This is a genomic window from Brevibacterium sp. MGP-B1, assembly GCF_057766545.1.
The window spans coordinates 3,832,901-3,889,307 of record NZ_CM173407.1; the positions used below are offsets into that span (position 1 = coordinate 3,832,901).

Annotated in this window: 51 protein-coding genes (2 of these 51 cut by a window edge); 23 read left to right on the forward strand and 28 right to left on the reverse strand. The window is 63.0% G+C overall.

All coding sequences use genetic code 11. The features are described from left to right. On the reverse strand, positions 1-1,026 hold the 5' portion of the coding sequence (locus AC3CD9_RS17460; RefSeq protein WP_488365252.1) for a hydantoinase B/oxoprolinase family protein. Its footprint begins 948 nt before the window's first position; only the first 1,026 of its 1,974 coding nucleotides appear in the window; it begins with the start codon at positions 1,024-1,026; its stop codon lies beyond the left edge, outside the window. Positions 1,027-1,036: 10 nt separating this feature from the next. Continuing rightward, positions 1,037-3,121 (reverse strand): hydantoinase/oxoprolinase family protein, encoded by a 2,085-nt coding sequence (locus AC3CD9_RS17465; RefSeq protein ID WP_488365253.1) that lies wholly within the window; start codon positions 3,119-3,121, stop codon positions 1,037-1,039. A 164-nt stretch (positions 3,122-3,285) separates the two neighbouring features. On the opposite strand from AC3CD9_RS17465, the gene AC3CD9_RS17470 reads away from it, so the two are divergent. After that, on the forward strand, positions 3,286-4,497 hold the full coding sequence (locus AC3CD9_RS17470) for a PucR family transcriptional regulator (protein ID WP_488365255.1): 1,212 nt from the start codon (positions 3,286-3,288) through the stop codon (positions 4,495-4,497). 57 nt (positions 4,498-4,554) lie between these two features. On the opposite strand, the gene AC3CD9_RS17475 is transcribed toward AC3CD9_RS17470, so the two are convergent. After that, a complete protein-coding gene (locus tag AC3CD9_RS17475; protein WP_488365257.1) occupies positions 4,555-5,670 on the reverse strand; it encodes a pyridoxal-phosphate dependent enzyme in 1,116 nt (371 codons plus the stop codon). Between the two features lie 2 nt (positions 5,671-5,672). Then, complete coding sequence (locus AC3CD9_RS17480) at positions 5,673-6,860, reverse strand: amidohydrolase (RefSeq protein ID WP_488365258.1); 1,188 nt, start codon at positions 6,858-6,860, stop codon at positions 5,673-5,675. Positions 6,861-6,979: 119 nt separating this feature from the next. Here AC3CD9_RS17480 and AC3CD9_RS17485 point away from each other — a divergent pair, with 119 nt between their 5' ends. After that, entirely contained in the window at positions 6,980-7,447 is a 468-nt protein-coding gene (locus AC3CD9_RS17485; protein WP_488365259.1) for an Lrp/AsnC family transcriptional regulator, read from the forward strand. Between the two features lie 64 nt (positions 7,448-7,511). Here AC3CD9_RS17485 and AC3CD9_RS17490 read toward each other — a convergent pair whose 3' ends face one another. Next, positions 7,512-8,588, reverse strand: coding sequence for a VanZ family protein (locus tag AC3CD9_RS17490; protein WP_488365260.1), 1,077 nt, complete (start codon positions 8,586-8,588; stop codon positions 7,512-7,514). A gap of 124 nt (positions 8,589-8,712) precedes the next feature. Between AC3CD9_RS17490 and AC3CD9_RS17495 the strand changes: the two genes are divergently transcribed. From AC3CD9_RS17495 to AC3CD9_RS17515, 5 genes are all read left to right on the forward strand, one after another. Continuing rightward, on the forward strand, positions 8,713-11,031 hold the full coding sequence (locus AC3CD9_RS17495; protein WP_488365261.1) for an MMPL family transporter: 2,319 nt from the start codon (positions 8,713-8,715) through the stop codon (positions 11,029-11,031). 305 nt (positions 11,032-11,336) lie between these two features. After that, positions 11,337-11,798, forward strand: coding sequence for a MarR family winged helix-turn-helix transcriptional regulator (locus AC3CD9_RS17500; protein ID WP_488365262.1), 462 nt, complete (start codon positions 11,337-11,339; stop codon positions 11,796-11,798). Between the two features lie 124 nt (positions 11,799-11,922). Continuing rightward, the gene (locus AC3CD9_RS17505) at positions 11,923-12,978 is read left to right on the forward strand and encodes a pirin family protein (protein ID WP_488365263.1); all 1,056 of its coding nucleotides are present in this window, start codon (positions 11,923-11,925) and stop codon (positions 12,976-12,978) included. 107 nt (positions 12,979-13,085) lie between these two features. After that, positions 13,086-13,460 (forward strand): GNAT family N-acetyltransferase, encoded by a 375-nt coding sequence (locus AC3CD9_RS17510; protein WP_488365264.1) that lies wholly within the window; start codon positions 13,086-13,088, stop codon positions 13,458-13,460. A gap of 8 nt (positions 13,461-13,468) precedes the next feature. Continuing rightward, complete coding sequence (locus AC3CD9_RS17515; RefSeq protein ID WP_488365265.1) at positions 13,469-13,939, forward strand: carboxymuconolactone decarboxylase family protein; 471 nt, start codon at positions 13,469-13,471, stop codon at positions 13,937-13,939. A gap of 77 nt (positions 13,940-14,016) precedes the next feature. Here AC3CD9_RS17515 and arr read toward each other — a convergent pair whose 3' ends face one another. Next, entirely contained in the window at positions 14,017-14,430 is a 414-nt protein-coding gene (gene arr, locus AC3CD9_RS17520; protein WP_488365266.1) for an NAD(+)--rifampin ADP-ribosyltransferase, read from the reverse strand. Positions 14,431-14,665: 235 nt separating this feature from the next. Here arr and AC3CD9_RS17525 point away from each other — a divergent pair, with 235 nt between their 5' ends. Further along, positions 14,666-15,973, forward strand: a complete 1,308-nt coding sequence (locus AC3CD9_RS17525) for an Nramp family divalent metal transporter (RefSeq protein ID WP_488365267.1) — start codon at positions 14,666-14,668, stop codon at positions 15,971-15,973. Between the two features lie 6 nt (positions 15,974-15,979). On the opposite strand, the gene AC3CD9_RS17530 is transcribed toward AC3CD9_RS17525, so the two are convergent. The 5 genes from AC3CD9_RS17530 to AC3CD9_RS17550 all read right to left on the reverse strand — a co-directional run bounded on the left by AC3CD9_RS17530 (position 15,980) and on the right by AC3CD9_RS17550 (position 21,369). Then, a complete protein-coding gene (locus AC3CD9_RS17530; protein WP_488365268.1) occupies positions 15,980-17,230 on the reverse strand; it encodes an ATP-binding protein in 1,251 nt (416 codons plus the stop codon). 243 nt (positions 17,231-17,473) lie between these two features. Beyond that, the gene (locus AC3CD9_RS17535; RefSeq protein ID WP_488365269.1) at positions 17,474-18,757 is read right to left on the reverse strand and encodes a TRAP transporter large permease; all 1,284 of its coding nucleotides are present in this window, start codon (positions 18,755-18,757) and stop codon (positions 17,474-17,476) included. Then, positions 18,757-19,401, reverse strand: coding sequence for a TRAP transporter small permease (locus tag AC3CD9_RS17540; protein ID WP_488365270.1), 645 nt, complete (start codon positions 19,399-19,401; stop codon positions 18,757-18,759). Before AC3CD9_RS17540 ends, AC3CD9_RS17535 begins: the two co-directional genes overlap by 1 nt. Beyond that, positions 19,401-20,435 (reverse strand): DctP family TRAP transporter solute-binding subunit, encoded by a 1,035-nt coding sequence (locus tag AC3CD9_RS17545; protein WP_488365271.1) that lies wholly within the window; start codon positions 20,433-20,435, stop codon positions 19,401-19,403. Before AC3CD9_RS17545 ends, AC3CD9_RS17540 begins: the two co-directional genes overlap by 1 nt. Before the next feature lie 235 nt (positions 20,436-20,670). Then, positions 20,671-21,369, reverse strand: coding sequence for a GntR family transcriptional regulator (locus AC3CD9_RS17550; protein ID WP_139469509.1), 699 nt, complete (start codon positions 21,367-21,369; stop codon positions 20,671-20,673). Between the two features lie 146 nt (positions 21,370-21,515). On the opposite strand from AC3CD9_RS17550, the gene AC3CD9_RS17555 reads away from it, so the two are divergent. Genes AC3CD9_RS17555 through AC3CD9_RS17565 form a run of 3 tightly spaced genes read left to right on the forward strand, consistent with a single transcriptional unit; the run spans position 21,516 to position 25,689 of the window. After that, positions 21,516-22,757: a CaiB/BaiF CoA transferase family protein gene (locus tag AC3CD9_RS17555; RefSeq protein WP_488365272.1), complete on the forward strand. Its 1,242-nt coding sequence runs from the start codon at positions 21,516-21,518 to the stop codon at positions 22,755-22,757. 5 nt (positions 22,758-22,762) lie between these two features. Continuing rightward, the gene (locus AC3CD9_RS17560; protein ID WP_488365273.1) at positions 22,763-24,505 is read left to right on the forward strand and encodes a FumA C-terminus/TtdB family hydratase beta subunit; all 1,743 of its coding nucleotides are present in this window, start codon (positions 22,763-22,765) and stop codon (positions 24,503-24,505) included. A 35-nt stretch (positions 24,506-24,540) separates the two neighbouring features. Continuing rightward, positions 24,541-25,689: an acyl-CoA dehydrogenase family protein gene (locus AC3CD9_RS17565; protein WP_488365274.1), complete on the forward strand. Its 1,149-nt coding sequence runs from the start codon at positions 24,541-24,543 to the stop codon at positions 25,687-25,689. Between the two features lie 19 nt (positions 25,690-25,708). Here AC3CD9_RS17565 and AC3CD9_RS17570 read toward each other — a convergent pair whose 3' ends face one another. Beyond that, the gene (locus AC3CD9_RS17570) at positions 25,709-26,179 is read right to left on the reverse strand and encodes a MaoC/PaaZ C-terminal domain-containing protein (protein WP_172172677.1); all 471 of its coding nucleotides are present in this window, start codon (positions 26,177-26,179) and stop codon (positions 25,709-25,711) included. A gap of 113 nt (positions 26,180-26,292) precedes the next feature. Between AC3CD9_RS17570 and AC3CD9_RS17575 the strand changes: the two genes are divergently transcribed. Both AC3CD9_RS17575 and AC3CD9_RS17580 read left to right on the forward strand, forming a co-directional pair. Next, positions 26,293-27,756: an MFS transporter gene (locus AC3CD9_RS17575; protein WP_488365275.1), complete on the forward strand. Its 1,464-nt coding sequence runs from the start codon at positions 26,293-26,295 to the stop codon at positions 27,754-27,756. Next, positions 27,749-28,258: a nuclear transport factor 2 family protein gene (locus tag AC3CD9_RS17580; protein ID WP_172172675.1), complete on the forward strand. Its 510-nt coding sequence runs from the start codon at positions 27,749-27,751 to the stop codon at positions 28,256-28,258. The genes AC3CD9_RS17575 and AC3CD9_RS17580 overlap by 8 nt, the downstream gene beginning before the upstream one ends. Before the next feature lie 2 nt (positions 28,259-28,260). Here AC3CD9_RS17580 and AC3CD9_RS17585 read toward each other — a convergent pair whose 3' ends face one another. After that, complete coding sequence (locus AC3CD9_RS17585; protein WP_376905000.1) at positions 28,261-28,899, reverse strand: TetR/AcrR family transcriptional regulator; 639 nt, start codon at positions 28,897-28,899, stop codon at positions 28,261-28,263. Between the two features lie 59 nt (positions 28,900-28,958). Here AC3CD9_RS17585 and AC3CD9_RS17590 point away from each other — a divergent pair, with 59 nt between their 5' ends. From AC3CD9_RS17590 to AC3CD9_RS17615, 6 genes are all read left to right on the forward strand, one after another. Then, complete coding sequence (locus AC3CD9_RS17590; protein WP_488365278.1) at positions 28,959-29,723, forward strand: hypothetical protein; 765 nt, start codon at positions 28,959-28,961, stop codon at positions 29,721-29,723. Position 29,724: 1 nt separating this feature from the next. Continuing rightward, on the forward strand, positions 29,725-30,642 hold the full coding sequence (locus AC3CD9_RS17595) for an alpha/beta fold hydrolase (protein ID WP_488365280.1): 918 nt from the start codon (positions 29,725-29,727) through the stop codon (positions 30,640-30,642). After that, complete coding sequence (locus AC3CD9_RS17600; RefSeq protein WP_488365281.1) at positions 30,639-32,366, forward strand: AMP-binding protein; 1,728 nt, start codon at positions 30,639-30,641, stop codon at positions 32,364-32,366. Before AC3CD9_RS17595 ends, AC3CD9_RS17600 begins: the two co-directional genes overlap by 4 nt. A gap of 42 nt (positions 32,367-32,408) precedes the next feature. After that, entirely contained in the window at positions 32,409-33,584 is a 1,176-nt protein-coding gene (locus AC3CD9_RS17605) for an acyl-CoA dehydrogenase family protein (protein WP_488365282.1), read from the forward strand. A gap of 119 nt (positions 33,585-33,703) precedes the next feature. Next, positions 33,704-34,561 (forward strand): HTD2 family dehydratase, encoded by an 858-nt coding sequence (locus AC3CD9_RS17610; RefSeq protein ID WP_488365283.1) that lies wholly within the window; start codon positions 33,704-33,706, stop codon positions 34,559-34,561. An 11-nt stretch (positions 34,562-34,572) separates the two neighbouring features. Further along, positions 34,573-35,775 carry a CoA transferase gene (locus tag AC3CD9_RS17615; protein ID WP_488365284.1) on the forward strand — a complete coding sequence of 401 codons (1,203 nt, stop codon included), beginning with the start codon at positions 34,573-34,575 and terminating at the stop codon, positions 35,773-35,775. A gap of 135 nt (positions 35,776-35,910) precedes the next feature. On the opposite strand, the gene AC3CD9_RS17620 is transcribed toward AC3CD9_RS17615, so the two are convergent. From AC3CD9_RS17620 to AC3CD9_RS17635, 4 genes are all read right to left on the reverse strand, one after another. Next, entirely contained in the window at positions 35,911-37,215 is a 1,305-nt protein-coding gene (locus AC3CD9_RS17620; RefSeq protein WP_488365285.1) for an MFS transporter, read from the reverse strand. 60 nt (positions 37,216-37,275) lie between these two features. Next, a complete protein-coding gene (locus AC3CD9_RS17625) occupies positions 37,276-38,445 on the reverse strand; it encodes a M20 family metallopeptidase (protein ID WP_488365286.1) in 1,170 nt (389 codons plus the stop codon). Continuing rightward, a complete protein-coding gene (locus tag AC3CD9_RS17630) occupies positions 38,442-39,650 on the reverse strand; it encodes a dipeptidase (protein ID WP_488365287.1) in 1,209 nt (402 codons plus the stop codon). Before AC3CD9_RS17630 ends, AC3CD9_RS17625 begins: the two co-directional genes overlap by 4 nt. A 69-nt stretch (positions 39,651-39,719) precedes the next feature. Then, positions 39,720-40,856 carry a CapA family protein gene (locus AC3CD9_RS17635; protein ID WP_488365288.1) on the reverse strand — a complete coding sequence of 379 codons (1,137 nt, stop codon included), beginning with the start codon at positions 40,854-40,856 and terminating at the stop codon, positions 39,720-39,722. 121 nt (positions 40,857-40,977) lie between these two features. On the opposite strand from AC3CD9_RS17635, the gene AC3CD9_RS17640 reads away from it, so the two are divergent. Further along, positions 40,978-41,784 carry an IclR family transcriptional regulator gene (locus tag AC3CD9_RS17640; RefSeq protein WP_488365289.1) on the forward strand — a complete coding sequence of 269 codons (807 nt, stop codon included), beginning with the start codon at positions 40,978-40,980 and terminating at the stop codon, positions 41,782-41,784. Positions 41,785-41,835: 51 nt separating this feature from the next. On the opposite strand, the gene AC3CD9_RS17645 is transcribed toward AC3CD9_RS17640, so the two are convergent. From AC3CD9_RS17645 to AC3CD9_RS17655, 3 genes are all read right to left on the reverse strand, one after another. Next, complete coding sequence (locus tag AC3CD9_RS17645) at positions 41,836-42,642, reverse strand: alpha/beta fold hydrolase (protein ID WP_488365290.1); 807 nt, start codon at positions 42,640-42,642, stop codon at positions 41,836-41,838. Positions 42,643-43,270: 628 nt separating this feature from the next. Then, a complete protein-coding gene (locus AC3CD9_RS17650; protein WP_488365291.1) occupies positions 43,271-44,407 on the reverse strand; it encodes an alpha/beta hydrolase-fold protein in 1,137 nt (378 codons plus the stop codon). 38 nt (positions 44,408-44,445) lie between these two features. Continuing rightward, positions 44,446-45,495: an ABC transporter substrate-binding protein gene (locus AC3CD9_RS17655; RefSeq protein ID WP_488365292.1), complete on the reverse strand. Its 1,050-nt coding sequence runs from the start codon at positions 45,493-45,495 to the stop codon at positions 44,446-44,448. Between the two features lie 128 nt (positions 45,496-45,623). On the opposite strand from AC3CD9_RS17655, the gene AC3CD9_RS17660 reads away from it, so the two are divergent. Beyond that, positions 45,624-46,451 (forward strand): helix-turn-helix domain-containing protein, encoded by an 828-nt coding sequence (locus tag AC3CD9_RS17660; protein ID WP_488365293.1) that lies wholly within the window; start codon positions 45,624-45,626, stop codon positions 46,449-46,451. 285 nt (positions 46,452-46,736) lie between these two features. Here the strand turns inward: AC3CD9_RS17660 and AC3CD9_RS17665 are convergent, their stop codons facing one another. The 3 genes from AC3CD9_RS17665 to AC3CD9_RS17675 form a co-directional block, all read right to left on the reverse strand. Continuing rightward, the gene (locus tag AC3CD9_RS17665) at positions 46,737-47,672 is read right to left on the reverse strand and encodes an HNH endonuclease (protein ID WP_488365295.1); all 936 of its coding nucleotides are present in this window, start codon (positions 47,670-47,672) and stop codon (positions 46,737-46,739) included. Then, positions 47,659-48,099 (reverse strand): (deoxy)nucleoside triphosphate pyrophosphohydrolase, encoded by a 441-nt coding sequence (locus AC3CD9_RS17670; RefSeq protein ID WP_488365296.1) that lies wholly within the window; start codon positions 48,097-48,099, stop codon positions 47,659-47,661. Before AC3CD9_RS17670 ends, AC3CD9_RS17665 begins: the two co-directional genes overlap by 14 nt. A gap of 77 nt (positions 48,100-48,176) precedes the next feature. Further along, entirely contained in the window at positions 48,177-49,223 is a 1,047-nt protein-coding gene (locus tag AC3CD9_RS17675; protein WP_488365297.1) for a DUF2891 family protein, read from the reverse strand. Positions 49,224-49,353: 130 nt separating this feature from the next. Between AC3CD9_RS17675 and AC3CD9_RS17680 the strand changes: the two genes are divergently transcribed. Then, positions 49,354-49,680: a CHY zinc finger protein gene (locus AC3CD9_RS17680; protein ID WP_488365298.1), complete on the forward strand. Its 327-nt coding sequence runs from the start codon at positions 49,354-49,356 to the stop codon at positions 49,678-49,680. Positions 49,681-49,689: 9 nt separating this feature from the next. Here AC3CD9_RS17680 and AC3CD9_RS17685 read toward each other — a convergent pair whose 3' ends face one another. The 3 genes from AC3CD9_RS17685 to AC3CD9_RS17695 are packed head-to-tail and all read right to left on the reverse strand — an operon-like array spanning position 49,690 to position 53,873. Next, positions 49,690-50,337 (reverse strand): hypothetical protein, encoded by a 648-nt coding sequence (locus AC3CD9_RS17685; RefSeq protein ID WP_488365299.1) that lies wholly within the window; start codon positions 50,335-50,337, stop codon positions 49,690-49,692. A 12-nt stretch (positions 50,338-50,349) separates the two neighbouring features. Continuing rightward, positions 50,350-52,311 carry a primary-amine oxidase gene (locus AC3CD9_RS17690; RefSeq protein WP_488365301.1) on the reverse strand — a complete coding sequence of 654 codons (1,962 nt, stop codon included), beginning with the start codon at positions 52,309-52,311 and terminating at the stop codon, positions 50,350-50,352. Between the two features lie 5 nt (positions 52,312-52,316). After that, on the reverse strand, positions 52,317-53,873 hold the full coding sequence (locus AC3CD9_RS17695; protein ID WP_488365303.1) for an APC family permease: 1,557 nt from the start codon (positions 53,871-53,873) through the stop codon (positions 52,317-52,319). 137 nt (positions 53,874-54,010) lie between these two features. Between AC3CD9_RS17695 and AC3CD9_RS17700 the strand changes: the two genes are divergently transcribed. Continuing rightward, complete coding sequence (locus AC3CD9_RS17700; protein WP_488365304.1) at positions 54,011-54,625, forward strand: TetR/AcrR family transcriptional regulator; 615 nt, start codon at positions 54,011-54,013, stop codon at positions 54,623-54,625. Positions 54,626-54,745: 120 nt separating this feature from the next. Here AC3CD9_RS17700 and AC3CD9_RS17705 read toward each other — a convergent pair whose 3' ends face one another. Further along, positions 54,746-55,519 (reverse strand): SDR family NAD(P)-dependent oxidoreductase, encoded by a 774-nt coding sequence (locus tag AC3CD9_RS17705; protein ID WP_488365305.1) that lies wholly within the window; start codon positions 55,517-55,519, stop codon positions 54,746-54,748. Between the two features lie 28 nt (positions 55,520-55,547). Beyond that, on the reverse strand, positions 55,548-56,407 hold the 3' portion of the coding sequence (locus tag AC3CD9_RS17710; RefSeq protein WP_488365306.1) for a purine-cytosine permease family protein. The gene runs 619 nt beyond the window's last position; only the last 860 of its 1,479 coding nucleotides appear in the window; the start codon falls outside the window, past its right edge; its stop codon occupies positions 55,548-55,550.

Sequence of the window (56,407 nt, forward strand, 5' to 3'; positions counted from 1 at the left end):
CCCGGTCACTGCATGCGGCCAGCCGGCGTTGACGACGGTGCCCTCCTCGCCGATCTCTGCGGTCACCGCCTGGTAGAACCCGGAATTGAGCGGAACCTCGGGGAAGAACGTCTTCGTGCCCGCGTAGATCGCAGAGAAGGTCGTCCCGTAGCCGGAGTTGAGGAACGTTGAGACCGCCTCGGCGGATCCCGTGAGGTCGTAGTGGATACCTGTCCCGTCGAGCGTGAGCTTCACCCGAATCGGAGCCAGCCCCTCACCCTTAGCCGGATCGCCGTCGAGGAAATCGACCGTCTCCCACTCGCCCTTCGGCAGATCGCCGAGGCTGGCGAGCACGGTGCGGCAGACATAGTCCTGCGTCTCCTGCATCGCATCGAGGACCGTGTCCTTCGAATATTTGTCGACGAGGCGGAGCACTTCGCGTTCACATACGGCTGTGGCCTCGGCTTGGGCGTTGAGATCGCCGAGGGCCTGATCGGGAGCGCGCGTATTCGACACGAGCAACTGAGCCACATCGTGGAGGAACCGGCCCTTGTGCCAGACCCGAAGCGGGGTGATACGCAGACCCTCACCGAAATGCTCACTGGCAGAGACATCGAACGAGCCCGGGACGGACCCACCGATATCGGCCCAGTGGCCTTTGTTCTGCGCGAAGCCGATGATCTCGTCATCAGCGAAGATCGGACGAATGAAGCTGACGTCGTTGAAGTGGGTGCCGCCTCGATAGGGGTCGTTGATGAGGAAGACGTCACCGGGGTTGATGTCGTCGCCGAACTCCTCCATAACGGCCTTGCACTGGAAATGCAGGGTGCCGACGTGGACGGCGATGTCTGCACTTCCTTGCATAACAGTGTTGCCCTCGCGGTCACAAAGTGCCGACGAGAAGTCGCGTGAGTAGATGACGAACGAATAGCAGGTCCGCAGGATCTGTTCGCTCATAAGGTCGACACTGGTCGCGAAAGCGTTCTTGAGTACTTCGAAAGTCACCGGGTCGAGCGTGGACGTCGACTGTTCCGTTGTTGTGGTCATGGGTCTCTCCTCACAGGCCGTTCTGTGTTGAATTGTTCGCAGCTGACAGCGCAGGCTCGGCTGTCTCTGCCGTCAGCGAGATGCGGATGTTGAACCACTCATCGATCACGGCGGACGAGTTCGGCGGGATGACGGTGGTCGAGTCGATCTGGTTGAGGATCGCCGGTCCGATGAACGCAGCTCCCGACGGCAAGTTCTCCCGCTGGTAGACCGGCGTCGAATGCCACTGTCCGTCGAAGTAGACGTCGCGGACCTCGAGCGGCTCACCGGGATCTTTGCTGCTGACAGGGGTCGGTTTGAAGGTCGGCTTCGGTGTCTTCCCGAGCGCCTTGAGGTGGAGTTGGTAGATCTCGACCGGGGTGTCATCCTGCCGGAACGCGTACTGTTTCTCGTGTTCCTCGTGGAAGAGTTGGACGGCCTCGCGCAGCGCGTTCGGGCCGGAGCCCATCTTCACCTGCAGCGACCGCCACTGGCCGTGGTAACGCATCGAGATGCCACGTTCGAAGACCGAGTCTTCCTCGGCGACTTTCTCATGCCGCAGTCGATCTCGACCTTCGAGTTCGAGTTCGCGGAAGTGCTGTTCGACCGTTTCTGCGTCTGCGGCGTCCGCGACGCCGGTGAACATCTGCGACAGGTCGTGTTGGATGTCGACGAGGAGGCACCCCAGCGCCGAGGTGACTCCCGGGCTGGGCGGGACGATGACTGTGGGGATGTTGAGTTCGCGAGCGACGTCCGCCCCGTGCAATGCACCGGCACCGCCGAAGGCGATGAGTGCGAAGTCCCGGGGGTCGAGCCCGCGACGGATGGACACGAGGCGGACCGCATCGGCCATGTTCGCGTTGGCCACCTGGGCGATGGATTCGGCCGCGGAGTCGACATCGAGGCCGAGCGGATCGGCGATCTTCTCCTTGATCGCTGCCCGTGCGCTCTCACAGTCCAGCGTCATCTCGCCGTCGGCGAGGTCGGTGCCCAGACGATTGAGGGCGAGGTTCGCATCGGTGTTCGTCGGCTGGTCGCCGCCGCGGCGATAGCAGACCGGACCGGGAGCGGCACCGGCCGACTGTGGCCCGTTGCGCAGGGAGCCGGCGATGTCGATGTGGGCCAATGAGCCACCGCCTGCGCCGATGGTGAGTACTTCGATGCTCGGGAAGACGATGGGATGGCCGTATTCGACTTCCCATTCGTTCGTCTCCCGCAGTTCGCCGTCTGCGATGAGTGAGATGTCCGTCGAAGTGCCGCCCATGTCGAGTCCGACGGCATTGGCATGACCGCACTGCTCGGCCACGTGCTGAGCGGCGATCGCGCCGGCGGCGATTCCTGAGGCCGCGAGTCGCACCGGGAACCGCTTGACCATCTCCGAGGTCATCGATCCACCGCCCGAATGGAGGAGAAGGAGTTCTCCGGCATAGCCGTCCTCGGTGAGGTTGGAGTCGAGCTGTTCGACGTAGCCGGATACCAACGGACCAAGAACGGCATTGGCGACAGTCGTGTTGAACCGGTTGTGTTCGAAGATCTCCGGCAGCACCTCGGCCGAGGTGGAGATGCTGGCTCCGGGGAGCTCCTCGGAGAGGATCTCGCGCATCCGGATCTCGTTCGCGGCGTTCGCATAGGAGTTGACGAAGCAGACGGCCACGGTGTCGGCACCGCGCTTCTTAAGCAGGCGGCCGAGCTTCCTGGCCTCGTCTTCGTCGAGCTCGGTGACGATGTTGCCCGCGTAGTCGACGCGTTCGGTGACCTCGAAGCGGTCACGGCGACGGATATAGGGGCCGGATACATCGGAATAGGCGTCCCACAGATCGTCCTTCGTGCCATCGCGGATCTCAATGACATCGCGGAAGCCCTTGGTCGTCACCATCGCTGATTTGGGAAATCTGCGAGTGATGAGCGCATTGGTGGCAACTGTCGTGCCATGTGAGAAGAGCTCGACCTGGCTGAGGTCGATGTTCGCCCGCTTCACTCCGTTGAGCACAGCTTCCATGGGGTTGTTCGGGGTGGACGGGACTTTCGTCACCCGCATTGTCTGGGTGGATTCGTCGAATACACAGATGTCGGTGAACGTTCCGCCGACGTCAACTGCGACGCGTAGATCTGCCACGGTCATCTCCTTTGATTGTGGTTTCCCTCATAGCCTGGCCTTCGATGATCGGGCCGGTCAATGGAGCAGATGAAGGAAAAGACAGCTAGATTTGTAAGAATCACAAAGCCGTACCGACGGCGCGGAATGATGCAGCAGGCGAGTGGGAGCAGAGGTGTAATCCGATGGGTTCGAACCGAGACGCCCTGGCGCGAGAGCGGATCTTCGATGAGCTTTTGAGTGCGATGAATTCTGCAGATCCGCTTGAATCGGCGCTCTCCCGGGTAGCACGGATGAGTAGGGGAGCAGGTCTCGTCATCAACGAACTCGGAGAGGTTGTCAGATCCGTCGGTTCCGCCCCGGTCCACCTCATCGCCCGGTGGACTCAGGAGGAGGTCGTCGGTCCGGCGACACCAGCGGGCTGGGCCGAGTCGACCTCCGGTGCGATCGGCCGCTGGAAGGTGCACGCTCGGACCGTGCGACTGCGCAGTCGCGCCCATGTCATCGTCGTCGCCGTCCACGCCGATGACGAAGAGGCCGTTACTGCCGGCAGCGGGCGCAGAAGTGGAACTGGGGAGGGCAGAGCTGGCAGCGACACGGGCACGACCCACCCTTCCGCCGAGGTGATCCTCGATGTTCTGTCCAAACTTCTGCGCGCCTTCGAGGGATTCGAGTCCTTTTCGATCAGCAATCGACGGGAGGAATCGTCGCGGGTTCTGCGCGACTTGGAGGCCGGTGTCTCTCCCGGTCGCGAACCGGCGCTCTGGCGGGTCCTCGAGACCTTCGGCTTTGCAGCCTACGAGCCGATCCGCGCCCTGCGCCTCCGCATCGACGCCTCCGACACGGGGCATGGGAAACCGAGCCCGAACCCGGGGCGCGGCCTGGTCATCAAGGATTCCGGGCACGTCAGTTCGATGGTCGAACGGACCGCGCTGTGTACAGCAGACTTCGATATCGAGGGCAGCCTCGACGATTTCGGCCTCATCGGAGTCGGGGTCTCGGGACTCTTCACGGCACTCAGTCAGGTACCGGAGATGCTGCAGGCGGCGGACGTGGCGCTTGCCTCGGCGGGGGAGTCGAGGTTCGCTTTCGTCGACCGCATGCGCCCGATCGAGTGGGCGGCGGCCCGCATGAGTTCACGATTCGACCGCCGCCTCGTCGATCACTTCCTCGCTCCGCTCATCAGCAGCCCCGAAGCGCAGACGACGCTGCGAACCTATGTGGACTGTGGTGGCAATATCGCCGAGGTGGCGCGGCGGCTCCAGGTCCACGAGAACACCGTGCGCTACCGGATCGGGCTCATCGAGAAACCGCTCGGCTCTCGAATCACCGACCCTCGCACCGCCGCCGAAATCGTGCTCGCGCTGCGTTGCCTCGACGCCGCCGAGCAGGCATAGACCGGCAGAATGCACCGCTGCGTGGAGAACTCGAATCCCTCAAAGCTCTCGGCTGCCTCAACCCTCAGGCAGCGGGTTGGCATCAACCCCTTCGGTGACGGTCAGGACGATGACGCTGTCAGCATCGACGCCCAGGTGACGACGACGGGCGTCCGCGTCCGAGCCGGTGAGCGCTTCCCTGACCCCTGCCAACGAGGCGGCTCCGCAGGGTCCGGCCGCGACCCCGAGATCGGCGAGCCGGCGCGCGGCGTCGACGGCTGCGCTGTCGCTCACCGTTACCGCGGCATCGAGACCACCAAGAATCAGCGGCCAGGCCAGCGACGAGGGGGTTCCGCAGTTGAGCCCCGACATGATCGTCCGCCCTGTCTCCACAGTGACGGGGAGACCAGCGAGAAGGCTCGGTCCCATGCACGCTGCGGCGTCGGTTTCGACCGACACGACCGCAGTGCTGTCAGCCGCACCGCCGTCGGACACGGCCCCGGCGCTGCGGTAGTGGGCCAAGGCCGCCTGCAGCAGCGAACCGACTCCGGTCGGGACGCAGATGAGGTCGGGGGAGCGGTGACCGCCGTCGCGCAGCTGAGCGTCGATCTCACGGAACAGCGTCGAGTAGCCGTCGACGATCCACCCCGGAACCTCTTCGTAGCCGTCCCACGCCGTGTCCTGAACGAGCACCTCGCCGCCAGAGGCTGCATAGTCGGCGGCTGCCGCGACCGTCTGATCGTAATTGGCCTCAAGCTCGATGACTTCTGCTCCTTCGCCGCGGATCGCAGCGACGGCGCTCGGGTGGATTCCGCCGGCCGGTACGAAGATGCGGGCCGAGCGATCAGCCTCCCGGGCGAACCGGGCAACCGCCCGACCGTGGTTGCCATCGGTGGCGGTGACCACCTCGGCGTCGGGACCCGCATTCGACGACTCCAGTGCGCGGTGGACCGCCCATGAGGCTCCCAGGGCCTTGAATGCGGGCAGACCCAGCCGCGTCGACTCGTCCTTCGCGAAGACCGCGCCGACGCCGAGCTCGCGGGCCAGCTCAGGCAGCGCAATGAGCGCTGTGGGTTCGTATCCGGGGAGGGAACGATGGAATCTCAGGGCGGCGTCGTCCTCGACGGGAGCCGACCAGTTGCGGTCGCGGTCATTGGCAATCCAACGAGTGGAGGATATGTTCGTCATCGTCATGATCAGTTCCCTTCAGGGCGTTTCCGGCCCAGATTGTCGGTCAGTCGCTCGGCCGCCAGCGTTGTATAGAAGTTGATTCCGGCTCCGAGGATCGCATCGTTGAAATCGAACTCACGGCTGTGCAACGGCGCGGTGTCGCCCTCATCGATCTCACCGGCTCCGAGGAAGGCGAAGCACGCGGGAACCTCACGGGCATAGGCGGCGAAGTCCTCACTGGCGGTGATCGGCTGGCACGATGCGTTGACCTTGTCGGCGCCGACTGCCCGCCGCGCCGCGGCCGCCGCATGAGCGTTGCACTCAGCATCGTTGACCGTCGGACGGAACACGCGGGTATAGGTGGCCTCGCACGCAGCGCGATGGGCCTGCGCGATCCCGGCAGCGATCTCTCGGATGCGGGTCTCGACCAGCGCACTGTCGGCATCGGTGAAGGTGCGCACATCTCCGCGGACGACCACCTCGCCGGGGATGGCATTGCGGGCACCGTCGGTGATCAGCTCCGTGCACGAGACGACGACGGCCTGCAACGGGTCGGCATTGCGGGAGACGATCGTCTGCAAGGCCAGGACGATCTCCGCACCGACGACCATCGGGTCGATGACGAAATGCGGGGCCGAGGCATGCCCGCCGCGGCCCCTGACGCGGATCTCGAAGTTGTCCTCCGACGCCATGATCGGCCCGGGACGGGTGTGGATCTCACCCTCGGGCAGGCCCGGAATGTTGTGGAGGCCGTAGACCTCGTCGGTGGGGAACCGGTCGAACAGGCCATCGGCGATCATCGCCTCGGCGCCGGTGCCCGGCTCTTCGGCCGGTTGGAAGAACAGGTGGACGGTTCCGTCGAAGTCGATGTGGCCCGCCAGCGCCGAGGCGGCACCGAGCACCATGGCCATGTGCCCGTCGTGCCCGCAGGCGTGCATGGCCCCGGGATTCTTCGAGGCATATTCGGCACCCGTGTGTTCGTCGATCGGCAGTCCGTCCATGTCGGCACGCAGTGCGATCGACCGCGAACTCGTGCCGCGGGTGAGGGAAGCGACGACACCGCTGCCTCCGACTCCCGCGGTCACTTCCCAACCGAGATCGGTGCAGGTGCGGGCGACGAAATCGGCAGCCTCGGCGACGTCGAATCCGATTCCCGGTATCTCATGGAGGTGCCTGCGCCACTCCGTGGCCAGGTTGATGTGTTCTGCGTTCATGCCCTCAGACTCCAGCACCTGTGCGAATGCGTTCAATACGAACTGACAAATCAGTCGATCGGAGCAGGTTACGACGCAAATTCTTTGCGCATAACGGCGGTTTCGCTGACACTGAGAAGGTGGACACCAGCCTCGATGGGATCGATCTCAGACTGCTCGACGCACTTCAGGCCGATGCCCGGCTGCCCCAATCGGCCCTGGGCACTCGCGTCGGATTATCGACGGCCGCGGTCAACCGCCGCCTCAAGCGGCTGACCGCGGCCGGCATCATCCTCGGCAGCACTCTGAGCCTGGCCCCCGAGCTCCTCGGCCGCCCGGTGCGGGTCATCGCCCAACTGGCCGTCGAGAGCGAACAGTTGGACAAACTCGACGCGGTCCGGGCCACTCTCGTCGAGCGTCCAGAGGTCCAGCAGTGCTACTACGTGGCCGGCGAATGGGACTTCGTGCTCATTGTCCTGGTCCGAGACATGGCCGAGTACACGGAGCTGACCAGGCAGCTCTTCTTCGGCAACGACAACATCCGACGCTTCAGCACTCAGGTCGTCATGGACGCCGCAAAGGTCGGCCTGACGGTGCCCTTGGGGTGAGAATTGCCGGATTCTCGCGTCACTCTCCCGAAATCGGCACCGTCTGCGGAAGCCGAAAGTGCGTTCATCCTCCCGCGGACATCGGAGTCGCCGCGGCCCTTGCCCTGACGTCGTCGATCTCGGTTCCCGACACCACACATGCCAGGCCGCGGTGGCGGCGGGTTGTGAAGACCGTGACGGCAGAGACGGCGACGAGGAGGAAGAGGAGCAGGCCTGAGAGCGGGAACGTCCATTGGGACAGCAGCATATATCCGCCGATGCCGAAGAGGAACCGCAGGGTCCGACCGACCATCACGGGGCGACGGACCTGCACAGCCGCGATGAGGACGAGCCGCTCGCCGATTGTCACACCTCTGCCAAGGACCGAGAGCAGCTGCGCGACGAAGGGCAGGGCGAATCCGACGAACGTCACGATCTGCCCCGGTTCGCTGATCCTCCCGTCGTCGAGGACGGCCGCGATGACTCCGACGGTGAGGGCGACGGTCCAGCTGAATAGCCCCCAGATGAGCAGATCACAGAGGATGCCGGTGAGCCGACGGGTTACCGTGATCGGGCGTGGCGTATCGACCTCCTGCAGGCCCTCCCGCCTGCGCAGGAGGAGCAGGCTTGCGAGAGAGCCGAGGACCGCGCCGAGGGTATTCATCATGAGATCGTCGACGTCGAAGACCCGGTAGGCGCACTGGTAGATCCCCCAGATACCGGTGATCTGTGTGAACTCGATGAGCGCCGAGGCGGCCAGCCCCGTCAGCGTCGCCACGACGATGCCTCTCCCGGCGAGCTGTCTGACGAACCAACCGAGTGGGACGAAGAGGATCACGTTGAGCGCCACCTGCAGGACCGCGGGGTTGGTCATCAGAGCTCGGACGCTGCCAGTGTCGAAGCTGAGGATGTCGGCGATGAACTGGAAGGGGCGCAGCTGCACTGCCGCACAGGTGATTTCATCGGCCGGAGGGACCGGCAGAAGCGTGTACGTCCACAGCGCCATCGCGTAGATGGCGGCGGCCAGCCAGACGAGCGTGTGTCCGAACGTGAGTCCGCCTCGGCGGCGATAGCTGATCGCGACGAACGGTACAAAGGCGAGGACCGCGACGCCGCAGCCCACGAGGACGGCCACGAAAGCGGGAATGACGAAGGAGCTCATTCCCTCAACCCTACGGTGTTCGTCCAGTTCAACGGTGGCCGCTGCCGGCGCCTGAGGGCCCGCCATATGATTCCGACTCTGCCTCTCCGTGTCAGTGGCCCGGCCCTCCGCGTAGGCTGAGGTCATGCCGCACTTTCTGCTGACCCGCACCCCGCAGCCACCTCGTCCCGATTCTGATCGGGACGCGCAGCGCTCAGTCGGCGAGGCCGCCACCGCCACCGGTGCCGGCGCCCCCGTCCGCGGCCGTGGGGCACTGCTCGCTCTCTTCGCCGTCCTCCTTGTCGCCTGGGTCGGCATCTCCGGTGTCGGAGGCCCGTACTTCGGCAAGATCTCCGAGGTCGCCACGAACGACCGCTCGTCCTTCCTCCCCGAGTCCGCGGAGTCCACGCGCGCTCAGGATCAGATCGAGAAGTTCAGCGACCTCGACTACGTTCCCGCGATCGTCGTGCTCGAGAACAGCGACGGAGTCACCGACGACGATCGGTCCCGCCTCGATGAGCTGACGAAGACACTCGAAGACGACGACCTGCTGGCGACCGACCCCTCACCGGCCATCCCGTCCGATGACGACGAGGCCCTCCAGCTCATCCTCCCGGTTTCCTCGACGACCACCTCCGACGACGTCGAATCCATCCGAGTCGCGGTCGGGAAGGTCTTCCCGACCGCGACTGCCGCCGATATGACTCCAGATCAGGCCGCGGAAGCACCGACCACCGTGGCAGACGTCCACGTCACCGGTCCGGCAGGATTCTCCGCCGACCTCTCCGAAGCCTTCGCCGGCATCGACGGCATCCTCCTGCTCGTCGCGCTCATCGCTGTCTTCGTCATCCTCATCATCGTCTACCGGTCCCCGCTGCTGCCCATCATCGTCCTGTTCACCTCGGTCGCCGCGCTCGCCGCCTCGATCTTCATCGTCTGGCACCTCGCCGACGCCGGAATCCTCCTGATCAACGGACAGGTCCAAGGCATCCTCTTCATCCTCGTCGTCGGCGCCACCACGGACTACTCCCTCCTCGTCGTCTCCCGGTTCCGCGACGCGCTCCTCCACGAACCCGACCGAGTCAGAGCCGGACTGAGCGCCCTCAAGGGAGTGCTCGAACCGATCGCGGCCTCCGGCGGGACCGTCATCGCCGGGCTCCTCGTCCTCCTGCTCACCGACCTCGCGTCGACGCGTGCGCTCGGACCGGTCGCGGCGATCGGCATCGTCGTGGCGATGTTCGCAGCACTGACCTTCCTGCCAGCCGCCCTGATGATCATCGGCCGCGCCGTGTTCTGGCCCTTCCTTCCGCACGTCCAGGCCGAGACGGCCAAGTCCAAGCGCGGGATCTGGGCCCGAATCGCCGAGGCGGTCGCGGGGCATCCCCGCCGCATCTGGGTCACGCTCGTCATCCTCCTCGCCATCCCGCTGCTCGCCCTCCCGCAGTTCAAGGCCGAGGGAGTCCCACAGTCCGACTTCGTCCTCGGCGACTCCGAGGCCCGCGACGGCCAGGACATCCTGGCCGAGCATTTCCCCGGAGGGTCCGGATCGCCGGCGCAGATCGTCGTGGCGAAAGACCAGCTCAGCGATGCCGCACAGGCGGTCGGCCGCCTCGGCGAGGTCGAATCGATGACCGTCGTCGCGAACGATTCACCGAGCGGGACGCTGTCCATCGGCACGGACGGAGAGATCGACCCACCGCGCGGAATGCCGAGCGGGGCAGGGCCGGGCGGGCCCGGTCAGCCGGAGACGCCGGCCCCCACCGAGGTCGACGGCAACGTCCTGTTGGAAGCGACGCTGAAGTCGGTCGCGGATTCGGACGAAGCCGAAACCGCGGTGACCGAGATCCGCGAGGCTGTGCACGACATCGACCCGGATGCCCTCGTCGGCGGGGAATCCGCGGTCGACCTCGACACGAACACCACCGCCGAGGCGGACCGGGCCTTGGCCATTCCGCTGATCCTCGTCGTGGTTACGATCGTGCTCATCCTGCTGCTGCGGTCCCTGCTGGCACCGCTGCTGCTCGTGGCGCTGACCGTGCTGTCCTTCGGCACCGCGCTGGGAGTCTCCGCTCTCGTGTTCAACGACGTCATCGGGTTCTCCGGAGCCGACCCCTCGGTGCCGCTCTACGCGTTCGTCTTCCTCGTCGCGCTCGGCATCGACTACAACATCTTCCTCATGTCCAGGGTGCGGGAGGAATCGCTGCGTCTGGGGACTCGGGCGGGCGTGCTCAAGGGACTCGTCTCCACGGGCGGGGTGATCACCTCGGCGGGAATCGTACTGGCCGCGACCTTCGCCGCGCTCGCCGTCATCCCTGTGATGTTCCTCTTCCAGCTCGCCTTCATCGTCACCTTCGGCGTCCTCCTCGACGCGATCCTCGTACGTTCTCTCGTCGTGCCGGCGCTCGTCCACGACATCGGGCGCAGCGTGTGGTGGCCGTGGCGGAAGCGGATTCCGCGGGACTGAGATGCGGATGCTCCGGGACTGAGCGGTGGGTTCCGCAGGGCCGGAAAACGGATGCCCTGGGTCTGAGCGGAGAGGCGGGAGGCAATACGATACCCCCGGCCGGTGACGAAGGGTCGTGGGGAGACCGTTTTCATCCGTGATCGCCGGGGGTTCGTGGGGGATACTCCGGTACTTCGACGAGGGGATCGTCGACGTGGCCCTTTAACTCAGTGCCAGGTACAACATTGAACTACGATTTTGTTGACGGTGCAACAAAAGTGCCGGCCGACACATCGGATGGCAGTTCGTGAGGGAGAGACAGGCAGATGGAAGAGACGACTCCCGTCAGCAGCATGATCAGGCAGAACGGTCCGATCAAGATCGCGGCTTGGCGCCTGATGATGGAGAAGTATCAGGATTTCATGACGCGGTTCGAACACGAGTTCCGGACCCGCCATGGGCTCAGCGCCAACGAATTCGATGTGCTCATCAATGCGTCGACCTCGGCGCAGGTCAGGCAGCGCGACCTGTTGCGCAGTCTGGTGATCAGCCGCAGTGCGCTCAGCCGTCTGCTCGGCAAACTCGAGGGGCGCGGGCTCGTGACCCAGGAGCCCGACCCGGAGGACCACCGCGGGGTGCTCGTCGCCCTCACCGAGGAGGGGCAGAAGCTCTGCGCCGAGGCAGCCGAGACGAACGGTGAGATCATCCTCTCCGCATTCTCCGGCCTCACGGACGCCGAGGCCGATGAGATCTTCGAGCTCGTGTCCAAGATCTGCCCGGTGGGGTAGCTGAGTCATAAACTGCGAGCCCCTTTCTTATGAGAAACGTGTCTAACTCATAAAGCTCAGCCAGCGGTCATGGGGCCTGCCGCCACCCCTCCCCGCGCGCCGCAAAGGCGGTTACGATGAGGCCATGAGCAACGTTGAGACCCGTCCCGAACAGGTCGTCTGCAAGGCCGGGGGACTGCCCGGGCCAGCTTGTGACCAGCAGGGACGTTCCCCCGTCGAGATCATCACCTCCCGCGACGTGCCGTTGGGCGGGCCCCGCGCTATGACCGTGCGGCGGACCCTGCCGCAGCGCCAGCGTTCCCTCATCGGACCGTGGTGCTTCGTCGATCACTACGGCCCGGCGGACGTCTCCGTCACCGGCGGAATGGACGTCGCACCTCACCCGCACACGGGTCTGCAGACCGTGAGTTGGCTGTTCGAAGGCGCCATCCAGCACATCGACTCCGGCGGAAACGCGGGCCTCGTCCTGCCCGGCGAAGTCAACCTCATGACCGCAGGCGCCGGCATCTGCCATTCCGAAGTCTCGACCGACGACACGACGACCCTGCACGGCGTCCAACTGTGGCTGGCTCTGCCCGATGCCACCCGACACCAGCCTGAACGTGAATTCGAGCATTTCGAACCCGAGCCGGTGTCGCTAGACGGCGGGGAGATGCTCGTCTTCCTCGGCCGCCTCGGCGAAGGCTCCTCACCGGTGCACACGCACACCCCGCTGGTCGGCGTCGAGATCCGCCTCGATCCGGGCGCAACCATCGACCTGCCCGTCGATCCGCGGTTCGAGCACGGCCTCCTCGTCGATTCCGGTGATATTGCGCTGGAGAACGTCGATCTGCCGGTCGCGGCGATCGGCTATACGGGCATCGGCGTCGAGGAGCTGCGCATCGCCAATCGCAGCGACGAACCCGGCCGGCTCATCCTCATCGGCGGTGAACCGTTCACCGAAGAGATCGTCATGTGGTGGAATTTCCTCGGCCGCACCCACGAGGAGATCGCCCGGTACCGCGAGGAATGGCAGGCCGAAGGCGATCGCTTCGGCTCCGTCGAGGGATACGTCGGCAAGGGCGGGCCCGGTCAGAACGCCGATGGGATGGGCAGGCTCCCCGCGCCGAGGATGCCCGACGTGACGATCAAAGCGCGGAGGAATCCGCCCCCGCAGGTCCAGGGCGGACCCGCGGAATAAGTTCGCGCCGATTTCTGTCCTAGTCAGCGGCGACAGAATTCGCCGCGTCAGTCAGTCGGCACAGAAGAACCCGAGACCCAGCCGCCACAGCAGAAGGAGCGTCAACCATGTCGAAGACATTCGAAGACAAGACCGGGGCCGAGGTCACGGTCTCGTTGAACGAGTCAACACAGGCCTATGAGATCACCGTGGCCGACGGGACCGTCGCCGGGAGCGCGTTCTTCCTGCCCGGACCCGACGCGGAGACCGAGCGCATCTTCTATCACACGGTCGTCGACGAGCAGTTCGGCGGCCGCGGGCTGTCGAAGATCCTCGTCGCCGAGGCGCTCGACGACTCCCGTGAGCGCGGAGTGACCGTCGTGCCCGTCTGCCCGCTCTTCGTCAAGAAGCTGCAGGAGACCGGCGACGACTACGCGGCACAGGGCGGCAGGTTCCGCAATGCGACGGGCGCCGACATCGACATCGTCAAGCGACAGGCGTGAGCGAGGGTATGAGCAACGCAAGTCGACCATTCATCGACAAGATCCACCCCGAGAACTACAAGGCACTGGCCCAGGCGGCCGCGAGTGCCCGGAAGGCGTCGCGCGAAGCGGGGCTCGACGATGCGCTCATCGAGCTCGTCAATACGCGGGTCTCTCAGATCAACGGCTGTCGCACATGCCTGAGCATCCATGCCCCGGCGGCCAGGAAAGCCGGCGTCTCGCAGCTCAAGCTCGATGTTCTGCCGAGCTGGCATGAGGCCGAGATCTTCACCGATCAGGAGTTCGCGGCACTGACCCTGGCAGAGTCCCTGACCGTGTTGGACAAGTCGGAGGATCGGGACGCGATCGCCGCCGAGGTGGCGCAATTCCTGACGACCGAACAGATCTCCGCGATCGAATGGTCAACGATCCTCATCAACGCGTTCAACCGCATCTCGATCGCCAGCGACCACCCGGTGTTCGGAGCCAAGCAGGACTGAGTCCTCGCGGCCTTCGGAGCGAAGCGAGGTTGACTCCTCGCGGTCGCATCGGACAGCGCCGTGCCGCCTCGGCGATGTCAGTTGATGATCTCTTTGCTGTCATCCTCACGGATGGCGTCGAGGCGCTCGCGCCACATCTGCAGGTCCTGCTCGCTCAGTCGTTTCCAGTCAGTGACCTCGCGGACGATGCGCAGGGGTTCGGTGCTGCGAAAGGAACGGGTGGGGTTGCCGGGGAACTTCTTGTCCGTGACGTTCGGGTCATCGACGAAGTCGCCGAGGGGTTCGACCTCGTAGACGTGCGGCTGTCCGCCGTTGAGGGCGGCCACCTCGGCGGCCAATCCTGCACCGTCGGGCAGGGCCGTGAAGTAGATGTGATTCATCGTCACTTCGGGTCGGTAGTTCGAAGCGAAGCCTGCGGTCAGCAGGTTTCCCGGTGCGAGTTCGGCACGGGTGCCGTGGAAGAAGGGTCCCTCATCGAGTGCGTCAGCCATGGCGTCGAATATACGCTCGAAGACTGCGAATCGGCCTCGGATTCGGCGACTAGAATGGGCCTTGAGCGGATGATGCGGAGCGCTGAGGCGTGGATCGAAGCAGGGTCGCTTCCCGGGTGGTGAGACTTTCGTCCCGGAATGTGACGACCTCGGCCATACTCTCCTGAACGAACGATGCCCGTGCGAACGATTCCGGCGGCGTCGACGAACCCACGTGAAGGAGCCCACCCCGCCAATGTCCGCCGAAACGACATCGCAGACGAAGAACGCCGCCTCGGCGCCGACATCATGGGCTGGACGCCTCCGCCTCATCGGTCCAGGAATCGTGTTGGCCCTGGCCAGCGTCGGAGCTTCGGACATGATCACGACGATGAACTCCGGCGCCGAATACGGTTTGGCGCTCATCTGGGTGTTCACGGTCGGCATCATTCTCAAGTTCGTCCTCTCCGAGGCGGTATCGCGGCTGCAGATGAGCGGCGACCGGTCCCTGATCTCCCATCTCACTCGATTCGGCGGGCGGACGTTCCCGATCCTCTTCCTCATCGCGGAGCTGCTCGTCGGGCTGTTCTTCGGAGCCGGAGTCGTCGCGGTGACGACGACGATTCTGCAGGCGATCTTCCCTGTTCTGCCGTTCTGGCCGACCGCGGTCGTCGTGCTCCTTTCGGCCGCGGTGCTTGTCGGCATCGGCCGGTACGGGATCGTCGAAAAGGCCATGATGGGCTTCGGAATCATCATGTTCTTCGGCATCCTGGCCCTGGCGATCTCAGTGTTCCAAGGCCAGGACGCTCAAGCGGTGGCCGCAGAGACGATCGTGCCGACGTTCCCCAACACTTCGATCATCACGGTGATGTCGCTCATCGGCGGGGTCGGTGGAGCGACCGGCATCCTCGCCTACTCGTTCTGGATCCGCGAGAAGGCGTGGCGGACCCCTGACTGGAAGCCGGTCGTCCGCCTCGACCTGTTCATCAGCTATGGACTCGTCTTCGTCTTTGCCGTGGCGATGAGCGCTGTGGGAGCCTTCATCCTCTACGGGCAGGGCTTCACGATTTCGGACAATGATGCGCTGTTCGCGATCGCCGATGATCTGGTTGGGCGGATCGGTGAGACGGGGCGGTTAGTGTTCCTCATCAGCTTCCTCGCAGTGGTGTATACGAGCGTGCTCGGCGGGTTCTCCGGGATCGCCTACGTCACCGCCGACTGCCTGCGCGTACTGCGCCGCTACCCGCATCAGGACGAGCCGGCCAATGAGATGTCGGCGAAGTCGATCGAGTTCCGCGGAGTCCTCGTCTACCTTTCGATCGCGACGTTGGTCATCATGAGCCTCGGCAAACCCGTCACCCTCGTGCTCGTTTACGCAGCAATCAGCGCGTTCATCCTGCCGGTGCTTGCTCTGGCGCTGCTCGTCATCCTCAACCGCTCAACTGTGCCGGTGCAGTTGCGCAATACGAAGTGGTCGAACGTGCTGCTGGGCATCTGTCTGGCCCTGTTCGGGTTCCTCGCTGCCTTGCAGGTGCGGGAGTCGGTGATGGGGTTGGTGGGGTAGAGCTTCTTAGGGGCCGAGCAATGCCAGCGGCACGACGGCGATTCCATCGTTGCGCCGGTAAGCCGTCGTGCCAGTGGTGACAACAACCAGGTCGGTGACGCGATCAGGAACTTGCTCTCGGAGCCAACGTAGGTGCTTCACATCTGAATCCGAGACATCGGCAGCGAGCTTGACCTCGATACCGACGATTGCGCCGTCGACGCCTTCAACAACGAGGTCGACTTCTCGCTCACCTCCATGTAAGCGGAGGTGGCTGACCGAGGCCTCGGCCGCTTGGGCCATTACCCGGACCCCCAATGTCACAAGTGACTCGAACAGAGGTCCCGCAAGATGGGCTCCTCGGGGAGACAAGAGTGATTCTACGGTCTGGTTGAGAAGGCTGGCAGCGAGAGCGGGATCGGCTAAATGGTGTTTTGGAGCCTGCTGCAAGCGTCGGTTCGGGCTGTTGGTCGGTACCCAGCCGGGGACTGGGTCGAGAAGCCACAGTTGGCTGAGGTGGTCTCTATAAGCAATTGTCGTAGTCTTCGCTGGTTGCGTTCCATCACCGGCTGTAGTCGTGTCGAGTAGACGTGAATATGCCGTTGTCGTTGACGAGGCAGCGGCATAAGCGGCGAGCCACCGCCGGAGCGTTTCTGGACGTCGGACAGTGAACCCCAGCTCAGGCAGATCGCTGTCGACGATCCTCTGAAGGTAGGCATCAATCATGCGGCGCCGGATTCGCAGCGGGCTATTCAGGATGCCGGGGAAGCCGCTGGAAACAATGGCTTCCGCGTAGTCGGTCAGTTGCAACGTTGTTGTTCCGTTGACTGACGTGGCCTGCCCTGACAATAGCTGAGCCAATGAAACAGTCGGCGTGGTGAGTCCGCGCTCGTGCACGCCCATTGGACGCATGCGAAGGGACAGGATGCGTCCGGCACCGCTGTGTGTCCCAGCAGTGTTGACCGGTGATGCAGAGCCGGTGAGAAGAAATCGTCCATTCGGTGCACCCGCATCCACCAATCGCCGAACTGAGTCCCAAATCTGTGGCAGTTGTTGCCATTCGTCGAGAAGTACGGTGCCCTTTGGGATTGACTTCAGGGAGAAGTCAGAGCGAAGGATGTCGCGTTGAGCGGGGTCGTCCAAGTACCAGGCAATGTCCGATCGGCGCGATGCTGTATCGGTTTTACCCACGCCTTTGGGGCCGTCAACTGCTATGGCTGGGGTTTCATTAAGCAGTTCGTCGAGCTCGAGATCAATGGTTCGGGAAAGGTAATCCACGTAGCCTGCCCTTGGTCGGTTACCTGCGATTCTGCCAGTGATCCGCGTGGTTCTGATTTACGACGCTACCATTTCGCAGGCTCATACACTACTATTTCGCAGGTTCATACACTACCGTTTGCGGAAGACTTACGCTACCTTTTCGCGATCAGTTCACTCTCGGCGACACAAGAGTGGGACAGACTCCTTCTCGGAGAACTGTCCCACCCGAAGTGACCGCGGAGCGTCAGCCTATGCCAGACATCACCCCACGAACGCCGTGGCGAAGAACGGCACGAACGTTACGAGCACGAGTGCTCCAAGCAGCACGAGCGCACTCGGGATCGCGGCCTTCGCCACTCCCATTACGCTCATCCCGGACATGCCCGAGGCGACGAACAGGTTGAGGCCGAGCGGCGGTGTGATCATGCCGATCTCGAGGTTCATCACCACGATGATGCCGAAGTGGATCGGGTCGATGCCCAGCTCCATCGCGATCGGCAGCAGGATCGGGGCGAGGATGAGGATCGCCGAGGATGTCTCCATCACACAGCCGACGAACAGCAGCAGGATGTTGACGAGGATGAGGAACTGCCACGGCTGCAGGTCCCATTCGGTGATCGTCGTCGAGATCTGACCCGGGATCCGCTCACTGGCGAGCACGAAGGTGAAGAGAATGCCGTTGGCGATGATGAACATGACCATCGCCGAGGTCTTCACCGACGCAAGCGTGACCTCCCACAGTTGCGAGATCTTGATTTCGCGGTAGATGAGCAGCGACACGACCAGCGAGTAGGCGACGGCCACGGCGGCCGCCTCGGTGGGGGTGAACCATCCGGAGTAGATTCCGCCGAGGACGAGGAACGGCAGCGCAAGGGCGAGAATCGCATCCCGGAACGCCTTCAACTTGTCCTTGTTCGACATCCGGAAGCCGACCCCGGCGTGACCGTAGCCCTTCTTCCAGGCGACGAAGACTGCCATGCCCAGCAGCATCACGCCGGCGAGGATGCCCGGCAGGACGCCCGCGAGGAACAGGTCGCCGATGTTCTGCTCGGTGGCGATGCCGAAGACGATGAGCGGAATCGAGGGTGGGATGAGGATGCCCAGCGATCCCGAGGTGGCGACGAGTCCCGTGGAGAATTCCTTCGGGTACCCGTTCTTCACCATGGCCGGAATCATCAGCGCACCGACCGCGACGACCGTGGCCGGTGAGGACCCGGAGACCGCTGCGAAGAACATGCACGCGAGCACCGTGGTGATCGCCATGCCGCCGCGCAGGTGTCCGACCATGGCCGCGCCGAAGTCGGTCAGCCGCCGGGAGATCCCGCCGCGGGACATGATGTTCGCCGCGAGGATGAAGAACGGGATCGCCATGAGCGGGAACGAGTTGAGCGCATTGAACAGCCGTTCCGAGACCTGGGTCATCGGAATGAGCGTGAAGTAGTAGAAGTAGACGATGCTGGTCAGGCCCAAGGCGACCGCAATGGGCGCCGAGGTGACGAGCAGTGCGATGAGGACGACGATGAGGACGATGGTGGCTTCGAACATCAGCGATCGCCTCCCTTCTCGTCGGTCTCACCATCGCCGAGGCGGTCGCCCCCGTGGTCCCCGTCCGCGCGGTTCGCGCGCTCGCTTCCGTCTTCGACGATCTCGAGGTCTTCGACGTCGATGCCGACGGCGGCGGCCTCCTCGGCGAGGACATCCTTGTCGAGTTCCGTCGCAGGAGTGCGCAGGGCACGGATGGTCATCTCGACGGCGCGGATGAAGAACAGAGTCATGCCCACGGCCAGCGAGAGTTCGACGACCCATAGCGGCAGCTTGAGCGCCGGGGTGATCGTCGTCCGCGAGAATGGTTCGGTGATGAGCGCCCACGACAGGTAGGCGATGAAGCCCGCGTAGACCAGAGTGGCGAGTCCGCCGAGGACGACGAAGAACTTCTTCGCCTTGCCCTTGAGCAGAGCCGGCATGATGTCGACGGCGACGTGCTCGTTGTGGCGCAGGGTGACCACCGCGCCGAAGAACGTCGAGAAGATGATCAGATAGATGACCGCCTCTTCGGACCAGAAGAGGACGTCACCGGTGATATTGCGCAGAAGCACGGCGAAGACCGCCAAGGCGGTGGCCGCGATGAGGCAGCCGCCGGCGAGGACGTTCTCGAGCCGACTGAGGTACTTGTCGATGGTCTTCATCATCAGCCCCTCTTCTCGTTGCGTTCGAGGAGCTCGTCGACGACCTCGGGACCGATGACGTCGCGGTACTTCTCGTATTCGGACGGCACGACCATGTCCTTGAAGGCTTGGCGCTCGTCCTTGCTCGGGATGACGATCTCCGTGCCGCCTGATTCCTCGATGGTCTTCTTCGACTCTTCGTTGACCTTCTGAGCTTCCTTGCGGTTGAATTCGCTGGCCTCTTCGGCGGCCTCGTCGACTGCGGTCTGCAGGTCGTCCGGCAGCTCGTCGTACCAGCGCTTGTTCACCGTGAGGATGTAGCCGATGTAGCCGTGATCGAGTTCGGTCATGTACTTCTGGACGGTGTGCATGTTCTGCGACTGGATGTTCGAGTAGGTGTTCTCGCCTCCGTCGATGAGTCCCTGCTGCAGTCCGCTGTAGACCTCGGCGAACGCGAGCGGAGTCGGAATCCCACCCCAGGTCTCGAACTGGGTGCGCAGCACGTCCGAGGGCTGGATGCGGTACTTCTTGCCCTTCATATCCGCAGGTTTGAGCGTCTTGTTGTTCGAGTGGATCTGCTTCATGCCCGAGTCCCACAGACCGAGGACTTTGAGCCCGTTCTCTTCGAGATCGGGGTTCGCGTAGATGGCCTTGCCGATCTCGGTATCGGGACTGGCGACCTCGGGGATCTCGTCGGGGTCGTCGAAGATGAACGGCAGATCGAGCACCTGCAGGCTCGGTGCGATCGTCGTGAACTTCGCGCTCGCCGGGGCCAAGACCTGGACGGCATTGGACTGGATGGCCTGCATCTCGTCCTTGTCGCCGTAGAGCTCCGAGTTCGGGAACACCTCGACCTCGATCCGGCCGCCGGACTTCTCTTCGACCTGTTCGGCGAAGAAGTCTGCGGCAAGTCCCTTCGGTGTGCCCACCGAGGTGACATGGGCGAAGCGCAATTCGAATTTCTGTTGGTCTCCGCTGCGTGCGGGATTGCATCCGCTCAGCAGCAGGAGGCTTATCGAGAGGCCCGCGATGAGCGGCTTCCACCTCGGTCGTCTCATTGACGTCATCGTCAGCTCCAGTCTGGTTGGCCAGGGGCGATGCCGACCGGGAGCCTGTGTGGGGACGAACCCGCCGTTGACGACGGCCGGTCATTGCCGTGCGGAGAGTTCGTGCGAAGTCAGGTTCTCGATCGACCGTTCACGAGCCTAGAGGACTTTTCGCTGATTTCCAATATGATCGGCAAAAGAATGCATTATTTGTTGAACTGAGAGTTCGCGGCCTGCCTCGAGGGCGTCAGTCCGTGTCGAAGTCGAAGGGGTCGGACACTGCCTGACCGGTCGTCGACTCGGCCAAGCGGAGGAAGCCGTTCGTGATGTGATCGCCGAGGTGGCGCGCCGCCGCGTCCGGATCGACGTCGCGGACAGCGTCGACGATCGACTGATGTTCGGCGTGCACCTGGTCGAGTCTCTCGGGGCTGTCGAGGGTGAGGTCCCACGGGAACGCTCGCCAGCGTGCAGCGATGTCGTCGCGCAGCGCGGGCATTCCGCAGCGGTCGTAGAAGAAGAAGTGGAACTCCTCGTTGCGGGTGTTGCGTCCCAGCGAATCACCGTCGGCGCTGGCCTCGTCAAGCGCCTCGAGCAGGCGCTCGGCCTGGCGCAGCTCGTGCCTGGAGATCCGTGTGGTCGCACGAGCGATGGCGAAGGTCTCGGTGAGCTTTCGGGTGACGAACAGGGACTTGAGACGGTCGACGTCGACGCCGGCAACGCGGACGCCGCGGTGAGCTTCGGAGGTGACGAGACCCTCGGCTTCGAGGATCCGCAGGGCCTCGCGGACAGGGGTGATGGAGGCATTGAACCAGTCGGCGACCTGATCCTGCCGCAGTCGTTCGCCGCGATCGAGCTCGCGAGAGAGGATCTTTCGGCGCAGGCCGAGGACGATGACGTCCCGCTTCGTCGATGCCGACTCCTGATCCACCCGATGCCTTTCGTTCATGCGTCACCCGCTGTTGGGGCGTCAGTTTCATGTCTCGGTGGTCCCAGTCTACAGGCTGAGGCATCAACTGAGACCAAAGAATGCATTATCTGTGAAGATATGTATGATGTGGATGTCAACGTTTCATACCTCGTCGTGGAGGGCCGATGGCCACTGCTGCACCGACGTCCGTACCGAGCCCCGCGGGCCAGGACGACGCGACCGCCTCGAACCTGCCGCTGTCCGGCATTACTGTCATCAGCTGCGAGCAGGCAGTCGCCGCCCCGTTCGCCTCACGCCAGCTGGCGGACCTCGGAGCCCGGGTCATCAAGATCGAACGCCCAGGCGTCGGCGACTTCGCCCGAGGATACGACACGACGGTCAATGGACTCTCGAGCCACTTCGTGTGGATCAACCGGAACAAGGAGAGCCTGGCGCTCGATCTCAAGAGCTCCGACGGACTTAAGATCCTCCACGATCTCATCGCCTCGGCGGATGTCTTCATCCAGAACTTCGCTCCTGGCGCGGCAGAGAGACTCGGCCTCGGTGCCGACGAGCTCCGTTCGGTCAACCCTCGGCTGATCCATGCGTCGATCTCCGGATACGGAACGGACGGGCCGTACAAAGAAGCCAAGGCATACGATGCACTTGTGCAGGCCGAGGCAGGACTGGTCTCCGTGACCGGAACAGAGGAGTTCCCTGCGAAGACGGGAATCTCGACGGCAGACATCGCCGCGGGAATGTACACGTACTCAGGCATCCTCACCGCGCTGTACAACCGCGAGCGCACGGGTGAAGGCGCCACCCTGTCGACGAGCCTCTTCGACTCCCTCGTCGAATGGATGGGCTACCCCCTCTACTTCACCCGCTACGGCGGCACCCGTCCCACCCGAGCCGGCACCTCCCACGCCGCCATCGCCCCCTACGGCGCGTTCACCTGCGGCGATGGCACTCAAATCATGCTCGCGATCCAGAACGAACGCGAATGGGAACGCTTCGCCACTCAGGTTCTCGACCGTCCTGATATGGTCACCGACGAACGCTTCGACCGTGCCGCTCACCGCTACGCCCACCGACACGAACTCCAAGAGATCATCGAGCGAGCCTTCTCCGCGCTCACCGGTGAGGCCTGCGACGCTCGGCTCGAACAGGCAGCAGTCGCCCACTCGAGGCAGCGCGATATGAGCGAGATCGCCGACCACCCGCAGCTGACCGAACGCCACCGCTGGCGCGAGGTCGAGACTCCCGCCGGTCCGATCTCCATGCTCGCACCACCGGTCGAGATGTCCGGGGTGGGCCTTCGCATGGACCCGATCCCGGCGGTGGGACAGAACTCGGAGTCCATCCTCGGCGAGCTGGGAATGGATGCCGAGGCGATCGGCGAACTGCGCCACAACGGGGTGATCTGACGACGATGAATGACGAACCCGCACAACCGACCGACGGCGGGGCCGCCTCGGCGAGGGCCGCCGATTTCGCCTACTCGCCTCTGCTGCCCACCGAGGGCGAGGGCCCGCGGATGCGCGGGCTCGACATCGGGGGAGTGGAGACGACCACCGTCGAGGTGGGCGGGACGTCGCGCTCGTTCCTTACGGTGGCGCCGGAGACCCTGTCCGACCTCGCCGAGGTCGCCTTCAAGGAGATCTCGCACTACCTGCGCACAGATCATCTGGCCAGCCTGCGCGCGATCATCGACGATCCGGAGGCCAGTGACAACGACGTCTTCGTCGCCCTCGACCTGCTGCAGAACGCCGCGGTCTCGGCCGGGGAGATCCTGCCGATGTGTCAGGACACGGGCACGGCGATCGTCTCGGCCAAGCGCGGACCGAACGTGCTCACCGACGGCGATGATGCGCGGCATCTGTCGCGCGGAATCTGCCGCGCCTACGAGGAGCTCAACCTTCGCTACTCGCAGTTGGCGCCGACGAGCCTGTTCGAGGAATCGAACACCGGCACCAACCTGCCCGCCCAGATCGAGGTGGCGCTGAGCCCCGCCGATGATTATGAGCTGCTGTTCATGGCCAAGGGCGGAGGCAGTGCGAACAAGTCCTTCCTCTATCAGGAGACGAAGGCCGTGCTCAACGAGTTGGCGATGCTCGAATTCCTCGCCGAGAAGATCTCCACCCTCGGCACCGCAGCCTGCCCTCCTTATCATCTGGCCGTCGTCATCGGCGGGCCGTCGGCCGAATTCACGCTCAAGACCGCGAAACTCGCCAGTGCCCACTACCTCGACGACCTGCCGGAAAGCGGAGACGCCGAATTGGGGCACGGATTCAGGGACCGGGAATTCGAGCAGACCGTCTTCGAACTCACCCAGAACCTCGGCTTCGGTGCCCAGTTCGGCGGCAAGTACTTCTGCCACGACGTCCGCGTCGTCCGGCTGCCCCGGCACAACGGATCCCTGCCGATCGCGATCGCCGTGAGCTGTTCGGCCGACCGGCAGATCATCGCCCGCATCAACGCAGACGGCGTGTTCATCGAAGAACTCGAACACGATCCGGCGAGGTTTCTGCCGGCGATGGGCCGCGTCGAGGAGATCGAATCCGGCAATGTCACCGCCATCGACCTCGACCGACCGATGCCGAGTCTGCAGGAGCAGCTGTCCGAACTGTCCGTCGGGGACCGTGTGTCGCTGACGGGAACGGTCGTCGTCGCCCGCGACATCGTCCACGCGGAGCTGCGCGACCGCCTCGATGCCGGTGGGGAGCTTCCCGAGTATTTCAAAGACCATCCGATCTACTATGCGGGGCCGGCGAAGACACCCGAGGGAATGCCTTCGGGGTCGTTCGGTCCGACCACCTCATCGCGGATGGACACCTATGTGCGGCAGTTCCAGGAGGCCGGCGGATCGATGATCATGCTCGGCAAAGGCAACCGGTCCGCGCAGGTGAAGAGCTCCTGCGCTGAATTCGGCGGCTTCTACCTCGGATCGATCGGCGGCCCTGCCGCCCGGCTGGCTCAGGACTGCATCACCTCGGTCGAGGTCCTCGATATGGAGGAGCTCGGGATGGAGGCGGTGTGGAAGATCCACGTCGAAGACTTCCCGGCGTTCATCATCACCGACGACAAGGGCAATGACTTCTTCGACAGCACCGGTCCGCCGACGCTCGGCCTCGGCCGGACCCGCACGGTGCGCGACGGCACCCGACTGGACTGAACTTTCCAAATGACGAACGAACAGAGGATTTCACCATGGCAGTGAGCAATGAAGAGCAGATGATGATCGACCTGGTCGCCGAGTTCATCGACGAACAGGTCAAACCCAGCGTCAACCAGGTTGAGCACGCGAACGAATACCCTGAAGCGTGGATCCAGACGATGAAGGACATGGGCATCTACGGGCTCGCCATCGACGAACCGTGGGGGATGGGCAAGGTCTCGACCGAGGCCTATGCGCTCATCACTCAGGAGCTGGCTCGCGGGTGGATGTCCCTGGCCGGTGCCATGGGCGGGCACACCGTCGTCGCGAAGCTCCTCCAGGAATACGGCACCCAGGAGCAGAAGGATAAGTACCTGCCTCGGATGGCCACCGGTGAGCTGCGAGCGACGATGGCGCTGACCGAACCCGGCGGCGGCTCCGACCTTCAGGCCATGCGCACCACAGCAGCGAAGGACGGTGACGATTACGTCATCAACGGGTCGAAGACGTGGATCACGAACGCCCGAAAATCCGACCTCATCGCACTGCTGTGCAAGACCGACCCCGAGGCGGAACCCCGCCATAAGGGCATCTCGATCATCCTCGTGGAGAAGGGGGAGGGCTTCACGGTTTCCCAGGATCTGTCGAAGCTCGGGTACAAGGGCGTCGAGACCTGCGAGCTGTCGTTCGATGGGCTGCGGCAGCCGCAGTCGCAGCTGCTGGGTGAGGCCGAGGGCGTCGGGTTCAAACAGATGATGAAGGGCCTCGAGATCGGCCGCATCCAGGTCGCCTCCCGGTCGCTCGGCGTCGCGCAGGCCGCGCTCGATGATGCTGTGAAGTACTCGCAGGAGCGCGAGTCGATGGGCAAGCCGATCTGGAAGCACCAGTCGGTGGGCAACAAGCTCGCCACGATGGCGACGAAGCTCGAGGCTGCCCGGCAGCTCGTCCTCCACGCCGCTCGCACCTATGATTCGGGGGCGCGTGTGGACATGGAGGCCGGAATGGCGAAGCTCTATGCCTCGGAGATGGCCGCCGAGGTGGCCCTTGATGCCATCCGCGTCCATGGCGGTTACGGATATTCCACCGAGTACGATGTCGAGCGCTACTACCGCGATGCTCCGCTGATGATCGTCGGCGAAGGCACGAACGAGATCCAGATGAACGTCATCGCCAAGCAGCTCATCGGTCGGAATAAGGCCTGAGGGTCATCGGCCTATTTGGTCACGGCGTGGAAGGTGTCAGCTCGATGAGGAATCCGGATCTCCCCTCCTGCGCCTTCTCGCCGTGCTGATTGAACAGAGTGAATCGCCGGTCGACGAAGCCCTTGTCGCCCGCGGAGACCTTACGGCAGGACAGGATCTCCATCTCGAGGGTCACCGTGTCTCCGATGCGCAGCGGTGTGAGGAACTTCCAGTCGTCGAGGCTGGTCATGGCGATCGCCGATTGCGCGAACCAGCCGGCTCGGTCCATCAGTCCGGTGAGGACGGCGATTCCCAAGGCGCCGTGCAGCAGTCGTCCGCCTCGGTCCTCCATGTATTCGGCATCGGCATGGACTTGGTTCCAGTCGCCCGAGAGCATCGAGAACATTGTGAGGTCGGCTTCCGTCAGCGTCCGCGCGGGGGACCGATAGACCTGGCCGACCTCGAGGTCCTCGAAGTAGAGGCTGTTGTCGGTGGTGCGCTTCTCGAGCATGGATTCCTCCTGGGTCAGGGGCCGAAATCGGGCGCCTGTTGCCTGGGTGGAGCGCCTCTGTCATACTCAGGATACAAGAACGAACGTTCTTCCCTGCTCAATGAGGAGTGAAAATGCAATCAGCACCCAACTCACCCACCGGCCCTGACGCGACCACGTCCGGCATGACCACGACCGAACTCGACACACCCGACGAAGGCAAGATGACCCGCCTCGCTGCCGCATCTGTCATCGCCACAGCGCTCGAGTGGTTCGACTTCCTCATCTATTCGACCGCATCGGCGCTCGTCTTCGGCCATGTCTTCTTCCCCTCGCTCGAAGGTGCCCTGGGAACCATCGCCTCGTTCGGCACCCTCGCGGTGGGCTTCATCGCCCGTCCCGTCGGCGGCATCATCGCCGGTGCTCTCGGCGACAAGTTCGGCCGCAAGGGACCGCTCGTCGCCTCGATGATCGTCATGGGGCTCGCGACAACGTCGATCGGACTGCTGCCCAGCCACGAGACCATCGGAATCTGGGCGCCGATCCTCCTGGTGACCGCACGCTTGGTCCAAGGACTCGGCGTCGGCGCACAATGGGGCGGCGCCACTCTGCTGCTGACCGAGCATTCACCGCTGAAGCGTCGCGGATTCTACGGATCCCTCGTCCAGCTGGGCACCGTCGCCGGCATCATCATCGGCAATGCCTTCTTCCTCTGCATCCTGCTCTTCGTCGATGAAGGCGCCTTCATCGAGTGGGGTTGGCGCGTGCCGTTCCTATCGGGCATCCTCCTCGTCGCCGTCGGAATCTTCGTGCAGATGAAGATCGAAGAGACCCCCGTCTTCAAGTCGATGCAGGCCAAGGCGGAGGCCGCAACCGCCGGTACGAAGATGCCTCGCGTCTCCTTCCTGCGCGCCCTGCGGCTGTACTGGAAGCAGATTCTGCAGGCTGCCGGCGCATTCTTCGTCGTCAACGGCACCTTCTACATCATGATCTCCGGAATGCTGTCCTACGGCACCGCGAATGTCGGGCTCTCTCAGACGACGATGATCATGATCGTCTGCCTCGCCGTCGCCACTCAAATCTTCACGATCCCCTACTTCGGGGCCTGGTCCGACCGACACGGCCGCCGCAAGATCTTCCTGCTCGGCACCGTGCTCATGGCCGTGTGGGCCTTCCCGTTCTTCTGGCTCGTCGACACCGGCAATCCGTTCCTCGTCGCGGCAGCCATCATCGTCGGTCTCACCCTGCACGCTATGATGTTCGGGCCCCAGGCAGCTCTGTTCGCCGAGATGTTCCCCGCCGACGTCCGGTACTTCGGAGCCTCCCTCGGATTCCAGCTGGCGAGCGTCTTCGCCGGTGGCCTCGCACCGATGATCATGGTCTCGCTCATCGAAGCGACCGGCACCTCGGCGAGCGTCTCCCTCTACATCATCGCGATGGCCGTCATCACATTCGTCGCCGTGTACTCCATCAGGGAACGCTTCCAGGCGAACCTGCATGAGACGGCCGCAGACATCGAAGAACGCGAACTTCGGGAAGCAGGCAAGCTCGATGTGGCTGCGAAACCGACAACTGCGGAGGAAGCCGAACATGCCTGAGACGACACTGACCCTCGAAGAGAGGATCACCCGCCTCGAAGACATCCACGAGATTGGGCAGCTCCGCGCCCGGTACTGTCAGGCACTCGATGACGGTCGCTGGGAAGACCTCGCCGACACGTTCACCGAGGACGGCGCGTTCGTCGGTCTGTCCACTGCACGCGGCCGTGCGGAAATGCTCGAGTTCTTCCCACAGCTCAACTCCTCGACCGTGACATCGTGGTGGCACTTCAGCTCCAACGAAACCGTGGAGCTCGACGGAGACACTGCGACCGGAACGACCTGGCTGCTCCAGCCCTGCGTTGTCGACGGCGAATCCCAGATCGCGGCCGGTCGGTACGAAGACACGATGGTCAGGACGGCACACGGGTGGCGATTCCAGGAGCGTCGAGTCTCGTTCTTCTTCTGGTCGTCGCTCGAATCCGGATGGGACGCGGCGCGATTCTCGTTCCCGCCCGCCGTCGACGCGGCCGATGCCCGAACGGTCGAACGGCTCGGATGATGTCAGTCGGAAGAGGCAGGCCGCTTGGCGGCACGGACCAGACCGAAGACGAGGTCGACCTGCAGATCGGCGAGTTCGGCGGGCGAGAGTTCACCGTCGGGCCGGTACCACGTCGACATCGAGTTGCAGAGGGTGACGACGCCGCGCACCGCCGAGCCGAGATTGCGCACCTCGCACTCTCCGGCGGCAGCAGCGTCACCGATCGCAGCCCGGAACACCGCTTCCGTCCTGTCTCTTTCGGTGACCACCTCGGCGCGGTTCTCCCCCTCGAGGTAGCGGAATTCGGTGATGCCCACCACCGAGGCGCGGGGCTGGGCCACGATGAAATCGACGTAGGCACGCACCGCGGCCTCGAGCCTCGACAACGGGTCCGTTCCCGCTGCGCCGACCGCTTCCTCGAGCGAATCGGCCAGGGTTCGCGCCGTCTCTTCGAGCACGAACTCGAGGATCTCACTCTTCGACCCGAAGTAGTTGTACAGATTCGACAAGGAAGTGCCCGCCGCCTTCGCGATCTGCCGCGTCGACGCACCGTGGAAACCCTGGGCGGAGAACACCTCGAGAGCAGCGTGGACAACCGTGTCACGGTCGATGAATCTCGGCGCTGCTCGCCGCCGGTTCGCATTGGCTGGGGTGTCCTCCATGGGCACCAATCTACTCATAAGTTCACCTGCACTCATAAGCACACCCGGAAGGAACTGTCATGACCACCCCGCTCAAACCCGGCCGAAGACTGCTCGCCGATGCTGACGCACTGGCTGCGTCAAGTCCGCTGTCGCTGGCCGACTCCGTTGCCGAGGCGATCGGTCAGGAGCTGGGGCAGTCGGTCCGACTGGTCTCGGCTGAGCTGGAGACGAACGGCGAGGCCCAGACCGACGACGGCGAACTCGTCTCCCCGTCTGCGGTGGTGACGGCCGTCCTGCCTCAAAAGGGACAGGAGCTGCGGACCGAGGTGACAGCTCATCTCGAAGGGGACGCCGCCTATTCCGCCTCGGTGCGTTTCGCCTTCGCCGAAGCCATCGACAACAGCGACGACGTGTCCGATCTGCTCTGCCCAGGCAGTGCTGGTTGGAACAGCGCATTGCGCGATCGCCTGCGTGAGGACTCCGAGTTCTCCACACTCATCGAGGCCTACGACGGAACGATCGGCATCGCCATCGGCGGTCGCCCAGTGCACTTTCGCTGCTACCGCGGTCACGTGCTCGAGGTCGTCGCCCGCTCCATCCTCGGCGCTGACTTCGTGCTCTCCATCCCCGGCGACGTCTTCGTTGATCTCGTGACCGCCGAGCGCAACCGCTTCATGGAGACCGCGATGAGCGGGAGGATGCGCTCCTCCGGATCCGGGTACGAGTACCTGCGCATGACCAGCGCACTGATCCGCATCATCGACCACGCTCGAGCCATGGCCGTCACAGCCGGCTATGTCGGATCCGAACGCGTCCTCGACACGAATCTGCAGGTGGCTTGAGATGACGACACTGAACCACACGAACGCTCCGGCAGCGACGACCCTCCGCGCTCACCAGCTGATCATCGACGACCGCATCGCCTTCGTCGAGGACTGGGGCGACATCGACGCGACGCCGCTGCTCGCTGTTCACACCGCAGGACAGTCCGGAGTCCAGTACCGTCATGTGGCGGCGGACCTCGCTGCCGTCGGCTACCGGGTCATCGTTCCCGACCTGCCCGGGCACGGCCGCACGGAGCCGGCGAAGAACGGCCCGGTGACCGACCTCGGCGAATACGCACGATTCGGTCTTGACGTGCTCGACCAGCTCGGGATCGATCGGTTCGTCGCCGTCGGCTGCTCGATCGGCGGCAAGATCACGATCGACCTTGCCGTCCGTGCCGGCGACCGCATCATCGCAGCCATCGCCATGGCCGCCGGATCCCGTCCCGGCCATGTCTCGCTGCGCGGGCTGACACGTGAACTTGTCGACATCTCGACGCCCTCCCGCAGCGATCGCACCTATTGGGGAACCCGGGCCGTCGTCGGTTCGGCGATCGACGACGACAAGCGCGAGCTCATCGCCCGCATGCACTGCCGCGAGGATCCGATCGTGTCGAACTCCGATCTCATCGGATGGGGGAGCCACGACGTCAGCGAGGGCCTGCCCGGAGTCACCTGCCCGACGGTCCTCGTCGCCGGTGAGGACGACCTGTGGATCGACAGCGCAGCCATCCGCCGTGACGCAGAGTCCATCCCGCGAGGCTCATTCGTCCTCCTCCCCGGAATCGGGCACTATCCGATGGAGGAGATGTCGGACTTCGCCGAGGCGGTCGACTCCTGGGTGCGCAGTGCTGATACCAGCGGCACCGGAACTGGCAACGCCGGCGCCGGCAGTGCCGATCGAACGAATGACGAACTGGAGGCTGTCCACTCATGACGTCGCCCGCCACTCTCTACGGTCACCTGAAATCCTGGGCCGAGACCGACCCGCAGCGGACGGCCCTCATCGATCCGGTGCCAGCCGGTGCCGTGCGTGAGGACACCGAGGCCGGGCACGTGCGCATCAGCGTCTCGGATCTGCTGGCCCGTGCCGACCAGTTCGCCGGCCTGCTCGCCGAGCACGGAGTCGGTCCCGACGACTGCGTCGCGGTCTGGCTGCCCAGCTGGTCCGATACCTATGCGTGGCAGTTCGCGGCTTCCGCGCTCGGCGCTCACGTGATCGGCGTGAACACACGCTACAACGTCGCCGAGGTGGGACATGTCCTGACCAAGGCACGCCCACGGGTGCTCGTCATGGCGCACGGATTCCGCAACCTCGATTTCCTCGCTACCGCGCGGAAAGCCATCGCCGAGGTGGAGCAGGAGAGTTCCGCACAGCAGGACCGTTCCCCTGGGCTGCCGTTCACCCCGCCGAAGGCATTCGTCTGGGCGGTGCCGGGCGCCACGAGCGAACCCGCCATCGCGGACTTTGACCTCGGTACCGGGGCGGTGCTTGTGCCAGCCGAGTCCGCAGCCGCGGATCGCTCAACCGCGGACCAGGCAGAGGCGTCATTCGCCGAGGCCGTGCCCGAAGAAGCACGACTGTCGGTGGCCTTCACGACCTCGGGCTCCACCGGGATGCCGAAGCTCGCGGCTCACCGCGAGTCCGCAGTAATCACTCATTCCCAGCAGGTCGCCGCTCGGATCGGGTTCACCACCGGCGATGTCCTCGTCGAACCCCTCCCGTACTCGGGCGTCTTCGGATACTCGGCCGGAATGGGAGCGCTCTTCGGCGGAGCGGCCGTCCTCCTCCACCCGGTCTTCGACGAACAGGAACTCGTCCAGGCCTGGAGCACCTTCTCCGGCTCACACTTCGTCGGAGCCGACGATATGCTCTCCCGCGTGCGCACGGTCTGCGACGACACTGGGACGAAACTCGACTCGTGGCGGTGGGCAGGAGTGGCCGACTTCCAAGGCATGTCCGCCGACATCGCCGAATGGGCGGCCGAACAGTTCGGCACCCGCACCGTCGGCGTCTACGGATCCTCCGAAGTCTTCGCACTCACCTCCTTTTGGCCGAACGACACCCCGGAAGAGCTGCGGTACTCGGGAGGCGGCCGCCTCGTCGATCCTCGCTACGAATACCGCATCGCCGATCCGGTCACGGATCAACCCGTGGCCGAAGGTTCGGAAGGTGAAGTCCAACTCCGCGGTCCCAACGTCGTCGACCGCTACCTCGGTGATCGGGGAGAAGGAAAGAAGAACTTCACCGCCGACGGGTGGTTCCAGACAGGGGACCTCGGGCGCGCGCAGGGGCCCGACGCTTTCGAATACGTCTGCCGTATGGGGGACGTCATCCGACTCCGCGGGTTCCTCGTCGATCCGGCGGAGATCGAGCTGCACCTCATCACTCATCCGGAGATCGATTTGGTCAAGGTCGTCGGGCGCAGCAGCGACGTCGGCGAGCCCGAAGTCGTCGCTTTCGTCCAGCCAGTGCCCGGAACTACTCCCGAACCTGAGGACATCCGGCAGTACTGCCGACAGAAGCTCGCCAGCTTCAAGGTCCCGACCGAGGTCCGCCTGGTCGAAACCATGCCCGTGACCGCGGGAACGAACGGCTCGAAGATCAAAACCGCCGTCCTCCGAGAATGGGCGGCTCAGCCGGCGGTGGTCGGACAGTGATACGAATCGAAGAAGACACGAAGACCCCAGAAAGGGCAGAAGATGACTCATAAGCCGCGTCCGCGTCCGGATACTCCGCACATGATGACCGAGGAGCGCCTCGAGATTCAGGCGCTCGCCCGCGAGTTCGCCCGTGATGTCGTCTTGCCGATTGCCAATGAGCTCGACCCGGTCGAGGGGCAGTTCCCGGATTCGATGGTCAAGCAGATGGCGGAGATGGGGTTCTTTGGCATCCTCATCCCCGAAGAATACGGGGGCCTCGGTCTCGGAGTGTTCGAGTACTGCCTCGTGGCCGAGGAACTCTCCCGTGCCTGGATGTCCGTGGCCGGCCTGTTGGCTCGCGGCAACGGCATGGGCGGTGGGTTCTCTCCCGAACAGGAAGCACGCCTGCTGCCGAAGGTCGCCAGTGGTGAGTACCTCGGCGCCTTCGCACTGTCCGAGGCCGAGGCTGGGTCGGATGTGGCGAACCTGCGGTGCAAGGCCGAACGCAATGCCGATGGTGATTGGGTCATCAACGGCACGAAGATGTGGTGCACATATGCCGATCAGGCCGACTACATCGTCCTCTTCGCTCGTACCTCGGTGGAGGAGAAGCGGCATCGGGGGATCTCGGTGTTCCTCGTCGAGAAGGAACGCGGCGCCTTCCCCGAAGGCATTTCCGGGGCACCGGCGAAGAAGATCGGCTACCACGGGTGGAAGACCTGGGAACTGTCGTTCGACAACTTCGTTCTGCCTGCCGATGCTCTGCTCGGTGAGGAAGGACGCGGGTTCTACCAGGCGGTGTCCGGCCTCGAGGTCGGGCGTGCGCACACGGCTGCGCGGTCGATCGGGTTGGCGCAGGCGGCGCTCGAGGACTCGGTGAAGTATCTCAAGGAACGCGAACAGTTCGGGCATCCCCTCGCGGATTTCCAGCATCTGCGGTTCAAGGTCGCGGACATGGCCGCTCAGATCGAGGCGTGCCGGCAACTGATGTACCACGTGTGCACGGAGATCGACTCGGGTCGTCGCTGTGACAAGGAAGCGGCGATGGTGAAGTATCTGGCCGGTGAGATGAGCGAGAAGGTCACCTCGGAGGCGCTGCAGATCCACGGTGGTGCCGGGTACACGAAGGACTTCGCCGTCGAACGCCACTGGAGAGATGCCCGGCTGACGAAGATCTTCGAGGGCTCGTCGGAGATCCAGATGCGCATCATCTCCGACGAACTCCTCGGACGCTAACCCCAATTACTACCCGACGGCGGCCTAGCAACCTGGCGCCAGGTATCTGCGCCGCCGTCGGGTAGCAATTGGGAACTTCTGGACGCACTACACGAACCACCGATAGGAACTTGACTGCGATGAGTGAGACGAACCTTCAGGACTGGGTCGGGCGGACCTCGACCGCCTTCGAGACCGCAGACGGGGAACGGGCTGCACGCCTGGCGACCTTACTCGGTCACGACGGTGACCCGGCTGCACCGCTGTTCCCATTGGGGCATTGGCTGCACTTCTCCGAAGATGATGTGCCGATGAGCGACCTCGGGACGGATGGGCATGCCGCGCTTGGTGGGTTCATGCCGCCGGTGCCTCTGCCCAGGCGGATGTGGGCCGGCAGCGACCTGACTTTCCACACGCCGATCCTGCCCGGTCAGGCGATCGAGCGGACGACGACGATCGAGTCGATCACGGAGAAGACCGGCAGCACCGGACCCCTGTGCTTCGTGGTGCTTCGTCACGAGATCACTGCGGACGGGAACACTGCGACGACGGATCGGCACACGATTGTGTACCGGGAAGCCACCTCGGCGCCGGAAGGGTCGGCAGCACGGCCGCCGAGGGCGGACTCGGATGCCCCGGACGGGTGGGACTGGTCGCGCTCGGTCAGGCCGAATGAGGTAATGCTGTTCCGCTACTCGGCGCTGACGTTCAACTCCCACCGCATCCACTACGACCACCCGTACGTCACCGAAGTCGAAGGCTACCCCGGCCTCGTCACGCACGGACCATTGACCGCGACACTGCTGTTGGACGCGTTCATGTCCACCCACCCCGAGGCGGCTGTGACCGAATATCGATTCACGGCGAAGTCCCCGTTGTTCGCGAATGAGCAGATCCACCTCGTCGGCAGAGACACCGAACCCGGCGTGCACGAGCTGCGAGCCATCGCCCCAGGTGGGAAGACCGCGATTGCTGCCACTGTGACGACTAAGAGCTGAGGAGCACCACTATGTCCGACACCCGCCCGGCACCCCTGACCGGCCTCAAGATCGTCGAGATCTCTGCATTCGTCGCAGCCCCCTTGGGTGCAATGACCCTCGCTCAGCTCGGCGCCGATGTCATCCGCATCGACCCTACCGGTGGGAACATCGATGCGAACCGGTGGCCGATCAGCGATGACGGCACGAGCATCTACTGGGCGTCCCTGAACAAGGGGAAGCGCTCGGTCACGCTGGACCTGAAGTCGGAGGAGGGGCAGAAGATCGCCACCGACCTCATCGCCGAGGCGGGGACGGTCATCACGAACCTGCCGGCCCGTGGATGGCTGAGCTATGAGAACCTCAAGCAGCATCGCGAGGACCTCGTCATGCTCCGCCTGGGCGGGTGGCACGACGGTTCCCCGGCGGTCGATTACACGGTGAACGCGGCCAGCGGTTTCCCGATCATCACCGGTGATGACGAGCGCCCGGTCAACAATGCGGTGCCGGCGTGGGATGTTGCTGCAGGGCTCTATATTTCCAACGGGATCATGGCTGCCGAACTCGACCGTCGTACCTCGGGCAAGGGCCAGGAAATCACGCTGGCGCTGTCCGATGTCATGCTCGCCACCGTCGGTAACCTCGGCTATATCGCGGAGGTGCAGGCGACCGGCAAGACCCGTGGTGCTTTGGGCAATGGGCTCTACGGGGCGTATGGGCAGTCGTTCGAATGTGCAGATGGGCGGCAGGTGATGGTCGTCGTCATCTCGAACAAGCACTGGAGAGGTTTGGGTAAGGCGACCGGTCTGGCGGAGAAGCTGGAGATGATCGGGCCACTGCTCGACGTCGACCTGAACACCGAGGGTGGCCGGTTCGAGGCGCGGGAGGCGATTGATGCGGTGGTGCGGCCGTGGTTCGCCAAGCACTCTGCGGAGGAGGCCGAGGCCGCCTTGGCCGATGCGGGGGTACTCGTCGGCGGATTCCAGACCTTCGAGGAACTCGTGACCTCTGATCCCAGGTGCTCGACGGAAAATCCGCTGCTCACCGAGATCGACCAACCGGGTGTCGGCTGTGTACTGGCACCTCGTGTGCCGTTGAAGTTCGGTGGAACACCAGTGGCAGATGCTGTGGCTGCACCGACGCTGGGCGGGGATACTGAGGCGGTCCTCGAGTCCGAGCTCGGTTTCAGCACCGTCGAAGTCACGGTTCCGCGAGGTGGCGGCTCGATCGACTGACAGTTTTCGGACTCGCGTTTGCCCCTGCTTCTCACGGTCGAGAAATAGTGGCCGACTTCTGCTCTGGATGTTCTGCGTCAGCAGTCGAGCCCTTCCACTGCATGGGTGCGGTGGAAGGGCTCGGCGATGACGGTCTTATTTAAGCGCCTTTCCTCTGGTTTCGGGCATCGTGAGGAACACCAGCAGAGATACCAATGCACCGGCCGTGCAGTAGATCCATATCCACTGGTTCAACCCGTTCTCATTGAGCCACGTGACGATGTAGGGCACTGTGCCGCCGAACAAGGCGACTGAGAGAGCATAGGGTAGTCCGATTCCTGTTGCTCGGACTTCGGCGGGAAACTGTTCGGCCATCACAGCGGCCACATTGCTCGAGTACCCGAGGAGCAGGATGAGTCCGGTGATCTGAACGACCAGCAACATCGTGAATCCGCCTTGGAGCAAGGTGAACGCTGGCCAGGCGAAGACGAGGAAGCCTCCCGCGAAGATCGAAAGTGTCGGCTTCCGCCCGACGAGGTCCGAGAGGAGCCCTGCGAAGGGCAGCAGTGCGATGAAGATGATGATTCCGATGACATTGGCGACGAGTGCCTGACTCAGCGGGATATCGGTGGACACTGCGACGAACGTCGGCATGAATGTCGCCCACATGTTGTAGAGGATGACGCCGCCGATGTTCAGGCCGAATACCCTGAGGCTCGCCCCGGGATGCTCGCGGATCATGTCCAGCAGAGCGTTGCGTTTCTTCACCTGACGTTCTGGTTTCGCATTCTGTGTGAAGGCCGTGGTCTCTTCGACCGAGCGGCGAAGCCACAGTCCGACGAGTCCCAGAGCGGCACACACGATGAATGCCAGCCGCCAGCCCCACGAATCCAATGCCTCGCTCGAGAGCGTGTTGGTGAGGATAGCGCCCATCGCGGCGGCAGTGAGCAATCCGATTCCCACAGACACCTGCTGCCATGATCCGCCGAATGCGCGACGTCGTGGTGCCGCTGATTCGACGAGGAACGCCGAGGCGGATCCGAACTCACCGCCCGCCGCAAACCCCTGGATGATTCTGGCGATGACGAGGATCACCGGCGCAGCAATCCCCACGGCGGCATAGTCGGGCGCGACTCCGATGACGAACGTTGCCGCTGCCATCAACCCGATCGTCAGAACCAGACCCTTCTTCCGACCGTGTTTGTCGGCATATGCTCCCATGACAGCGGCGCCGATCGGCCTGACGACGAATCCGACGGCGAAGATGGCAAGAGTGGAGAGCAGCGCCGCAGCTTCATTTCCCGGGGGGAAGAAGTGGTGGGCGAAGATCGACGAGAAGGTCGTGTAGACGGCCCAGTCGAGGAATTCGACGGCGTTTCCAATGCTTCCCGCGATGAGTGCTTTTCGACCGCTGGGGCTGAGCTTTGTGCCGGCGTCATTGCCGGACTTGGTCTGTGTCATGATGTTCTCTTCTTCCGGTGGCGGTGAGGAATCTTTTTGTGATGGTGAGGATGTCGAGTTTCAATCGGATCGGGATCGTGATCGCTTGGCCAAGAGACGTGCCCTGGTGTCAGGGGAGGAGGCGATGTCCACAATGGTGAGAGCCATCGCGGCACCGCCCTCTCGAACGAATCGATCGCCCTCCGGACCTCCCGCGGCAACGGCGAACGCTGCAGTGTGATTGCCTTCTTCCGGTGGCAGGTCGAACGAGAGCATGGGGTGGATCGCCGGAACCACCTGCGACACATTGCCCATATCCGTCGAGCCGAACAGTGCATCCGGATAGTCGGGAAAAGTGCGGCCGACCGCAATGGCGTTGCGTTCGAAGATCGCGACAAGGTCGTCGTCGTGGTCGAATTCGCGGTAGATGGAGGGCAGGGTCTCGACGCTGACCGACGTACCTGCAGCGAGAGCGCCTGCGTCGAAGCAGGCCTTCACCCGCGGCCACACCTCGTCGACCTCGGCGATCGTATTGGAGCGGATCATGCACTCGACCACCGACTTGTCCGGGATGACGTTGACCGCGTCGCCGGATTCCTTGACCACGTGATGAACGAGGATTCCATCTCTCAGTTGTTGGCGCAGCAGCCCGATCGATGTCAGTGCGACGACTGCAGCGTCGGAGGCATTGAGCGCGCTCCACGGGCGAGACGCGTGTCCGCCGCGGCCGGCGAACGTGATCCTCCATGATCTCGACGCGCGGAAGAACGGAGCGGCGACGTCCTTGAGCGAGGGATGGATCATGAGAGCTGCGTGGATGTCGTCAAACGCCCCACGGTTGACCATCAGCTCCTTACCTGTGCCGGACTCTTCAGCGGGGGTACCTACGACGCGGAGCGTGACCCCCAGTTCCTCGGCGTACGGTGCGAGCGCCAGAGCGCAGCCGAGTGCGGAGGCCGCAATGACGTTGTGGCCGCACCCATGTCCGATGCCAGGCAGAGCGTCCATCTCCGCACAGATGCCGATGACGAGTGGACCGCTGCCGACAGTTGCGGTGAACGCGGTGGGCAGGTCGCAGACTCCTCGCTCGATCGTGAAGCCATGGTCCTGAAGCGTTGAGCTGAGCAGTTCGGACGTCGAGTGCTCTTCGAACGCGAGCTCGGGGTTGCTGTTGATTGTATGCGAGACCTCCAGGGCGATCGGGAGGTTGCGCTCGAAAGCCTCGGCGACTTCGTTCTTGACGCCGTTCACCCCCACACCTCCTTGAGGAGACGCAGAATATTGCCGCCGAGGACGGCCTGGATCTCGCTGTTGCTGTAGTCGTGACGAACAAGCCAGCCCGCGATGTTTCTGAAAGTCTCGGTCGGATTCTCAGCACCGTTGACATGGGGAACGGTCTCATAGTCGAGGTTGCCGGGGTCGAACACTCGCGACGAACCGATGATGTCTCGAATCGAATTCTGGAAGCGCACATGATCGCCGTAGAAGGTATCCGGCCCGAACGCCACATGCTCGATTCCCATGAGATCGACGGCGTAGACGAAGTGATCCATCATCGAATCGAGCGACTGTGTGCGGTGATCGTAGGACAGGGTCGTATGCGGGGCAGATTCGATACCGAGTACACCGCCGCGTTCGGCGCAGGCCGTCAGCACGTTGTCCGGCTTCATTCGGGCTGTGGGCCAGACGGATCGTGCGCCCGCGTGAGTTATACCCACAGGAGCGTTCGAGGCCCGGATTGCGTCGAGCGAAGTCCGGTCGCCCGCATGAGAGACATCGATGAGGATGCCGAGGTCGTTCATCCGGCGGACAGCACGACGACCGAAGTCTGTCAGTCCACCGTCGTCATCCTCCTTTTGGCCGCTGCCGAGAGTATTCGTCTCGGAATAGACGAGTCCCATCTGACGAATGCCGAAACCGTACAGGACATCGATACGGTCCACGTCGTTCTCGATCATGGCCGAGGACTCCGTCCCGAGGACGAACGCCAGGACGTGCTCGCTATGGGCGTCGAGGATGTCACGCACGTTACGGGCGACGACAGCGTCCTCTTGATGTGCGAGGTCGGCGAGGCGGAGGCCGAGTGTCCTGACCAGGTCGTCCCATTTCCAACCTGATCGCCGTGTACCGCCGATGACTCCGAACCAGTTGTCGAAGATCGCAGTCAAATGGGAGGCCCGCAGCTCCGCGAAAGCCGTCTGTTCATGCGGGGAGAGAAGGAATGCCGGTGTATCGGAGAAATCAGCGGGCAGCCGCTGAGGGTGATCGTGGAAGCTGATCAGGGGGCTGTCGGTCATCAGCCGATCGACCCGTGCCGATTGCTCTTCGGACAGAGTCGGAGTGTAGTCACTTCGTCTCGTTGCGTACGGTTCGAGTTCGATAGCAGGGAAATCAGTTCCGGGTGTGAGGTAGGGGAATGACTCGTACGGGGGTACTTCAGATGGATTCTTGCTCATGATTGCTGCCTTCGCTGGTCGGGGGTGGTGCACCTGACGGTGATGGGACGCTGCTCGCGCAATCGGCGCTCATTGTCGGGAGGACGTCTTTGGGTCGGCGTGGATCCAACCGTCGGCGTCGATGGTGACCGACGGGTCCAGTTGTCGGGAGTCGTCCAGGAACTCGGAGATGATGCGTTCGGCGACCTCAGGGAGAGGGTGCACCGGCTGACTGTCGCTGTCGAGCTCGATCGGGTCGAGGCGCAGTCGTGGGCCTCCGGCAGCATCGAAGTCGATGCGAAAGACCGCGCTTTCGTACCACGGGCCACTCATCAGAACGGCTCTGTACGGTGCGGACAGGTGGACGTCTTCCTTCAGAACCATCGAGTCAGGGCTCCAGCCATCGCACCAATCGAAGACGAAGTTCCCCGTGGAGTAGAGGATGATCCCTGATCTGTAGAACTCGGCCGGGTGGAGACAGTGAGGGTGGTGGCCGATGATGAGGTCAGCTCCTGCGTCGACCAGTCGATGAGCCAATGGCCGCTGATATTCCGCAAGTGGCCCTTGCGCCTGCGGGAGGTAGCAAAACGGCACGCCCCAATGCAGGGCGACGACGACCCGATCATGCGATTCCTTGGCCTCAGTGATGAGCCGTTCTGCTGTTCGGACGTCGGGTTCGTGTGCGGCGGAATGGACATAGGGCGGGGTTCCAGGCGTCTCATCGAGGAAGCCGCTGTCATATTCGAACTGCTGCCGGATGCGAATCGACGCGATTCCTGCACTGCGTTCGGTGGCGTTGAAGCCGAGTGGCAGAGCCGCACAGAAGCTGAAGAATGCAACGGTCTGGCCTGCGGCAGTCACGATCGTCGGTCTGTTTGCATCGGCGGTGTCCTCGCCGAAACCTGAATGTGCGACTCCGGCCCGGTCGAGCGCTCGGACTGTATCTCGCATTCCCCCGTTGCCGTAGTCGAGCGCATGGTTCGTCGCCAACGACACAGCGTCGAAGCCGAAGTCAGCGAGTTCCCGCGCGCCTGAAGTCGGCGTCTTCATCGTCACGAGTTTGTGAGCCTGTTCGGCGCTGTCGGTCAGCGGTGCTTCAAGATTGCCGATTGTGAGGTCACTTCCCTGCAGCAAGTCGAAGGCGGCGTCTCCTGGACGAGGATCCTCGGATGAGGTTTTGCGGGGGAACCCGGATACGACGACGTCTCCGACAACTGTCACTTCCATGTGCACTCGTTTCTATATGCGATACGGTCGTTCCACACTGTAATCCGGATGGCAATTGCCGTCTAGTCCACTTGTGCCGCTATGCGGTACACGTATCTGTTTCGCTGATAGAGTCGCCGTTATGCAGACCTCGAAGGACCCTCAAGAATCAGCTGATCTGTCGGAGAGCAGTGTGCGTTCGATGAACAGCGTGCTGACGACCCTCCAGATCTATGAAGAGGTGGCTGCGCGTCAGCCGATCGGTGTTTCGGCGTTGGCGCGTGAGACGGGAATTCCGAAGAGCTCGGTCCAGAGGTGTCTCGTAACACTGCAGAAAGCGGGATGGCTGCGGGTTGTGGATCAAGAGCGTGTGCGGTGGGGAGTCACCGCGAAGGCGCTCGTGCTGGGACTCCGCGGTGCCGGTGAGCAGGATTTGAATGAGATCGCCACACCGGCGATTCGGCGTCTGGCGGCGCAGACCAAGGAGACCGTCTTTCTGGCTCTTCGGGACGGTGATGATTGCGTGATGATCGCTCGAATCGACAGCACTCACGCGGTGCGGGTCTATCTCGAAATCGGTACGCGTATTCCGCTGCAGGCGACATCGGCGGGCGTTGCCATTCTCTCTCGATTGTCCATACGTGATGTCGAAGCAGTGATTGGCCATCGGGTCGACAGTGTGGGCGGAGGGTCGGTTCCCAGTCCGGATGAACTGCGAAAGGAGATTGAGGCGACGCGCAGACGCGGGTACTCGTTGAATATGTCCTCGTGGTATCGACCCCATGTGGCGACGATCGGTGCCCCGATCGTCAGCGCCGATGGCGTGCCGATCGCTGGTATCGCCCTGTCGATACCGGAGATGCGCTACGACCATTCAAAGGAAGACGAGTTGGCTCAGCTGGTGGTGAAGACTGCTGCAGAGATCAGCGAGCTGCTGGCGCAGCGATGAGTAAGTGACCCGTCGCTGACGGAACGCGTGTCGTGCCGTCCGGTGAAGGACTCAGGCTTCGTTGGTTCGAATGACCTCCGCCATGAGGACGCGCGCAGTTTCTTTGGGGGATTCGCGCGCGAAATGGTGTGAGCCCAGCTCGACCGGAATGAATGTGATTCTGTCGCCGAATCTCTGAATCGCTTGAGCGGACAGGAGGCTGCGAACTGCGAGCACGGTGATCGGTTGGGTCGCTCGGGCGAGGGCGTCTTCCATGTCCCACCGAACCAATCCTTCCATCGATTTCAAGCCTGCAGGCTGTCTCACAGATGACATCTGATCGACGTAGGCCTCGATGAGGGCTTCGTCTGTGCCCGGAGGAGAACCTGCCTCGACCATGCCTCGCACTGCCGAAGGGAAGTCGTTGCGGAATGGGGTGATTGCCGCCTCTGCCTGGTCCTCGGCGAGGGAGGGAAAGAGGAACATGTAGTGCAGTGCATCCAGGGCGATGACTCGCGAGATGGATTGCGGTGAAATGGCTGCCGCTTCGACTGCGGCGGCTCCGCCCAGGGAGTGCCCGATGATGACGCTGTCCCGAACGCCCTCTGCCTCCAGCACGGAAGCGATGTCGCGGCCGAACTCGGCTATCGTCCACGACGTCCGTGTGGAGCGAGAGTCGCCGTGCTCGGCGAGGTCAATAGCGAGAATCCGAAACTCGCTGGGAAGGTGCCGGATGAGATCGTCGAAATCATGGCGACTGCAGCCCCACCCGTGGATGAAGACAATGGCGTCAGCAAGTCGCGGACCCTGGGCTGTGTAGACGATCCGGGTCAGTTCATCTCTGCTGACTTCGTGGTGTGACTGCATCGACGTGGCCACGGCGGACTCCTTTGCTCCGTCCACAAACATGTGGACCCCTATACGGCATGAATGTATCGTCATGCGGAACGATATGTCAATGCTCGGTTATCGTGCGATCACGCTGGGTGCTGGACTGACAATATTTCGGTTTCGGCGATAGCCGGACGTCAATTCGCCTGGAGGGAGTCCAGCGCAGTGAAGAGCGCATGCCGGTACCGCGCGTAATCGTGGCCTTCCGTTTGAGAATGAGCCGATGCCTGACGAACATCCGCTGTGTGCGCTTCCGAATGTCGTTTTGAGTCCTCATGGTGCTTGGTATTCCGAAGACTCCGAGGCTGAGATCAGGCGTAAGACGACCGAGAATGTCGTCGAATTCCTCGACGGGCGGGAATGTGCTCGACTGGTCAATAGGATCTGAGCTTGTCGACGTCCACGTGCTCCACGCGAGGTGCAAGGAGCGCGGTATGAGGCGACGTCGCAGGGCTGCTGCCGCATTTGCAACTGAGCGACGCGGGCAGAGTAGAACTGAGGCAGAAGGGCTTCTATCGGCGAGAACCGATTTGATACTCCAGGGGCGAATACGGGAGGGCTTTGGGCAATTGCGCGGAAGTACTTCGCTCCTTGATTGGGCTATATGCAGGAAGCGCTACTGTCCCCGACTGCCAAGGCGTCGAGGAGGGGTGCGCAGTTTATCCAGTGCGTCGAAGAGAGCATGCCGGTACCACGCGTAGTCATGTCCGCCTGGATAGGGATTCAGCGACACCTCGGCCCCGGCCGATCTCGCCGCCTCGGCGAACATCCTCGACTGGCTGACCATTCCACCTTCTTCGCGGCCCACATGGAGGAGGAACCGTGACCCTCGCAGCGTCGTGCCCGGAGCCGCCTGCAGCTCTGTCGTGAGATCCCCCGGGCCGACGTCGTCACGGGCATCATGACTGCCGCGGTACCAGAACGATCCCGACCCGATGATCGCGCTCCCGAACCGGTCCGGACGGTCACAGGCGAGCCCGGCGGCTGCGAGGCCGCTGTAGCTGTGACCGACGATCGTCACCCGAGAACCCAAACGAGCACCGAGGTGGCTCTCCACGTGCGCGAGTGCCACCTCGGCGATGGCCTCCTCCATGTAGGTGCGGTCGGCGAGGTTCTCCCGATCCGGAGTCGAGACCACCGCGAACACGAAGTTTGGTCTGTTCCACCGTGCGATCGCGGCTGGGAGGTCGAGGCTGTCCAGCCACACGTCGCCGTCGAGCAGCATGACGAGGCGGTTACAGGACATCCCCGTCGAGCCGATGATCGAGACGCGCCGTCCATCCGGCATGAGGAGCGTAGACATCGGAGGACGACGAGTCCCCGAGTGCGGCCGTGCCCAGACATCGCGACGCCAGGTGGCATCGGGACCGATGAGTACCGAAGACGTGACCTCGGACCCGAACGGACTGTAGATTCGGTCGTGCACGTCAGGGTCGGGGAGTCCGGTGGCGCAGAGATCGCGGAGCTCGTCGAGCGACGGCGTTGCGCCATTGTGAGGAGATGATTCGGGGGTGGCCCGGGTGCGGCGCAGATAGCGGTATGCGATCTCGACGTCGGAGGGGAGTTCGACGGTCAGGGATCGTCGAGCGGGCTCGTGCTCGACAGGACGGAGGACGAGGTGGTGGATGTTGGGCCACGCGGGATGGAGGAGGAAATCGATGTCGAGGATGACCTCGATCTCCGGGTCGGGTTCCTCGATGGTGAACTTCACGGCCATGGACGCGGCTCCCGGGGGATGACTGATCGTGGGCATTCACTGGGTCCTGCGCGTTCCGGGTCGACGAGGGTGGGTCACGACGCTTTCGGTACCGTCTCTTCAAGCAATGGCAGGACCGCTTCGAGGTCGTCGAGCGAGCTGAGCACTCCAGGCTGCGGGATCGAGGAGTCGTGGCCTTCGGGCAACGGGATGTAGGTGCCGTTCTTGACTGCAGACAGCGATGTGAAGAGTGAGGAGTCCTCGAACTTCTCCCGCTGGCCGTCCTCGAGGAGTGAGTGATAGCCGATGACGACGATATCGGCGTCAAGGAGGGAAGTCTGCTCCTCGCTGACGACGTCCTTCGGGTATTCCTTTCCGAACTCTCCGTGCTCAGGTCCCGGCTGGAATCCGAGCTGAGCGAAGAACCATGAGGCCTCGGTGTCGGGCACCGACATGTAGGTCACCTGGGTGGGATAGACGACCGCGTAGTTGAGGGTGAGGTCGGCGAACTCGGGGTTGTCCTTCCGTGCCGTGGCGAAGGCATCGTCGACCGCTTGGACGTTGTCTCTGCCTTTCTGCTCGCGGTCGAGGGCCTTGCCGACGAGCTCGTGGCGGTTTTCCCAGTTCGAGTCGGTCCCCTTGGGCAGAGCCACGACGGGTGCGATCTCGGACAGGGTGTCGTAGCTCTTCTCGAGGTCCCAGTAGCTTGTAGCGAGGATGACGTCGGGATCGAGTGCGGCGATGGCTTCGTAATCAAGGTCGGCGTAGGGGTCGAAGAGTTTGTCGATCTTCTTGACCGGGCTCGTCGATTTGGCCTCCTCCAGTGCATCCAGTTCGTAGTCGTAGAGTTCATCAGCGTCGCCGGCAGGCTTGAAGGAGCCGACGGGGATCACGCCGAGGGCCAGCGCATCGTCGAGATCGCCTATGGCAACGACGCGTTCCGGAGCTTCCTCGAGGGTAGTCGAACCGTAGGGGGTATCGAGCTTCAGTGGATATTCGGTGGTCCCCGCAGGCTGTGTCGCTTCGGATTCCTGGGTATCGCTCGGGGTGCCGCAACCGGCCAGCGAAGCGACGAGAACAGCGGCAGTGAGCGCGGCAGCAGCGCGGCGCGACCGCGGATGACGAAGAATAACGAAGGTGCGCATCAGGACTCTCAAGGTTGGGGAGCAGGAGGGATCGATCGCGGCGCAGCCGGTCGAAACGAAACTTAGCCTATCCTTATGACCGAAAGTCTGATTGCTGTAACTGGACACGATTGCGCGAAGGGGACACCATGTTCGACGAATCGTCCTGGGCTTCTGATCGTTTGGTTGAGGACAGCGACTATCGGTTCGTGTCGCGGCACTATGCCACCGGGACTCCGTATGGTCTGCGCTTTGTCCGATACTCCGTGTATCGGGAGGGGAGCTTCGGAGTGCATCTTGAGCCCGATATTCACCAATTGACCTGGTTAGACGGGGCGATGTTGGGAGTGTTCGCGGATGGCGAGTTCTCGGTGATCTCACCGAGCCACGCGATATGGATCCCGGCGGGAGTCGCTCATGATATCGCCGCCTTGGGGCCGGGCACGATGTACTGCGCCTATATGCGTGTGCGGCCCGACCGGTCGGACTTCGATGCGCCATGTCGAGTGGAGATGACCGGGCTTATGCGAGAGCTGTTCGACTATCTATCCAGCGACATAAACGTTGACGCAGGCCCGCGGGCCAGAGCCGTTCTGCTCGATGCACTTGAGTCAACGGTCGGGACAGCACCGTCACTGACGTATCCCACGCATCCAGTTGCTTGCGCCATCGCCGAAGCGATCGTCAGCAATCCTGGCCGCCGAGTGTCACTGGCGGAGGCCGCGTCCCGCCATGGCGTGTCCGCTCGGACGATCCGACGGATATTCCTCACGGAGACGGGGAGCAATTTCCAACAGTGGTCCACGGCGGCACGATTGAACGCATCCCTGGAACTGGTGAAAGGCGGATCGGCCCTCGAAGAGGTGGCTCGAGCGGTCGGATTCTCCAGTGCTTCCAGCTATGTTTCGGCATTCAGGAACCACTTTGGAATGACTCCCGGACGGCTTCGAGACGGGCGTGCGAGCGCAGAGTTCTGAGGTTTTTAACGAATCCGGTCGCCGCCGCACTCTCGGTTGTCGTACTTGGGCAATGGACGATCATCGCAGTGAGCGCCCCAGGCGATATCGAGCCGCATGGTATCTCTGATGAAGCCGGTCTGTGAACCGGTCGTAGTCTGTGCTGGGTTAGTCGTGAAAGCTCGTTGAGGCGCGGCCGATCCAGAGGAATATTTGTGCAATTGAGGGGGTCGGTCTGCGAAGGTAGATTTCGCCGCAGCGGGACGTCAGTGAAACGTCCAGCTCGGAAGAACCGGGAGGGCAGAACTAAGCTACGTCGTTCATGGTCGCGTTCCGGAACTGCTCGTATTTGTGCTCGAGTAGGTCTCTTTCCGGGCGCTGTCGCCGACTCTTGGGGACTGTCATCAAGCTATTGCCGTGGAGTTCTTGAAGACCGTGTTTAAGCATCGGGCCATCCACCTCTTCCAACAGATCATGTCGAATCTCGACGACATGGTCTGGACGAATTCCGAGGAAGTACCGGTCGAAAGCTGCATGGTGAATTTTGCACATCGCCAGTCCATTGACGACTGAGGCGATGCCGCGTTCGTCATTATCGGGCACGATGTGAGCGGCATCCAGAAGACTGGGGTGAGCCAACATGCAGACAGTGCACCGGTTCTCATAGGCAGAAAGCACCATGGACCGGAAAACGGGCTGGTGCACTCGAGCTTTCGCCATTCTATTGAGATAGCGTCGAGCGACCGTTTCGTGTGCTGAATCGCTGAGCTCAAATGCTGCTTGCGCATCCTCAGCGGCGACAAACACAAATTGTTGGTGCTCAGGCTCCTCATCAACGATGAAAACCGGAGCAATGACTTGGTAACGGGCAGGGTTTTGTGCAACTCCGCGGAACCAGATCAGTGGGAGGTGGTTGTTCAGAGCCTCCCGTAGTCCAACGTTTTCGGGATGGTTGGGATCTGTGCCTCGCCATTTGTACCTAAATCGACCGTCAATTCCGGTGGAGTCTTCGTAGGGAGGTGATTCACCCGGTGCTGTGTACGACGTGCGAAAAGACAAAGCGGCCGAGTAGTTGCCGGGCTTCCAAATGCCCTGCATCGGTGCGATTAGGCGCGTTTCGCTTTTTGCAAAATGGAAATCGCTGAGATCCTCACGGGTGAGTGGTTCTCGCCCGCTGTCAGTTCTCATCTCTAACCAGTCGATCGCGGCTGCGCGCAATCCGTCGGGTTCACCGTTGGGCATCTTTGCTCCCGTCTGAATGGTTTTCAGGTGTTGGTGCGCCGGTGGCGAGTTTTTCCACAGTTGGCAAATCCGCCCTCGCCCATTGGAGAGTGGAGAGCTGTTTTCGAGTGCACCACTTCATCGAGTCGTGATCGGTGCTAGAGCTTGGAAGTGTGGTCACGTCAACGAAGTAGCACGCCAGATCGATGCGTTTGTTGCCGCTCTGGGTGGTGGCTCGCGTGACGAGATCGCGGACCTTTGCATCGTGTAGGTCGAGTTCTTCGGATATTTCTCGAGACAACGCTTGCTGAGGAGTTTCGCCAGTTTCTATTTTTCCGCCAGGAAACTCCCACTTGCCACCTTCGGCCCTATCTGGGCGGCGCCGGCAAGCGAGAATCCTGCCGTGGTGCTCGATCACAGCGCCGACGACTCGGATGACTTTCACCATGTTCTTAGATTATGTCAACGATCAACCAATGTCGTTCCTGATCAGGATTGCATTATCGAAGTTAACTATTCGGCGACTCAAGACATGGGCAAATTGAGACGAAGAGCCTCCCAAGCGAACGTCGCGATCCAGTGCGACGACACATACTCGTCCGAGATAGCGGCTTCGAGGCCAGGAGCCATCAGCGAATCGACTCGGGTGAGCATGCCTTTCGCCTGGGCGTGAAGGTCCTCGTCTCCCGACTTCTCAGCGATCGCCTCTAACTTCGGTGCCAATCGCATCACTGACGCTGCGACTGAGAGCCCCAGTCCGTAGAGGTGGCTCTGTTGACCGTCGGTCGGGTCGAGGACCTTTGCGGGGGTGAGCGCTGGCGATTCGGGGGACAGTTCCGAAAGGAAGCTCGGCAACCATGACGCAAGCTCATCCTCGGTGAGGATCTCAGTCATGAGGTCGGCCTCGCACAGACCGGCGGAGAGGAAGTCGTGACCGCTTCGTTCTTGAACAAAGTTCCAAGCGGCATCCTCGGCGAAGAATCGACGGGTCGCTCCGGCAATGACGTCGATGACATCGTGACGCTCTGCCTCCCGGGCTCCCAAAAGAATCCGGCGCAGCCCGAACGCCGTGTTCGAGTGCACCCCATGCCGAACCGGCGCGGCCACCTTCGGCAACCATGTCGATACAAGATCGAAGACCGTATCGGTGAGCACTCGAGTGTTCGCGCCGAGCGCACGTAGCTCGTCGACATTGCTGGCATTGAGCACTCGGTTGAGCTCGACCGCCCAGGCCCAGCCATACGGCCGCTCCCACGAAGGATTCTCATGGAGGAAGGCCGCCTCGGCGAACATATTCTCCTCGCTCAGATGTGAAGACAGAACTTCGAGCGCGCGTTCTCGCCAATCAGCGCCCTGCGCTACCTCGGTCTCCATCAACGACGCTAGCAGGTAGTGCATGTGCACGCTCGAATGCCAGTCATAGGAGTTCGCGAACGCGGGGTGCTTCTCCACCGCGGGCACGATGTCGGCCAGACTCCGCGCCAAATGATGGGAAGCGAACGGATACTCGCGGGTGATGTTGCTCAGCGCCACCTCGGCGAAGGGGTGGACGTAATCGTCAATCTGCGGCATGGATCCTCATCGGTTCGGGGTCTTCCACTCTACTGGGATGATCACCGGACCAGGTGGCGAACCGCAGCGGCTAGGCTGGATCGGACCAAGACCAGCCCTAGTCGCGACGAGCAGGAAGGAGAGGCGAGCAATGACGCGGACCCCCGAAGTATTCGGCCCGACGGTCGATGATCACACTCGGTGCGTCCACTACGCCACCGAGCTCGATATCATCGCCATCCGCTTCGCCTGTTGCGACCGCTACTATCCTTGCCACCTGTGCCACTCCGAGACCGCGGATCATTCCGCACAGCAGTGGCCACGCGAGCAATGGGACCAGCCCGCGATCCTGTGCGGGAACTGCTGGACCGAACTGACTATCGAGACGTACAAGTCGGTCGACGAGTGCCCGGAATGCGCCGCGCCCTTCAATCTACGCTGCGCGGCACATTCGGACTACTACTTCGCCGGTCAGTGACGAATCCGCTCAGTGAAGGAACTGCATCACCACGATCATCGCAGCCATTCCCCAGCAGTCGAGCGAAACCAGAGGGCGCCTGCGGGCGATGTCGTGGACGGCACAGATCACCAAGAACACAGCTAGGACGACGACGCCCACTGTGAGGAACGTGCTGATGAGCGACATGTCACCGGCATGATGCCCATGGCCGCCAGCTCCATGACCGCCGGCATGCGTCGAACCGCTCATGTGCCCCCCATGGTTGAGGACCTGCCACGCCATGACCGGATAGGTGATGGCGGAGAGGACCGCAGTCGTCGGCCCCGAATGAGAATCCGCCCGTGACGCGTAGCGGTCAGGGACGATCGATGACCGACCACCATGGTCGACCTCGGACCGGGGCCCGCCGTCCGCGCCACTTGCGACGAGAGCGGGGGACCGCCTCAGCGAGGGGATCCGGGTCGACGATCGCAGGAAGACGGCCAGGCAGAGCCCGACGATGAGCAGCGCGCCCGACCAGATCACCGGCGGAACCACGGAGGTATAGGCGAGGTCGACCATGGCGAGGACCATCACCGTCGCGGCGACGATGGCCGGACGCCCCTTCGCAGCGACGGCTCCGGTCAGGCACAGGACCCCCGAGGCGACCATGAGGAAAGAGGCGAGGCTGCTCATCGTTCGGGCCTGTCAGTCGCACTCGCAGGAGTGACCGGTCTCGGTGCCACAGTGACTCGACTTCGGGCGCGGCACGTCGAGCGCGGGATTCCGGTCGAAGAAGCCATAGGGCTTCATTGTGAACCCGAGCTTGTCGACGGGCATGATCGGCCAGTCCTCGGGACGGGGGAAGTGCGTCATCGCGAACGACGCCCACACGACGATGTCGTCGCCGTCGACCTGGCGCTGCTGTTCGACCCACTGCGTGATCGTGCCGTTGCCCGGGTTCTGATTCGGATACGTACCTGAGGGGAACCGTTCGTCCGCGTCGAAGTGCGTCAGCCACATGTGCTTCGACCCGAAGCCTGCCCGCTTCGAGATCGACGAACCTTCGGCCGCCATCATCGTCGGCTCATCGGGCACGCGCAGCTCATAGCCGACGGGGAAGCCGTGCCGATTGGTCTTGTCCGGATTGACGATGTGCCAGACCCGCCCGGCCCCACCATCGGCTGTCCGTCCGCCCTCGGCGGTGAGCCTGGTGAGCTTGCGGGTGAAGGCGTTGCCGTAGGGGTTGTCGTCGCCGAAGGGCACGCGGACAGCTTCCTGCTCGTCGACGGCGTTGGCGATGCCGTCGACCTGCATGTCGAGCCGAGCACAGAACATGTGCTGATGGAAGGGCATGCCCAGACCCTCGTCGCCGAGGGGAGACGACCAGCGCTGCCGCTGAGCCTCGTCACCGTATGCGGCCGTGTAGACGATGCCGGTGGCCTTGCACTCGAGCTCGATCGTGCCGTCGAGGTAGAGGTACCAGTAGAAGCCATAGTCGTAGTTGCCGACGGTGATGAAGAAGGAGATGACGAGGCGGCGATTGCGGCGCACATCGACGGCGCCGGTGAACTCATCGGTGTGCTTGAACAGGATCCCTGCATCCTCCTCGTGGATGCAGATGGCGTTCGTGATCGTGTGCGCATGCCCTTGATCATCGGCGAGCACCGCATCGGAGTAGTGGATCTCGCCGAGGCAGTCGCACCCGAGCTCGAGTGAGTTCGTGTTCTTGCCCATCGAGTACTCGCCGGCGTCGAAGTAGTTCTGCCAGAAGCGCACCGGGCTGGGGTCGCCGTAGGGCACGACCATCTCCGCCACCGAGGCGCGGTAGACGATGGGGCGGCGCTCGCCCTCGTCGTCGAAGCTGATCTGGTGGAGGACCAGTCCTTCGACCGGGTCGAAGCCGAGTCGGACCTGCCACTTCTCCCAGTCGAGGACATCCCCGTTCAGGGTGAAGCTCGCGCCCTCGGGCTGGGTGATCTCGATCGGCTTCTGCGTCGTCCGCGGCTCGGGCAGCCAAGAATCGAGATGATAGTCGAAGCGCTCCTGGGGCACGGGCACGATGTCGGTATCGACGACCTCCACCACCTCACCTGTGTTGAGGTCGAGGTATGCGACCAGCCCCTCGAGCGGATGCGCCCACGCATTGTCCTGCGGGTCCGACTGGTTGAAGGACGAACCGCGTACGAGGCGACGGCCGGCCTCTCCGGGAATGTCAAAGCATCCGGCGGAGAGCGCGCAGATGCGCACGGTCTCGACATCGGTGATGCCGCGAGCTGCGACGGCCGCCCGCCACGTCGCGTCGTTGCGGATCATCTGCTCGGCTTCTTCGTATTCGGTCATCGTGATCGGGGCTTGGCCCTCGGCCGCGACATCGAGCACACGGGCGAAGAGGACCTTGCGCTCGGTCAGCGAGACGAGGAGCTCCGTCTGCTCCCCGGTGTCGCGATCGATGATGAGCGAGCGCACGCGGCGGTCGAGGTCGGTGGCACCTGCGATGACCTCGCGCTTATCCGGTTCGACGAGGCTGACGAGAGCGAACAGCGTCTGCTCGCTCACGTGGCCGGCATCGACGATGATCGCTCGATTGAGTTCGATCTCCTCGGAGGTGAGGCGATCGAGTGGGTGGGTGGTCGCACTGCCGGTGGCAGTCGTTGTCGGTGCAGTCATGGTCTTCACATGCCTTTCTGTGTATCGAGTGTGCTGTCGAGAGCGGGATCGAGATCGTCGAGCAGATCCTGAGGATCGGTCGGTGTGGGACGGAAGACGCGGACCCGGTGCCCGCGGACGTATCCGATCAGGGCCAGCGCGGCGAGGGCGCCGAGGGTGCCGAGAGTGAGGGCCGTGAACGGTCCCTGATCGACGCCCCATTCGTCGAGGAAGTTGTACTCCTGCCCGAAGAGCCGATCGAGCGTGCCGGGGAAGATCGCGACCCAGGATCCGAGCAGGATCCAGAGGAAGGCGATGCCGCCGAGGATGGTGAACCCGACATTGCCGACGGGCACCCGGAAGGGGCGTTCGATGCCGGGATGCTTCCAGCGCAACTTGATGGCCGCGGGGATGATGAGCAAATAGCTGAGCAGGAACGTCGAGATGGAGATCGAGAGGACGACCCCGAACAGTGCACCGGCGTCACCGCTGAGCTGCATGGCCGCGATGAGGAACACCGTGGCGACGGTGCCCGAGAGCAGATTGACGTTGACCGGGGTGCCCAGTGTGCGCGAGATCTTGCCGAAGAAGCCTCCGAAGAACGCGCCGTCGGCCGCGGTCAGTGCCTGCATCCGATCGCTCATGATCATCCACGCCGCGCCTTGAGAGGCGAGGATGATGACGAACATCAGCGCTGCGAGCACGACCATAACCTCGGCAGCGGGGCCGTAGACGGTGAACACCGTCTGCACGGCGTCGAGGAGTCCGCCGATGCCGGTGATCGTCTCGGTCGGCAATACGAGGAGCATGGCGAGGACCGGTAGGAGATAGCAGAGCGCGGAGATGAAACCGGAACGTGCGATCGCGACGGGGATGTCCTTCTTCGGGTTCTTCATCTCGTCCGAGGCGCTGTTCGATGCCTCGAACCCGAGGTAGGAGAACAGCAGGAGCGGCACAAGCCCGAGGAAACCGCTGAGGCTGGGGCTGAAGTCCGAGAGGTGGAGCGGTTGAACGCCGTGTTGGGCGGCGTAGATGATCGTGGTGAAGAGGAAGAACGCGATGAAGATGACCTTGAGCACGCCGCCGAGCGTGGGCAGCCACTTCGCCTTCGCCAGCGACAGAATCGCCGCGATCACCGTGATCCAGATGAAGACGATCTTGAAGATCCAGTCGCCGATCGACCCGGCCTCGAGGGGGCTGATGAACTGGTTCCATGTGCCGGTGGCGAGGAACGCCATCGAACCGCCGACCCATACCGGCTGGGTGACCCAGCTGAGGATCGAGGCGATCGCGCCGAACGGCCGGCCGAAGGCCTGGCGGACCCAGATATAGGCTCCGCCCTCACCGACGAAGGTGCTGCCGGTCTCGGCGAAGACGAGCGCGTAGGGCACGAGGAAGAAGATCGCGAGAACAAGAGTCCATGTGAAGGTCTCTGCACCGAAACCTGCGGTCTCGGCGAGGACTTCAATGCTCAATACTGCCGACATGACGATGAGCACGATGTCGAATCGGCCGAGCGTCTTCTTCAGATGCTGCTTCTGTTCGTCCGCGTATGCGGTCGTGCGTTCAAGGGAAGACACCATCCACCTCCTTGTGAGTGGGCGTCCGATAGAGTTCTTTGAGTTACACCGTAAAGAATTGCATGGGCGGTCGCCGATTGACAGAGGTACGGCCATACCGATCCGCGTTTGCCTGCATCACTTCAGGAGATAATGGGGCCATGGCACGACCGAAGAATCAGGCGGGACGCCGTGCACAGCTGGTGCAGGCGGCGAAGCAGGCGATTTCAGAGCGCGGACTCAACGGTCTGCGCACCATCGACGTGGCCGCACACTCGGAGCTGGGCGCCGGATCGGTGGCGTACTACTACCCCGATCTCGGCGATCTGGTGCGCGAGGTGCATGAGGACGCGGTGTCACGGTTCTACTGGAACCGTCGCGAGCAGGGGGCCGCAGATGAGCAGCCGGCAATTAAGCTGGCCCGGATCATCCGCAGCGGCATCCCGCGCTCTCGTGACGACGTCGACTTCCAAGTGCTCAATGAGCTGCACACCCACGCGTACAGGGACGCGTTCCACGCAGGGCTCATGGCGGAGATGTATCGACTCGAAGTCTCGCTCTATGCCGCGGTCCTCAGCGAAGGCGTCGACGCCGGAGCCTTCACGATGACGCTGACCGTGGAGACGGCCGCGAGTAACCTCGTGGCTCTCGAAGACGCCTACGGACTGCACTTCATGGGCGGAACACCGCTCGACGCCGATGACATCTTCCGGCTCATCGCGGCCAACGCCGAGGTGCTGACCGGGTGCAGGCTGATCGAGACAACATTAGGGTGACTAGACTGCACCTCATTTCTGCGCATTCTGACCTCCTGTGAATGCAGTTCGACGCCAGCTCGTGACGGAGCTGGCGCCGAGAACTGCATTGCGGTTGGCAGTTGCGCTTAATAGCGGGGGCTACTGAACGAGGAATCCGCCATCGACTGGGAGTGAAACACCTGTGATGAACTCTGAGTCAGAAGACAGGAGGAAGCTGATTGCGGCGGCCACGTCATCTGGTTTCGTCAGGTGTCCCATGGGGATCGGGGCGGCGAGCTCAGCCTTTTCAGCTTCTAGTTCAGCACCGGTCTTACCGATGAGTCCATCAATGAGCGGAGTGTCTGCATCTGCAGGGCAGACGGCATTGACGCGAATCTTGTCTGAAGCGTGCTGTAATGCCATCTGACGAGTGAGGTTGACGACTGCGCCCTTTGACGCAGCGTAGGCGCACTCGTCCTTGTTGACAACGAAGCCGAAAACCGAAGCGATGTTGACGATCGAGCCGCCCCCAGACTTGACGATCTCTGGAATCGCGTATTTGCCGGTGAGGAAGATGCTCTTGACGTTGACATTCATCATCGTGTCCCACGCTTTCTCAGTGCAGTCCACCACTCCTCCCTCCCCGAGAGCAATCCCTGCACAGTTGACGACGCCGTGGAGCCCACCGAGCTCAGTAGTGGTCTGGGCGACTGCAGATTCGACCGCGTCGGCCTCGGTGACGTCGGCTTCCAACGCTATGGCATGACCTTCAGCGACGGCATTGATTTCTTCCGCCACCGTCTCTGCCGATTTGAGCTGCAGGTCCAATACGCCGATGCGAGCTCCTTCAGAGGCCAAGCGCAGGCTGGTTGCTCTGCCCAAACCGGATCCACCGCCAGTGACGATGAAGATCGAGTTTTCAAAACGTGCCATTGATTCTCTCCTTTTGATTGCAGCCAGTTCAGACCGGCTCATTGTTTTCTGGACGATTGACGGAAGGGATGCTTGGTGAGTTCTCGTCTATGTCGGTGAGGGATTCGAGCGGTGAGCTCATCTCGTCGACGGTGGTGTCCGATTCCAGGCGATCAGCTATGCGTCGCGTTCGGCGCATGAGCACGAAATAGATGATTCCCGGCAAGGTCAGGGCGATGATCCAGGCGTAATCGATTCCGCCGACTGCTTCGAAGAGGAATCCGGTGAAGAACGCAGTGCTCATGAACGGGATCTCAACCAGGATTGTCGCGCCGTAGGCGATCAGTGCCCGCGAATTGAATCGACCGTATCGCCCATTGGGATCGAAGATGTCGCCGACGACGTATCGACCCTTTCGGACGAAGAAGAAATCGACGAGGTTGATGGTGGTCCACGGGAACAACATGTAGCCGAGAACAAGCAGTAGGTTCTCGAAGAAGGCCATGAAGTCGCTGCTCGCCAATATGGCCACCAAAGTGGCGACGGCAAAGACGATGAGGAACAGAACCGCTCGAGCAGACAAGGTTGTCTTGACTCGTCTGAAGGTATCAACGATTGTGGTCAGCGACATGAATGCGCCATACAGATTGAATACGTTTGTAGCAATGACGCCTATCACGATGAATATATAAACCGCGGGAGCTAGCGCGCTTGGGAAGAGCCCTGCAATAGTCTGACTGGGCTGGGAGCCGTACTCGGGGAAAATCGTCGTCAGCATGGCGCCGAGCGTCATCAGCCATGTGGTGCTGACCACAAGGCCCAGATAAGTGAAAATGAATGTCTGCTTTCCGCTGGTGCTGCTTGGCAGGTATCGCGAATAGTCCGCAACGTACGGGGCAAACGTCAATT

Excerpts from the sequence above, each read along its gene's own strand:
- AC3CD9_RS17550 (WP_139469509.1), bottom strand. The coding sequence starts at position 21,369 with ATGAACGAAAGGCATCGGGTGGATCAGGAGTCGGCATCGACGAAGCGG.
- AC3CD9_RS17600 (WP_488365281.1), top strand. The coding sequence starts at position 30,639 with ATGACGTCGCCCGCCACTCTCTACGGTCACCTGAAATCCTGGGCCGAG.
- AC3CD9_RS17655 (WP_488365292.1), bottom strand. The coding sequence starts at position 45,495 with ATGCGCACCTTCGTTATTCTTCGTCATCCGCGGTCGCGCCGCGCTGCT.
- AC3CD9_RS17535 (WP_488365269.1), bottom strand. The coding sequence starts at position 18,757 with ATGTTCGAAGCCACCATCGTCCTCATCGTCGTCCTCATCGCACTGCTC.
- AC3CD9_RS17580 (WP_172172675.1), top strand. The coding sequence starts at position 27,749 with ATGCCTGAGACGACACTGACCCTCGAAGAGAGGATCACCCGCCTCGAA.
- AC3CD9_RS17610 (WP_488365283.1), top strand. The coding sequence starts at position 33,704 with ATGAGTGAGACGAACCTTCAGGACTGGGTCGGGCGGACCTCGACCGCC.
- AC3CD9_RS17675 (WP_488365297.1), bottom strand. The coding sequence starts at position 49,223 with ATGCCGCAGATTGACGATTACGTCCACCCCTTCGCCGAGGTGGCGCTG.
- AC3CD9_RS17470 (WP_488365255.1), top strand. The coding sequence starts at position 3,286 with ATGGGTTCGAACCGAGACGCCCTGGCGCGAGAGCGGATCTTCGATGAG.
- AC3CD9_RS17505 (WP_488365263.1), top strand. The coding sequence starts at position 11,923 with ATGAGCAACGTTGAGACCCGTCCCGAACAGGTCGTCTGCAAGGCCGGG.
- AC3CD9_RS17695 (WP_488365303.1), bottom strand. The coding sequence starts at position 53,873 with ATGGTGTCTTCCCTTGAACGCACGACCGCATACGCGGACGAACAGAAG.
- AC3CD9_RS17575 (WP_488365275.1), top strand. The coding sequence starts at position 26,293 with ATGCAATCAGCACCCAACTCACCCACCGGCCCTGACGCGACCACGTCC.
- AC3CD9_RS17510 (WP_488365264.1), top strand. The coding sequence starts at position 13,086 with ATGTCGAAGACATTCGAAGACAAGACCGGGGCCGAGGTCACGGTCTCG.
- AC3CD9_RS17700 (WP_488365304.1), top strand. The coding sequence starts at position 54,011 with ATGGCACGACCGAAGAATCAGGCGGGACGCCGTGCACAGCTGGTGCAG.
- AC3CD9_RS17685 (WP_488365299.1), bottom strand. The coding sequence starts at position 50,337 with ATGAGCAGCCTCGCCTCTTTCCTCATGGTCGCCTCGGGGGTCCTGTGC.
- AC3CD9_RS17540 (WP_488365270.1), bottom strand. The coding sequence starts at position 19,401 with ATGATGAAGACCATCGACAAGTACCTCAGTCGGCTCGAGAACGTCCTC.
- AC3CD9_RS17630 (WP_488365287.1), bottom strand. The coding sequence starts at position 39,650 with ATGAGCAAGAATCCATCTGAAGTACCCCCGTACGAGTCATTCCCCTAC.
- AC3CD9_RS17560 (WP_488365273.1), top strand. The coding sequence starts at position 22,763 with ATGAATGACGAACCCGCACAACCGACCGACGGCGGGGCCGCCTCGGCG.
- AC3CD9_RS17515 (WP_488365265.1), top strand. The coding sequence starts at position 13,469 with ATGAGCAACGCAAGTCGACCATTCATCGACAAGATCCACCCCGAGAAC.
- AC3CD9_RS17620 (WP_488365285.1), bottom strand. The coding sequence starts at position 37,215 with ATGACACAGACCAAGTCCGGCAATGACGCCGGCACAAAGCTCAGCCCC.
- AC3CD9_RS17490 (WP_488365260.1), bottom strand. The coding sequence starts at position 8,588 with ATGAGCTCCTTCGTCATTCCCGCTTTCGTGGCCGTCCTCGTGGGCTGC.
- AC3CD9_RS17690 (WP_488365301.1), bottom strand. The coding sequence starts at position 52,311 with ATGACTGCACCGACAACGACTGCCACCGGCAGTGCGACCACCCACCCA.
- AC3CD9_RS17570 (WP_172172677.1), bottom strand. The coding sequence starts at position 26,179 with ATGCTCGAGAAGCGCACCACCGACAACAGCCTCTACTTCGAGGACCTC.
- AC3CD9_RS17555 (WP_488365272.1), top strand. The coding sequence starts at position 21,516 with ATGGCCACTGCTGCACCGACGTCCGTACCGAGCCCCGCGGGCCAGGAC.
- AC3CD9_RS17500 (WP_488365262.1), top strand. The coding sequence starts at position 11,337 with ATGGAAGAGACGACTCCCGTCAGCAGCATGATCAGGCAGAACGGTCCG.
- AC3CD9_RS17660 (WP_488365293.1), top strand. The coding sequence starts at position 45,624 with ATGTTCGACGAATCGTCCTGGGCTTCTGATCGTTTGGTTGAGGACAGC.
- AC3CD9_RS17705 (WP_488365305.1), bottom strand. The coding sequence starts at position 55,519 with ATGGCACGTTTTGAAAACTCGATCTTCATCGTCACTGGCGGTGGATCC.
- AC3CD9_RS17585 (WP_376905000.1), bottom strand. The coding sequence starts at position 28,899 with ATGGAGGACACCCCAGCCAATGCGAACCGGCGGCGAGCAGCGCCGAGA.
- AC3CD9_RS17665 (WP_488365295.1), bottom strand. The coding sequence starts at position 47,672 with ATGCCCAACGGTGAACCCGACGGATTGCGCGCAGCCGCGATCGACTGG.
- AC3CD9_RS17640 (WP_488365289.1), top strand. The coding sequence starts at position 40,978 with ATGCAGACCTCGAAGGACCCTCAAGAATCAGCTGATCTGTCGGAGAGC.
- AC3CD9_RS17475 (WP_488365257.1), bottom strand. The coding sequence starts at position 5,670 with ATGACGATGACGAACATATCCTCCACTCGTTGGATTGCCAATGACCGC.
- AC3CD9_RS17605 (WP_488365282.1), top strand. The coding sequence starts at position 32,409 with ATGACTCATAAGCCGCGTCCGCGTCCGGATACTCCGCACATGATGACC.
- AC3CD9_RS17615 (WP_488365284.1), top strand. The coding sequence starts at position 34,573 with ATGTCCGACACCCGCCCGGCACCCCTGACCGGCCTCAAGATCGTCGAG.
- AC3CD9_RS17590 (WP_488365278.1), top strand. The coding sequence starts at position 28,959 with ATGACCACCCCGCTCAAACCCGGCCGAAGACTGCTCGCCGATGCTGAC.
- arr (WP_488365266.1), bottom strand. The coding sequence starts at position 14,430 with ATGGCTGACGCACTCGATGAGGGACCCTTCTTCCACGGCACCCGTGCC.
- AC3CD9_RS17595 (WP_488365280.1), top strand. The coding sequence starts at position 29,725 with ATGACGACACTGAACCACACGAACGCTCCGGCAGCGACGACCCTCCGC.
- AC3CD9_RS17670 (WP_488365296.1), bottom strand. The coding sequence starts at position 48,099 with ATGGTGAAAGTCATCCGAGTCGTCGGCGCTGTGATCGAGCACCACGGC.
- AC3CD9_RS17495 (WP_488365261.1), top strand. The coding sequence starts at position 8,713 with ATGCCGCACTTTCTGCTGACCCGCACCCCGCAGCCACCTCGTCCCGAT.
- AC3CD9_RS17680 (WP_488365298.1), top strand. The coding sequence starts at position 49,354 with ATGACGCGGACCCCCGAAGTATTCGGCCCGACGGTCGATGATCACACT.
- AC3CD9_RS17545 (WP_488365271.1), bottom strand. The coding sequence starts at position 20,435 with ATGAGACGACCGAGGTGGAAGCCGCTCATCGCGGGCCTCTCGATAAGC.
- AC3CD9_RS17525 (WP_488365267.1), top strand. The coding sequence starts at position 14,666 with ATGTCCGCCGAAACGACATCGCAGACGAAGAACGCCGCCTCGGCGCCG.
- AC3CD9_RS17565 (WP_488365274.1), top strand. The coding sequence starts at position 24,541 with ATGGCAGTGAGCAATGAAGAGCAGATGATGATCGACCTGGTCGCCGAG.
- AC3CD9_RS17650 (WP_488365291.1), bottom strand. The coding sequence starts at position 44,407 with ATGCCCACGATCAGTCATCCCCCGGGAGCCGCGTCCATGGCCGTGAAG.
- AC3CD9_RS17635 (WP_488365288.1), bottom strand. The coding sequence starts at position 40,856 with ATGGAAGTGACAGTTGTCGGAGACGTCGTCGTATCCGGGTTCCCCCGC.
- AC3CD9_RS17480 (WP_488365258.1), bottom strand. The coding sequence starts at position 6,860 with ATGAACGCAGAACACATCAACCTGGCCACGGAGTGGCGCAGGCACCTC.